This is a genomic window from Pseudomonas sp. F-14 TE3623 (assembly GCF_053629015.1).
In genome coordinates this window covers 3552229-3609554 of the sequence record NZ_JBRJHM010000001.1, presented here as the reverse complement: position 1 = coordinate 3609554, position 57326 = coordinate 3552229, and the positions used below count along the sequence as shown (strand labels likewise).

Sequence of the window (57326 nt, the reverse complement as noted above, 5' to 3'; positions counted from 1 at the left end):
TTCGACTTCGAGTGGACCAACCGCACGCTGTTCAGCGGCGCCTACAAGCGCGCCATGAGCTATTACCCCAACAGCGAGTTCTCCGCCACCGGGCTACCGGTGGGTCACGAGTGGCTATTGCTCAAGCCCTATCGCGATCAGTTGCCCGCCAAGCTGCTCACCGAGCCGTTCAGCCTGCCGCAGACCGAAGGCCGCGGCATTCCGCGGGAAACCATGCGCAAGGCCCTGGAGCTACTCGCCGAGGCCGGCTGGAAGCTCAGCGGTCAGCGGCTACAGAACACCATCGGCCAACCGTTGCGCTTCGAGATCCTGCTGGTCAACCCGAACCTGGAACGCATCCTTCAGCCTTACGTCGAGAACCTCGCCAGCATCGGTATCGACGCACGGCTGCGCACGGTCGATCGCGCTCAGTACAAACAGCGCCTCGATCAGTTCGATTTCGACATGATCCTGATGACCCTCAACCAGACCCTCAGCCCGGGTCTGGAACAATGGCAGTACTTCCACTCCAGCCAGGTCGGGGTCAAGGGCAGCAAGAACTACGCCGGTATCGCCAACCCCATAGTCGACCATTTGCTCGAACAACTGCTCGCCGCCCAGACCCGCGATGCACAAGTCGCCGCCGGCAAGGCGCTCGACCGGGTGCTGCTGTGGCAGCACTACATCATTCCCAACTGGTACCTCAATTATCACCGCCTGGCCTACCGCAACCGGTTCGCCTTCGTCACCACGCCGCCCTACACCCTGGGCCTGAGCGCGTGGTGGTTGAAATCTTCGGAGAAAGATCGATGAAACCCGTACGCGCCCTGCTCTTGCAGGCCAGCGGTCTGTTGTTCGCCGGGCTGGCCTGTGCCGCCCCGCAACATGCCCTGACCCTGTACAACGAGCCGCCGAAATACCCGGCCGATTTCAAACATTTCGATTACGTAAACCCTGACGCGCCCAAGGGCGGGATCTTTCGCCAGGCCGGGTTCGGTGGCTTCGACAGCCTCAACCCGTTCATCAACAAAGGCGTGCCGGCCGACGACATCAGCATGATCTACGACACCCTGGCCAAACAGGGTCTGGATGAGCCGTTTACCGAATACGGCCTGATCGCCGGCAAAATCGAAAAAGCCCCGGACAACAGCTGGGTGCGTTTCTACCTGCGTCCCGAAGCACGCTTCCACGACGGTCACCCGATACGTGCCGAAGACGTGGTGTTCAGCTTCCAGACCCTGATCAAGGACGGCGCCCCGCTCTTCCGCGGCTATTACAGCGACGTTGAAGAAGTGGTCGCCGAAGACCCGCTCAAAGTGCTGTTCAAGTTCAAGCATAAAAACAACCGTGAGTTGCCGCTGATCCTCGGCCAGTTGCCGGTGCTGCCCAAGCATTGGTGGGCGACCCGCGACTTCAACAAGGGCAATCTGGAACTGCCGCTGGGCAGCGGCCCGTACAAAGTCAGCGAAGTGAAGGCCGGACGTTCGGTGCGCTATGAGCGGGTCAAGGATTACTGGGGCAAGGACCTGCCGGTCAATCGCGGCTTCTACAACTTCGACGTACTGACCACCGACTACTACCGCGACAACACTGTCGCGCTGGAAGCGCTCAAGGCCGGTCAGTTCGACTACTGGCTGGAATCGGCCGCGAAAAACTGGGCCAAGGCCTACAACATTCCAGCCGTGGCCGAAGGTCGGCTGATCAAGGAAGAGATCCCCAACGGCAACCCCACCGGCATGCAAGGCTTCGTGTTCAACCTGCGCCGCCCGGTGTTTCAGGATGTCCGTGTGCGCCAGGCACTGACCCTGTTGCTGGACTTCGAGTGGACCAACAAGCAACTGTTCAACGGCGCCTACGCGCGCACCCGCAGTTACTTTGAAAACTCGGAAATGGCTGCCACTGGCCTACCGGACGCCGATCAACTGGCGATCCTCGACCCGTTCCGCGGCAAGATTCCCGAGCAAGTGTTCAGCGAAGCGTTCCAGAACCCGGTGACCGACGCCAGCGGCATGATCCGCACTCAGCAGCGCAAGGCCTATCAACTGCTGCAAGAGGCCGGCTGGCGGATCGTCGACGACAAGATGGTCGACGCCACCGGCAAACCGGTGACCATCGAGTTCCTGCTGGCCCAGACCGAGTTCGAGCGAGTGCTGCTGCCGTTCAAGCGCAACCTCAGCGACCTGGGCATCGATCTGGTGATCCGTCGGGTCGACGTCTCGCAATACATCAACCGCGTGCGCTCCCGGGACTTCGACATGATCGTCGGCAGCTTCCCGCAGTCCAACTCGCCGGGTAATGAACAGCGTGAGTTCTGGATGACCGACGCAGCCGACAAACCCGGCAGTCGCAACTCCATGGGCTTGAAAGACCCGGTGGTGGACCAACTGGTCGAGCAACTGATCAACGCCGATTCGCGCCAAAGTCTGGTAGCCCATGCCCGGGCGCTGGACCGGGTGCTGCAATGGGGCTATTACGTGATCCCCAACTGGCACATCAAGACCTGGCGCGTGGCGTACTGGAGCCACATCGGCCACCCGAAGGTTTCGCCCAAATATGACATCGGCATCAATACCTGGTGGGTCAAGCCCAACGCGACATTGCCGATAGAAGTCGAAACCAAACTGCAAGCCGACCCTGCGGGCACGGAGTAATCAGATGCTGGCGTATATTTTTCGGCGACTGCTGCTGATCATCCCGACCCTGCTTGGCATTTTGCTGATCAACTTCGTGATCATCCAGGCCGCCCCCGGTGGGCCGGTAGAACAGATGATCGCCAAGCTCGAAGGCTTCGAAGGCGCCACCAGCCGCATCGCCGGCGGCGGTGCCGAGGTGTCGGTGGCCGGTTCTGCCTATCGCGGCGCCCAAGGCCTGGACCCGGCGCTGGTCAAGGAAATCGAGCACATGTACGGCTTCGACAAATCGGCGCCGGAACGTTTGTGGATCATGATCAAGAACTACGCCACCCTGGATTTCGGCGACAGCTTCTTCCGCGACGCCAAGGTCATCGACCTGATCAAGGAAAAGATGCCGGTATCGATCTCCCTGGGGCTATGGAGCACGCTGATCATGTACCTGGTGTCGATCCCGCTGGGGATCGCCAAGGCGACGCGACACGGCAGCCACTTCGACGTCTGGACCAGTTCGGCCATCATCGTCGGTTACGCGATTCCGGCGTTCCTGTTCGCCATCCTGCTGATTGTGGTGTTCGCCGGCGGCAGCTATTTCGACTGGTTCCCGCTACGGGGCCTGACCTCGAACAACTTCGACGAGCTGAGCACCGGCGGCAAGATCCTCGACTATTTCTGGCACCTTGCACTGCCGGTGACCGCACTGGTAATCGGCAACTTCGCGACCATGACGCTGCTGACCAAGAACAGCTTCCTCGATGAAATCAACAAGCAATACGTGGTCACCGCCAAGGCCAAGGGCCTGACCCGCCATCGCGTGCTGTACGGCCATGTGTTTCGCAACGCCATGCTGTTGGTGATTGCTGGCTTCCCATCGGCATTCATCGGGATCTTTTTCACCGGCTCGTTGCTGGTGGAAGTGATTTTCTCCCTCGACGGCCTCGGTCTGATGAGTTTTGAAGCAGCGATCAACCGCGATTACCCGGTGGTTTTCGGCACGCTGTTCATCTTCACCCTGCTGGGGCTGGTGGTGAAGCTGATCGGCGACCTCACTTACACCTTTGTCGATCCGCGCATCGACTTCGAAAGCCGGGAGCATTGAGATGAACCTGTCCCCTCTCAATCGCCGACGTTTCGAACTGTTCAAGGCCAACAAGCGTGGCTGGTGGTCGCTGTGGCTGTTTCTGATTCTGTTCGGCGCAAGCCTCGGTGCCGAGCTGATCGCCAACGACAAACCGCTGGTGGTGCATTACGACAACGCCTGGTATTTCCCGGCACTCAAGCGTTACCCGGAAACCGCGTTCGGCGGCGAATTCCCGCTGGAAGCCAACTACAAGAGCCCGTACATCCGCGAACTGCTCAAGGCCAAGGACGCTTGGGTCTTGTGGGCACCGATCCCCTACAGCTACCAGAGCATCAACTACGACCTGAAAGTCCCGGCCCCCGCGCCGCCCTCGGCCGACAACCTGCTGGGCACCGACGATCAGGGCCGCGATGTGCTGGCCCGGGTGATTTATGGCTTCCGGATTTCGGTGCTGTTTGCTTTGACGCTGACCATTCTCAGCTCGATCATCGGCGTTATCGCCGGGGCCTTGCAGGGTTTTTATGGCGGTTGGGTCGATCTGGCGGGGCAGCGTTTTCTGGAGATCTGGTCCGGGTTGCCGGTGCTGTACCTGTTGATCATTCTGGCCAGTTTCGTGCAGCCAAACTTCTGGTGGCTGCTGGGGATCATGCTGCTGTTCTCGTGGATGAGCCTGGTTGATGTGGTGCGCGCCGAGTTCCTGCGCGGTCGGAATCTGGAATACGTGCGCGCGGCCCGGGCGCTGGGCATGCAGAATGGTGCGATCATGTTCCGCCACATTCTGCCCAACGCCATGGTCTCGACCATGACCTTCATGCCGTTCATCCTGACCGGCGCCATCGGCACCCTGACCGCCCTGGATTTCCTCGGCTTCGGCCTGCCGCCGGGCGCGCCGTCCCTGGGTGAACTGGTGGCTCAGGGCAAATCCAACCTGCAAGCGCCGTGGCTCGGTATGAGTGCGTTTGCGGTGCTGGCGCTGATGTTGAGTCTGCTGGTGTTCATCGGCGAGTCCGCTCGCGATGCCTTCGACCCGAGGAAGTGAAATGAATCAGGACAATCTGATCGAAGTGCGCGACTTGGCCGTCGAATTTGTCGTCGGCGAACGCTGTCAGCGGGTGGTCGAAGGCGTCAGCTTCGACATCAAGCGCGGCGAAACCCTGGCGCTGGTGGGCGAAAGCGGCTCCGGCAAATCGGTGACCGCCCACTCGATCCTGCGGCTGCTGCCCTACCCGCTGGCTCGGCATCCGTCCGGCACCATCACTTATTCCGATCGGAATCTGCTGGACCTGAAAGAGAAAACCATCCGCCACATCCGTGGCAACCGGATTGCGATGATCTTCCAGGAGCCGATGACCTCGCTCAATCCGCTGCATTCGATCGAAAAACAGATCAACGAAATCTTGGGCATCCACAAAGGCCTGACCGGCAAAGTCGCGACCAAGCGCACGCTGGAACTGCTGGAAATGGTCGGCATCCCCGAACCGGAGAAGCGTCTCAAGGCTCTGCCCCACGAATTGTCCGGAGGCCAGCGCCAGCGGGTAATGATCGCGATGGCCCTGGCCAATGAGCCGGAATTGCTGATCGCCGACGAACCGACCACGGCGCTGGACGTGACCGTTCAACTGAAAATTCTCGAACTGCTCAAGGAATTGCAGGCCCGTCTTGGCATGGCGTTGTTACTGATCAGTCACGATTTGAACCTTGTGCGAAGAATTGCGCATCGCGTATGTGTCATGCAGCGCGGTTGCATCGTCGAACAGGCATCGTGCGAAGAATTGTTCCGCGCACCGCAGCATCCGTACACGCGGGAACTGCTGGCAGCGGAGCCCAGCGGCAAACCGGCGACCAACGTGATTGGCCCGCCATTGCTGCAGGTCGAGGACCTGAAAGTCTGGTTCCCGATCAAGAAAGGCTTTCTGAAAAAGACCGTGGACCATATCAAAGCGGTAGACGGGATCAATTTCAGCCTGCCCCAGGGCCAGACTCTGGGGATTGTGGGAGAAAGCGGTTCCGGCAAGTCGACGCTCGGCCTGGCAATATTGCGGCTGATCGGTAGCAAAGGCGCCATCCGTTTTGAAGGCAAGCAACTAGACTGCCTGACGCAGCATCAGATTCGACCGCTGCGGCGGGAGATGCAGGTGGTGTTCCAAGACCCGTTCGGCAGCCTGAGCCCACGGATGTGCGTGAGCCAGATCGTCGGCGAAGGCCTGCGGATCCACAAGATGGGCACCGAGGCAGAACAGGAACAAGCGATTATTGCAGCACTCAAGGAGGTAGGTCTGGACCCGGAAACCCGGCACCGCTACCCCCACGAATTTTCCGGTGGGCAACGGCAAAGAATCGCCATTGCCCGGGCATTAGTGCTAAAACCGGCGTTGATTTTGCTGGACGAGCCGACTTCGGCCCTCGACCGCACCGTGCAACGCCAAGTGGTGGAGCTGCTACGTTCACTGCAAACCAAGTACAACCTGACGTATTTGTTTATCAGCCATGACCTGGCTGTCGTCAAAGCGCTGAGCCACCAGCTGATGGTGGTCAAGCATGGCCAAGTGGTCGAACAGGGAGACGCGCAAAGTATCTTTGCCGCCCCCAAACATCCGTATACACAGCAGTTGCTGGAAGCCGCTTTTCTGGCACCAGCCACTGCGCAATAAACCTGAAAAGAGGAGCAACACATGGGTTTTCTCGCCGGTAAGCGCGTACTGATCGTCGGTGTCGCCAGCAAGCTGTCCATCGCATCCGGCATCGCTGCCGCCATGCATCGCGAGGGCGCTGAGCTTGCCTTCACTTATCAGAACGACAAACTCAAGGGTCGTGTCGAAGAATTCGCACAAGGCTGGGGCTCGAGCCCTGAGCTGTGCTTCCCGTGCGACGTGGCCAGCGATGAAGAAATCGCCAAGGTCTTCGAAGCACTGAGCAAGAAGTGGGACGGCCTGGACTGCATCGTGCACTCCGTCGGCTTCGCCCCGGGCGACCAACTGGACGGCGACTTCACCGAAGCCACCACCCGTGAAGGTTTCCGCATTGCTCACGACATCAGCGCCTACAGCTTCGTGGCCTTGGCCAAAGCTGGTCGCGAAATGATGAAAGGCCGCAATGGCAGCCTGCTGACCCTGTCGTACCTGGGCGCCGAGCGCACCATGCCGAACTACAACGTAATGGGCATGGCCAAGGCTTCTTTGGAAGCTGGCGTGCGTTACCTGGCCGGCTCCCTGGGCCCGGATGGCACCCGCGTGAACTGCGTATCGGCTGGCCCGATCCGCACTCTCGCCGCTTCCGGCATCAAGAACTTCCGCAAAATGCTGGCCGCCAACGAAGCGCAAACCCCGCTGCGTCGTAACGTCACCATCGACGAAGTCGGCAACGCCGGCGCCTTCCTGTGCTCGGACCTGGCCTCCGGCATCAGCGGCGAAATCATGTACGTAGACGGCGGCTTCAACACCACCGCCATGGGCAACATCGAAGAGTGATCTTCGGTTAGCCATGAAGAAACCCGCCGATTGGCGGGTTTTTTATGCCCTCAATTCCAGGCTTGATGCGGTCAAATGTGGGAGCGGGCTTGCTCGCGAAAGCGGTGTGCCAGTCGACACTTTCTGTATGCCGAACACCGCCTTCGCGAGCAAGCCCGCTCCCACAGGGGTTAGCGTTTAGTCGTCGATTTTCGTCAAACACCGCGCAAACAACTGCTGGATCGGTTGTGTGCGCTGGCTATAACGCTGCAACAGCACGATCTCCCGGTAGAACGTCAGCTCACCCAACGGGATGATCCGCACCTTCGCCCCATGCTCAAGCCACAGCCCCGCCTCGGGCAATAGCGAAACACCCAGCCCGCATTCGACCATTTTGACGATAGCTTCCAGCTCATCCAGCTCCAGAGCCACCTGCACATCGATCTGCTGCTCGCGTAAAAAGCGAGTCACCAGGCGCCCACCGAAAGAATTGCGGTCGTAGCGTACGTGGGGATGGTTGGCGAGCAACTGCAGCGGGTCGTCGCCCTCAAGATCTGCCGGCACGATCAGCACAAACGGCTCCCGGCGAATGACGTGCACCGACAATTCCTTGGGTAATTCAAACGGCGGCTTGATCAGAATCGCCAGGTCCACTTCGCCGGTGTCCACCTGGCTCAACAGGCTCAGGGATACCCCCGGCACCAGTTTCGCCTCCAGCAATGGTGCCTGTTGCCTGAGGCGTAACAGCGCGCGCGGCAACAACCCGGTCTGGACGGTGGCCACCGCGCCGATCTTCAATTCGCCACGAAACTCGCCGACGCTATCACTGACGGCCATGCGGTTGAAGGTCTCAAGGATTTCCCGAGCCATCGGTAACGCCCGCTGCCCCGCAGCGTTGAGAATCGCCTGACGTCCGGTGCGATCGAACAGGCGAATGCCCAACGCCTGTTCGAGGTTTCGGATCTGTGCGCTGACTGCCGACTGGGTCAGGCCAATGTGCATGCCTGCCGCAGCGAACGTGCCATGACGTGTCACGGCAATGAAGGTTTTCAGTTCCCGCAGCATGCGGCTCTCCGATTGATCGAAATAATTTGAGCTCGTCGCAAAAATTATCGTCTTTCAATCAAAAAGCACAGGACTAAACTCGGTCTTCACTCTCAACCCGTCGAGGCACGTTCGATGCAACTGTCCCCTTTTCACTTGGCTATCCCGGTTTACGACTTGGCCGTTGCCCGGCGCTTCTATGGTGAAGTGTTCGGCCTGGAAGAAGGTCGCTCCAGCGACCATTGGGTCGATTTCAACTTTTTCGGCCATCAACTGGTGATTCATCTGGCACCGAAAAACGCTTCTCAGGAAGCCGCCCATACCAACGCCGTCGATGGCCACGACGTACCGGTGCCGCATTTCGGTGTGGTATTGGGGATGGAGGAATGGGAAACCCTGGCCGAGCGCTTGAAAGCCCTTGGCACCCGCTTCGTGATCGAACCGGGTATCCGCTTTCAGGGATTGGTGGGCGAACAAGCGACGATGTTTCTCTTCGATCCCTGCGGTAACGCTCTGGAATTCAAGGCGTTCAAGGATATCGATCAGTTGTTCGCCAAATGATCTGCCCGACCGGCAGTTGCGAACAGCCGAGCACATTGCAGCGGACTTGCAAGATGCCATTCAACAATGACGAGCATCGAACTGCCGGGCGCACAGCGCCTTATCGGCCAAAGCCAGCAAGTCTTCCGCCGTCTGGTGCAGCCGAGAATCAATCTCGATCTGCCCGATACTGAAGCGAATGTCATAGCCACGATGCGCTGTGGCATTGCGTTCTTCGAGTATTTCTTCGAGGCGCGCTCTGATCGCGGCGATTTCCACGGCGTCGGCGCCGGTCAGCAAGGCAGCAAACTCATCGCTGCCGAGCCGGCCGATCACATCGCTTTCACGAAAGGCGATGCGTAGCACATCGGCGAAGGTTTTCAGGGCATCGTCACCCTCGGCGCGACCGTACAGCTGGTTGATGCGCTTGAAGTCATCAAGGTCGAAAAACAGCAGGGTCGCGGGTTTGCCCAACTGCTGACAGGCCTCCAGTCCTAACTGAGCCAAAGCCTCGAAGCCATGACGATTGGAGAGCAGGGTCAATTCATCCATGCTCGCCATCTGCACGCCCATCAGCGCTTGCTCAGCCTTACGCGCCAGGTCGCGCAATACATCGCGATCCTGAATTGCGCTGTCGAGTGCATTCGGCGCACGCATGTCTGCGCCAGCGCCGGGTTTGAGCGGTTTGCCTGGGGTTAACATCACTCACTCCTTGATGGATATGAACGTTAGAGTCGTTCACACCCGATATGACTCCCTATAAACGCGCCGCTGGTCAGCTACCCGCCACCGGACACGGCCCTCCAGCATCGGCCCAGAGCTTGAACTGGGTGACGAAGATGTCGTGGGGTACCGGCACCGGCGCCCGCCCCTCACCTGGATTCCAGCCCCAAAGCACCAGCTTATCCTCGCTGACGTGCTTGATCAGCGCCGCAAAATCACGATCGCCATTGCTGGAACGGTCCTTGATCATCGCGCACAACTTGTCGGCCGGCAGGCCGATCCAGGCCATTTTGTGCGCAGCCGGCGGCAGGCTCCAATGCGGTGCTCCGGGTGGCGAATTGGGGCCATAACTGGCCGGCGGATTGCGTTCGGCATGGCAACTGGCACACGGCAAACCGGCGGCGCCCTTGCCGTCCAGGCCGCGAACCACATTCATTGCGTGAGGAACACCGGCGTCGAACTGCAGCGGCGAATCGCCAGGGATATGACAGTTCTGACAACGCGGGCTCTGGAACACTTTCTGCACCGTGTCGAACGCCTTCACCGCCTCTTTATCATCAGCGAACAGGTCCGAGGCATAGCCACCCAGGCCGATCAGCATCACCGCGCCAAGAAACGCATGTCGTCTCATCTCACACCCCCGACAGTTGCAACGGCAGTTCCCGCAGACGCTGCCCGGTCAGGGCAAACACCGCGTTCGCCACTGCCGGCGCTACCGGAGGCACACCGACCTCGCCAATACCACCGGGCTTGTCGCTGCTGGGAACGATGTGCACCTCGACCACCGGCATCTCGTTCAGGCGCAGGACCTGATAGTCGTGATAATTGGATTGCTCCACCTGACCGTTCTTGAACGTCAGCTTGCTGTGCAAGGTAAATCCGAGACCGAAGGTGATGCCCGATTCCATCTGCGCGGCGATGCCCTGCGGGTTGACCGCAATGCCGCAATCCACCGCACACACCACCCGATGCACGCGAATCGCCAGATTGTCCTGGGACACCTCGGCCACCTGGGCGACGTAACTGCCGAAGGACTCATGCACCGCCACGCCCAATGCGTGACCGTCTGGCAAGGGTGCTTTCCAGTTGGCTTTCTCCACCGCCAGATTCAGCACGCCCAAATGCCGTGGATGCGCCTTGAGCAAGGCGCGTCGGTATTCCACCGGATCCTTGCCGGCGGCGTCTGCCAGCTCATCGATCAACGACTCCATGACGAATGCCGTGTGGGTGTGCCCCACCGACCTCAGCCACAGCACGCTGATGCCGGTTTGCGGTGAATGCAGTTCGACCTGATGATTGGCCAGCCCCACAAGATAAGGACTGTCGGCCACGCCTTCGACGGAGGTTTTGTCGACGCCGTCCTTGACCATCGTCGCCGCGAACGACGTGCCCGTCAGAATCGACTGCCCGACCAGCACATGCTTCCAGGCCATCGGCATGCCGTCGGCACCGAGGCCAATGCGTGCCTGATGCAGGAATGCCGAGCGGTAATAACCGCCACGAATGTCATCCTCTCGGGCCCAGACGGTTTTCACCGGCCCGCCCGCTGCCTTCGCTACGTACACGGCTTCGCTGACAAAATCCGAGGTCGGATTGGCCCGACGCCCGAAACCGCCACCGAGGAATTGGGTGTGGATCTCGACCTGTTCGGGTTTGAGCCCGGTGATCTTCCCCGCGATCATCTGATCCAGCGTCTGAAACTGCGTACCGGTCCAGATTTCGCATTTATCCTTGGAGATTTTCACCGTGCAATTGAGCGGTTCCATCGGCGCGTGAGCCAGGTATGGCACGCTGTATTCGGCCTCAATCGTCTTCGCCGCTTTGCCCAGCGTCGCCGTCGCATCCCCGGCCTTACTGGCGGAAGTGCCGGGGGTGGCGGCGAGTTTACGAAAGCTCTCCAGCAGCTGTTGGCTATCCAGCCCGGCGTTCGGCCCCAGGTCCCATTCGACCTTCAGCGCATCACGTCCCAGCTTCGCCGCCCAATAATGATCGGCAATTACTGCGACCCCCGTGGGCACCTGCACCACCTTGTGCACGCCCGGCACCGCCAGCGCCTCGGCGCCTTCGAAGGATTTGACGCTGCCACCGAACACCGGTGGGCGAGCGACCATCGCCGTCATCAGCCCATCGAATTGCACGTCCATGCCGAACTTCGCCTGCCCGGTGATTTTCTCCGGGGTGTCGAGGCGCTTGGTGGGTTTGCCGATGACCTTCCAGTCTTTGGCTTCCTTGAACTTGATCGAGGCCGGATCCGGCACCGGCAACTTGGCGGCGTCATCCGCCAGTTCGCCGTAAGTGGCGCGTTTGTCGCCGGCAATGACCACGCCCGATTCGGTGCGAATCTGCGAAGGCGCCACGTCGAATCGCTTGGCCGCCGCCTCGATCAGCATCAAGCGCGCCGCCGCTCCGGCCTGGCGATAGCGGTCGAACTCCATCCAGGTCGACGTCGAACCGCCGGTGATCTGCATCCCGCCAAACCCCGGCAGGCCATAATCGGCGGCCGAGGCTGGCGCATGTTCGACGCGGATTTTCGACCAGTCGGCGTCCAGCTCTTCGGCGATCAACATGGTCAGGCCGGTCCAGATGCCCTGGCCCATTTCCGAATGGCCGAGCAGCACGGTGATGCTGTTGTCGTTGCCAATGCGTAAAAAGGCATTGGGGGCGAAGACGTTTCCTTGATTCTCGGCACCAAGGGCAAAGCGATTGGCACCCGGAATGACAAACGCCACCACCAGACCACCGCCCAACACTGCGCTGCCCTTGAGAAAACCGCGACGCGAGACAGGGTTGATTCTGTTCATGGGTCAGCTCCCTTCGGCGTGTATCAACCGATCTCGGCGGCGCGTTTGACCGCGGCGCGGATTCTTGGGTAGGTGCCGCAGCGGCAGATGTTGCCGGACAGCGCCTGGTCGATATCGCTGTCGGTGGGCTTGGGGATCTTCGCCAGCAACGCGGCCGCCGACATGATCTGCCCCGACTGGCAATAACCGCACTGAACCACGTCGAGTTCGGCCCAGGCTTGCTGGACCGGGTGCGAGCCATCGGCGGACAAGCCTTCGATGGTGAGAATTTTCTGCCCGTGGGCCACCGCCGTGGCGGGCGTGATGCAGGAGCGCAGCGGCGCGCCGTCGACGTGTACGGTGCAAGCGCCGCACTGGGCCATACCGCAACCGAATTTGGTGCCCGTCAGGTGCGCGACATCGCGCAGCACCCAGAGCAACGGCATGTCCGCGGGGACATCCAGTTCCTGGTCCTTGCCATTGATATTAAGGGTCAGCATTGCGGATTTCCTCAGACTCACGGTGTTCTGAAGGGGCGCCTCTCTTCGCTCAAGGTCGGCGGTTACGCGCGCCATGGGTTATCCATACAGCTAAGCGCAATTTGACCCACAAGCCATGTTCATCGACCACCGGTCGCTGCCCATTCGCTCTAAACGGGTTGAGGGGAATTCTCACGACTTGTCGATCTATGGCACAACCGGACCATCACAGGCTGACTACGCTGATAATCCAGAGTGATCAACCCGCAGAGGAGCACCGCCATGCACCGCGTTCAAAAACTCACGCCCTGCCTGTGGTTCGACGATCAGGCCGAGGACGCCGCGAAGTTTTACTGCGCGATCTTCGATCATTCCAAAATCGCCGGCATCACCCATTACGGCAAGGCGGGTCAGGAAATCCATGGCCGGCCGGAAGGCTCGGTGATGACCGTCAGTTTCGAGCTCGATGGGCAGAGTTTCACAGGCCTTAACGGTGGCCCGGTTTTCAAGTTCAATGAGGCGATCTCATTCCAGGTCAATTGTCACACTCAGGAAGAAGTCGACCACTTCTGGGGGCGCCTGTCTGCAGGCGGTCCCGTTGAAGCCCAGCAATGCGGCTGGCTCAAAGATAAATTCGGCGTGTCGTGGCAGGTCGTGCCGGTCGTTCTGATGGACATGATGAAAGACCCCGACGCAGCCAAATCCCAGCGCGCCATGGCAGCGATGCTACAAATGAAAAAACTCGACATCGCCACGCTGCAACGAGCCTTTGACGGCGAGAGCTAATACACTCCAAAGCTGAACCGCCGAGGACACCGAGATGAAGCACACCGTCGCCAAAGATGCAGACAAAGCCCCGCGCTTCTGGCGCGACGACGCCCTGCCCTTCATCGAAGCCCGCTCCATCGCCGACGGTCGCGAGGTCTGCTACAGCCGGCATTCCCACGCGCATTTTTCCATTGGCGCAATCACCGCCGGGCGCAGCACCTATATCCACGAGCAATCGGAGTTTCAGGTCAGTGCCGGCACGGTGGTGCTGATGAATCCGGGCGATGTGCATGCCTGCAACCCGATCGACGACCAGCCTTGGTCGTACCTGATGCTGTACGTCGAGACGCCTTGGCTGACCGATTTGCAGCATCAGCTCGGCTTCAGCCAGGACTTGGCGTTTCGCCGGTTTTCCATCACCCACAATCGTGACGTCGAGCTGTTTGCCGGCCTGAAGAATTTGTACGAGGTATTGGTCGATCAGCAGCAAGACGTGCTGCGCAAGCACAGCGCGGCGGTGGAGTTTTTCACCGAGGTGCAACAGCGGCTCAACCCCATCGATCAACCGCTGCGCGAACCCAATTTCAAGCTGGAACGGGCCGCCGACTATATCCGCGACAACTGCACGCAGATGCTCAAGCTCGAGGACATTTGCGAGGCGGCGCAACTGTCGCCGTCGTACCTGATCCGTGCCTTCAAACAGCATTACGGCATGACGCCCCATGCGTTTCTGGTTAACCGGCGCATCCAGTTCGCCCGGGATCGACTGCGCAGCGGCAAGTTGATCGCCGATGTGGCGCTGGAAGCCGGGTTTGCTGATCAGGCGCATTTTCAGCGCGCGTTCAAACAGCATCTGGCGGCGACACCGGGGCAGTACCGCGGCTAACTCATCCTCCCTCGCCACAAGCCTTGATAGGTGGAACTGCCCCACATTAGAGGAACACTCTCCAGACCTACGGCAACAGCAAATACCCCGCACTCACCGCCAGCAGCAACGCCATGACCCGATTGAACAGGCGCATCCCCGCCGGATTGCTCAGATAGCCGCGCAAAAACGTCCCGGCATACGCCCAGCAACCCACCGACAAGTAGCAGATCACCAGATACACCGCCGCAAACTGCCAAACCAGCCGCGCCTCACCGTCGGCGACAAACGCGCCCATCCCCGCCACGCAGGCCAGCCAGGCTTTCGGGTTGAGCCATTGCATCACCGCGCCATACAGCATCGACGGCACCCGCCCCGACTCCTTGGCATCGAGTTGACCGTTGTCAGTGGCCAATTTGAAAGCCATGAACAACAGAAACGCCACCCCCGCCCATTGCACCACCCGCGTCAACGCCGGCCAACGTTGCAACACCTCATGCAAACCCAACCCCATCAGTACCAACAGCAGAACAAACCCCAAGGTCGCCCCAGCCACATGCCGCTGACTCGCGAGGAAACCGAACTGTGCCCCCGAGCTCAACGCCACAATATTCACCGGCCCCGGCGTTATAGAGGCGACCAGCGCAAACGCGGCCATGGAAAGAATCAGACTCATCGCACACCTGCTTCAAATCAAGGAATACAGCGCTCACGGTAACCAGCGCCCGGCCCCCGGTATTGAAGAAAACTGCCCTCGCCCCTTCCATGAACAGTCACTGCCCAGCGAAAGAACACAACCCGCCAACTTTCATAGCAACTTTAGCATCCATAAAAAACACCTCTTACATAACTTGATAACAAACACATTCCACTAAAATAAAAACTCGATATATAGTTTCGCCGCCTCAGCAAACAGGCTGACTGCCCAGTGACTTATTTAACAGAACCTTAACAAGTCAACACCAAGGATGGATGAAAACCTCATGAACAACCCGCTGAACTTATTCGCCTCCCTACCCGCTTCCGGCAATATGAAAGAGCGTCAGACCATTGCTGAAACATTGAAGTCAATACTTGACTCGCAGATCGGGCAGCCAGCATTTTTCTCCCAGAACTCCACAGACAATTTTGTCGACATCTCGCAAGTGATCGTCGAAATTGTCGAAGACAGTCACTTCGAAAAAAACCACCGAGCGGCAAGCACGCTACTCCAGCGGCTGATCATGCAGCCCGCTTTTGCAGGGCTCTCCGGCCCTTTTGGCCCGAGCGATGAAGAGTGGATTCTGGTCACGGACAGCGGCGTTATTCTTCAGGTGCCAGACACTTCACCCGTCTCTGACGTTTATATTTCACACGTCGATGTCACTGATGTAGTCACTGCCACTTCCACACTCAATGCCGACATTGAGCTTCTGGTTAAAGCGGCAAAACTTACCGGCGGCATTGTTTCTTCGATAAAACATGTCCCTCTCGTTAACTGGCTTCGCTTCCATCAACTGGATGTGCCGAAGACCGCCGAGCATGTTGAAAACCTGATTGCCTTACTGAAACTATCGCTGCCTGAACCACCAAAGCATGGCAACTATTGGGGCGGCATTTCCAGCGAAACCAATGAAACCACCCTGGTCATCACTGAAGACCAGCGCCACATTATTCTTCATGAAACATCCAAACTATTTCACGATGCAGGAAAACCCGTTGAACCGCTGATCAATTACCTGACCGATGCCATTCTCGGCGGTAGATCCGCTGCATTCTTGCAGGAAGAGCCGAGTCTGAGTTGGGAACCGCTGATCGAGACGCCCGTCGCAAAAACCTTCGCCCAATCCTGCTTCGATGCATTACACCCGCAAAGTGTTTCTACCGCCCCCTTACCCCCTGAACAACGCAGCGGTTTGCTGGTGGCAGCCATCATGCTGGACTTTGCTTTGGGTACAGCCGACAGAAACCACAGTTTCTGCTCCTCCAATCTCTATGCTTCCCACAACGTACAGGCGAATACCTACGATGTACGACAGCATTTGACTGCGCATTTCAGCGGATTTCAGCGCGTTAACCCGGCGGCCGTGCCCTTGGCGCTGCAACTGATACTCGCCGGGCTGGCACCGGAGTTTCTGGTGCAAACACCGCAGGCCTTGCAAATTGGTTCCCCTGGCTGGGTGATGTTGCGCAAATCGGTTCTTCTCGCTGAAAGCATCGCTCCCGGGTTATCCCGCGCCTTGTCATACGAGATGTTGATGGAACTGGGGGCTATTTCGCCAACCAGCACCGAACAACGCACGCTGCAGGGCGTGATCCTGGTGAAGTGCGTGCTGGACTGGGCGATGATCAACGAGCTTGAACTGGAAGGTGCTGACGACCTGCCAACGGAACAAATCGTCAAACACGCCACGACCCAATACAACGCATTCATTGACACTATGAGTGAAGCCCTTAACAGCATTACCACCCCACCTGTGAGCCGCAGGGCACTGGCGAAATCCGCAATATTGGAGTTGGGCATCAATCCCGCAACCAAGCTTGCCACCGCGTACTCTGGCATAGAAAACTCCCTGCTTGACCTGTATTTGGCACGCCAATTGACCGCCTATAACCATTCGGTCGCGACGGCGGTTCTGGATCTGGGGCCTGCCAACGATCTGTATACCCGCCAACTCGAAAAGCAGTACGCCCCCTATAAAACGGGGATCGCGACAATCCTGCGTCTGGCCATGTCGCGATTAAAGGTAGAGGACCGGGTTGCCATCGAATATGGCCAACTGGCGCTTTATCATGTGACCCAATCCACCCCTCCCGATAATCACGGGCTGATCTCCGAGGCCGAGCGCAACATCAGAGCGTCGTTTGGCATTTTGATTGTTTCCAGGTTCAACAGCGAAGTCCGTGCCTATGAACTGTTCCCACTGCAAGGTCAGTGTCGGAAAAATGAAGCGCTGACCCAGCAGCTTAATGACAACTGGATCTGGCTCGGGAAATCCCCAGATGATGCTGATGAAGGTTTCAAGACGCGGACCTATGTGTACGGTGCGCACATTGACTATCGGACTTATTACAAAGGCTCGGAACTCACCAACGACTCGGTACTGAACACTGAGGGCGTCCTTCTGGAACGCTTTGGCCAATTCAACGACATGCGCGACTCAGCAACTTCCCTGCGAAGCCCGATGCAAAGTTTCAACTCCGGGCGGTTCCGTGACATCAGTGAACTGATTGCACAACACAATCCTCCGATGACTTATGATCATTTTTACGCGATGGGCTACGACAAAACCGACATCGAACAAAGCGGGGAAAATTTTGAGAAGATTTTCGACACTATTCTCAACATCATCATCCCGTTCAAAGAATGTATTGAAGGACTCGCCTCGGGCAATCCGGATCGGCGCAGCGGCGCATTGTTCAGCTGTGTGATGGATGCAACCACATTGCTGTTCTCCTTCGTGGGAGCGGCCGGCGTCTTCTTTAAAGCAGCCGCGAGTAGTTCCAAATTGCTGAATCTGGGCAAAGTCGGCGGGAGTTTTGTCCTGTCGCTGTTCAATCCTCTGGATGGCATCCCGCAACTGGCCTACGGCGGCGCCAAACTGATCGGCAAAGGAGCGCTGAAACTCGGCCACTTTGGTCAGTCCGCCACACGTCTGGGGGTCTTCCAGTTGCGCCGATTGACCGGTGCCGCCGGGGCTTACGACCTGGTCAAGGCCGTACAAAACAGCGGCTCCGCAATCGAAATCGCCAAGACCGTATCCGCAGTGAATCAGGGCCGCGCACTGTTCAACGACGCCACGATCAGTACGGCCAGGCAAGTTGTGAACCTGTTCATCGACACGACAACCAAATTACCCAACGTGCCTGACAAAATACTGGAAGAGCTCTACAGCACTGCGGTAATTGAAACCACCATCGAACTTGACGGGGCCAAGGATCTGAACGTCTTGATCGGTAAAGAGGGGCTGAGTGAGCTGTTGCGAACCTACATGAGCAACAGCCGCATGTCTTACGTCGATACAAGGTACGGTAAAGAATCGACAGATCACATCCAGTCATTGGAAGCCCTCGTCGTAATCGAGACGCAAAACACCGCCAGCCGCATTTAGTCGTCGCAAGCCTGCCACGATGCGCCCTGAGGCGGGCCTATACTCTAAGGGCACACTCGAAGCGACATGCAATCGTGTTTGATATATGGGGTGGCGCGTCGAGTGATCGTTCACGCAGGCCGCGGCCTGCCTTCATCGTAGGGAGGAAAAGATCATGGCGCGTAAATACATCGATTGCCGCGAGTTTCCAAGCGATTCCAAATGCTCGGTCGCGCTGTCCGCGGACTCTGAAAACGAACTGCTCGAGGCCGCCGCACAGCATGCGGTCAGCGTTCACAAGCACACCGACTCACCGGAACTGCGTGCTCAACTGAAGACAATGTTTCACGACGGCACCCCGCCTGTTGAAGCACCACGTCCCGCTTGATAAGGAGATCCTCCTGCGGGAACATAAAAAGGGACAGACACGATTTCAGGCATATGCCGAGCAATCGTGATCTGTCCCTTGTTTCCAGATTCGCTCTCGGCCAAAAGTGGCCGGTGGTCGTTACATTTCGCTCGCCGCCGGGCGTTTGGCTAAGCTGATTAAATCGGGACGAACTGAAACCTGAGTGATAGCGGCCATTAGCGGATCAGTATTGGCGTCAAGACGGTAACTCCTAAAGGAGACGACCATGTATGCGGTTATAAGAACCTACTTGGGTGCTGGAGCAAAGCAGCTGTTCGATCTTTTAGAACAGCGCAAGGCCGACGTCGAAGCTACCCTGCGGACAGTGCCGGGCCTCGTAAGTTACACACTGCTGAATACGGGTGATGGCGGTACGGCGGTGACTGTTTGCACGGACAAGGCCGGCAGCGATGCGAGCTTGAAAGTCGCGCGCGACTGGATTCAGAAAAATGCCTCGAATATCCACGCGAACCCGCCGATCGTGACGGAAGGTCCGGTGATTGTGCAGATCAAATAGCGTGCCTTTCCAGTTGATCTTACGTTAGAAGGGACAGACCGCGATTTAAGGCGAATGCCGGGCAATCGTGGTCTGTCCCCTGTTTTTCTCTCAACCTGAATCACGAAGGAGATCCCTGTGGGAGTGGGCTTGCTCGCGAAGAGGGAGTATCTACCAACATTAATGTTGCCTGACACACCGCTTTCGCGAGCAAGCCCGCTCCCACATGGACTGCGCTAACTGACTGGCATTAGCGCTAATCAAGCCAACGCAAGTGTACGGCGATTTGCGCTCACCGCTGTATGGGCCGGCCCACTCGTCGCTCATGATAAAAATACGGCTCTCGATACTGGAGCCGTCGTCATGGACCTCGCCACTCTCACCCTGTTTCTCCCGGCCTGCTTCGCCCTGAACATGGCCCCCGGCCCGAACAATCTGCTGTCGGTCAGCAACGCTACCCGTTATGGCTATCGTCGCGCCTGCGTGGCTGGCGTCGGTCGCTTGCTGGCGTTTGCCGGGATGATCGCCCTGGCCGCCGCCGGGTTGTCGGTGGTGCTGCAAACCTCGGAATGGCTGTTCTATGCGATCAAGATCGTCGGCGCTGCTTACTTGTTGTACCTGGCCTGGCAACTGTGGCGCGCCAACCCCGAGGCCGAGCAAGTTGTGACCGGCGCGCTAATTGGAATTGTCGCTCTGGCGCGGCAGGAGTTTCTTGTAGCAGCGGGCAATCCCAAGGCCATTTTGCTGTTCACCGCATTCCTGCCGCAATTCGTCGACCCGACTCGACCGATTGCCGCGCAATTCGTCGTGCTCGGCGCGTTGTTCTTGATGCTGGAATGGATCGCCATCAGCGCCTACGCTTACATGGGCCTGCACATGCGCCGCTGGTTCGCCGAACCACGGGGTAAGCGGATATTCAACCGTTGCTGCGCGGGATTGTTGTCGGCAGCGGCTTCGGTGCTGTTGATGGCGAAACGGGCCTGATCTTTAGCCTTGGGACGGCCCTTTCAGTTCGACCTGATTGCCGTCCGGATCGAAGCAATAAATCGACAGCCCGTGACCTTCGGCGCCGAAACGCACGGCGGCTTTCTCGGGTGTCAGGCCGAAGGACTGCAAGTGACTGACCAGCGCTTCCTCGTCGAACGGTTCAATGCGCAGGCAGAAGTGATCGACGTTGCGCCGTTCGTTGCCAGCGGCAGCACCGCCCTTGCGGCCGAGCTCACCGTGGATGTCGACGAGGTCGATCATCGAGGTGCCCGCACGCAAATGCACCAGGCCCAGATCGTCGCGGCGCTTGACCAGTTCGGCGCCGAATACCTCGCCGTAAAACGTGATGCTTCGTTCGAGATCCTTGACGCGCAGGACGATGTGATCGATGTGTTTGATCGTGAACGGTTGCATTAGGAAGATTCCTGAAAATATTGTTTACAGGATTATCGGTGACCCGATGACTGTAGCTCAGGGCGACAAAAATTCACTGTCGATTTTCCGGTGGAGGCGCCGGGCGACGCGGCATATGCTCAGCCCATGAACCTACAAAACGCTGTGCTTCCGCCCCACGCCGAGATGGTTCGCGCCATGCTCGAACGCGACACCGCCTACGAGGGGGTGTTCTTTACTGCGGTGAAAACCACTGGCATTTTCTGCCGCCCCGGCTGTACGGCGCGCAAACCGAAGCCGGAAAACGTCGAGTTCTTCGCCCATGCCGATGAGGCGATGTCGGCGGGTTATCGGGCCTGCCTGCGTTGCAAGCCGCTGGATGCCGCGGCCATCGCGCCGGACTGGGTGCAGCGACTGCTCAAATCCGTGGACGCCGACCCCGACCTGCGCTGGACCGATGCCCAGTTGCTCGCCGAGGGCATCGAGCCGTTGAAACTGCGTCGCTGGTTCAAGCAGCATTTCGGCATGACCTTTCACGCCTGGCTGCGCAGCCGGCGCCTGGGCATCGCCCTCGGTGGCATCAAACAGGGCGAATCCATCGACAACGCCGCGTTCGACTCCGGCTACGAATCCCTGAGCGGTTTTCGCGATGCGTTTCAAAAGTCGTTCCACATCACTCCCGGCCGCGCCGCCCACAGCGAGCCACTACTGTTCACGCGACTGACCACGCCGCTGGGGCCGATGATCGCCATGGCCGAAGAGCGTGGGCTAGTGCTGCTGGAGTTTCTCGATCGACCGGCATTGACCAAGGAAATCGAAGAACTGCAGAACCGTTATGGCTACGCCGTGGCCCCCGGGCACAACGGGCATTTGCAGCAGATCGAAGAAGAACTGGCGCAATACTTCGCCGGCAAACGGAGCGAATTCAACGTGCCGCTGCACCTGCCCGGCAGCGCTTTCGCCCGGCAGGTATGGGCCGAACTGATGAAGATCCCGTACGGCCAGACCACTACTTATGGCGCCATCGCCGCGCAACTGGGCAAGCCCGGCGCCAGTCGCGCCGTGGGTCTGGCCAACGGACAAAACCGCTTGGCGATTATCCTGCCCTGTCACCGGGTGATCGGTGCAGACGGCTCGTTGACCGGCTATGGTGGAGGACAGCCGCGCAAGGCGTTTCTGCTCAGGCTGGAAAGCGCCGCGGTGCAAATCACCCAACAACTCGCGTTCTGATCACTCCACCGTTTCTTTTCAGAAAGTCATAAGGAAGGACACTCGATGGACACACTCGACAACCAATTCCACCAACTGCACCAAAGCGGCCTGCTGATTCTGACCAACGTCGCCGATGCCACCGGGGCGCGATTGGTGGAACAGCTGGGCAGCAAGGCCGTCGCCACCAGCAGCGCGGCGGTGGCTTGGGTTCACGGCTACCCGGATGGCAACACCTTGCCGCTTGAACGTCTCGTTTCCACCGTCGAATCCATTGCCCGAGTCATCACGATGCCGTTGACCGTGGACATTGAGGCCGGTTATTCCGATGACCTGGGTCGGGTCGCAGAAGTGATCGACGCCGTCATCGCTGCCGGTGCCGTGGGGATCAACATCGAAGACGGTGCTTCGCCGCCCGAACTGCTGGCGCGCAAGATCGAAATCGCTCGTCAGGTCGGCAATCGCCGGGACGTAAAGCTGTTTATCAACGCTCGCACCGACGTGTATCTCAAGGGCTTGGTGCCGGCCGAAGATCGCGTCGCAGAGACACTCAAGCGTGCCGCGTTGTATCAGGCCGCCGGTGCCGACGGACTGTTCGCGGCGGGCGTCACGGCGGCGTATGAGATCGAAGCGCTGTGCCGTGGCACGACGCTGCCGGTAAACGTGCTAGGTTTCGCGGGTTTGCCTTCGCCGGAAGAACTACAAGCCCTCGGAGTGCGCCGTTTGAGCGCCGGCTCGAGCATCGCCGAGTTCCTCTACGGCGCCATGGCGTCGGTAGCCAAAAGCTTTCTGGAAACCGGAAAACTCGATAGCTGCGACCTCAAGGCCTTCACGTATGGCCAAGTGAACGCCCTGCTGGCCCCCACCGGCAAAGTTTGACCGCAAGCAATGGAGTGCGGCGCTACGGGGCGACGACTAATCTTCCCGCAGTCCCCCGCACTTCAGGATGCTCCATGCCCGACACCTATCAACTGGCCAGCGAATTTCTCTCAGCCCTCGATGCCGACTGGCAACGCCACATCAGCGCCATCGGCCCCTGCCTGCATCAGCCCCATGCGGCTCGCGATCCTTATGAGTCGTTGGTGCGGGCGATTGCCTATCAACAACTGCATGCCAAGGCCGGCGATGCGATTGTCGGCCGGCTGCTGGCGCTGTTTCCTTCAAACACCTTCCCAAGACCTGAGCAGATTCTGGCGACAGACTTCGAGCAGATGCGCGGGTGCGGGTTTTCCGCCAGCAAGATCACGACTATTCAGGGCATCGCTCAAGCGGCTCTGGACGGCGTGGTGCCGGATTACGCTACGGCCCTGTCCATGGCCGATGAAGCGTTGATCGAGCGCTTGGTGACCTTGCGCGGAGTCGGGCGCTGGACGGTTGAAATGCTGCTGATCTACAGCCTGGAGCGGCCGGACATTTTACCGGCCGATGACTTTGGCGTGCGCGAGGGCTATCGGCGGCTGAAGGGGTTGGAGGTACAGCCGACTCGTAAGCAGATGATTGAAATCGGGCTAACGTGGAGCCCGTATCGAACGGTGGCGGCGTGGTACTTGTGGCGGGTGCCCAACCGGTAGACCGCGTTATCGTTCTTCGCGAGCAAGCCCGCTCCCACATTAGATCTTCAGTGAACACAGATTTTGTGTACGACAACGATCAAGTGTGGGAGCGGGCTTGCTCGCGAAGAGGCCCGCACATCCAGCACAAATTCAACTGCCCGGAAACCCTGACGGTCTAGGCTGTCTTGAGCCATCCCAAGACCCGTCGGAGGTTCCCATGCAGCTCGAAGGCTCCTGCCATTGCGGCGCAGTGTCGTTCAGCCTGACCAGCGCCCACCCCTACCCTTATCAACGCTGCTATTGCTCGATCTGTCTCAAGACCCAGGGCGGTGGCGGTTATGCGATCAACATCGCTGGCGATGCCGCCAGCCTCAAGGTGCGCGGTCGCAAGCACATCTCGATTTACCATGCGCGGCTCAAGGAGGAAGGTGACAAACGCGCCCACCGCAGCACTGCCGAGCGGCATTTCTGTTCCCTTTGCGGCTCGGGATTATGGGTGTTCAGTCCTGAATGGCCGGAGTTGATTCATCCGTTTGCCTCGGCCATCGACACGGCGCTGCCGGTGCCACCCGAGTACACGCACGTGATGCTCGGTTCGAAAGCACCATGGGTGGAAGTCCAGACGCAGCCCGCTGATCGACAGTGCGATGTGTGGCCCGAAGAGTCCATCGCCCAGTGGCATGAGCGCCTGGGTTTGAGCCGTTAGGCCGCTACCGGCACACCACTGTGAAAGCGAAACTCCACATCTGGCGACTCGATCAACGCCTGCTCGGCGTCACGAACCTTGTCGATCACCTGGGCGATGTCCTTGGCGTCACCGTACTGATAGGCCAGTTTCAGGTAACCCTGGAAATGCCGCGCCTCACTTTTCAGCAGACCGAAGTAGAACTTGCCCAGTTCTTCATCCAGATGCGGCACCAACGCCTCGAAACGCTCGCAGCTGCGGGCTTCGATGAAGGCGCCGACCACCAGCGTGTCTACCAGCTTCACCGGTTCGTGGCTGCGCACCACTTTGCGCAGGCCCGAGGCGTAACGCCCGGCGGACAGCTGACGCAGCCCGATCTTGCGCTTTTTCATCAGGCGCATGACCTGCTCGTGGTGCACCAGTTCTTCCCGGGCCAGACGCGACATCAGGTTGATCAGATCAACGTGGGAGTGGTATTTGGCAATCAGGCTCAACGCCGTGCTGGCCGCTTTGAATTCGCAGTTTTTGTGGTCGATCAGTAGGGTTTCCTGATCGGCCAGCGCGGCCTGGACCCAGCCATCGGGCGTGCGGCAGCCAAGGAATTCGTGAATTTCGGGAAGGATCATGGGGCTCACGGATAAAAGGTACAGAACGAAGGGCGCCGATTATACCGGCCTGCCGACAGACCACCAGCCGCCAACCGTTGATATGCATCAAGTCGCCGAATGCCGACCAGCAACTATAGTTGTCCAACGCAGTGTTTTTTACCTTCCAGGGAGATTCCGATCATGCAAGCCATTCGCAGCATTCTGGTGGTCATCGAACCCGAGCACTCGGAAAGCCTGGCGCTCAAACGGGCCAAACTGATCGCTGGCGTGACCCAGGCCCATTTGCACCTGTTGGTCTGCGATAAAAAGCATGACCACGCTGGCATGCTGGGTGTGCTCAAGGCGGCCCTTCTGGAGGACGGTTATAGCGTCACCACTGAACAGGCGTGGAACGACAGCCTGCACGAAACCATTGTCGATGTGCAGCAAGCCGAAGGCTGCGGGCTGGTGATCAAGCAGCATTTCGCTGACAGCCCGCTGAAAAAAGCCCTGCTGACCCCCGCGGACTGGAAACTGCTGCGCTACTGCCCTACTCCGGTGCTGCTGGTGAAAACCGCCAAACCCTGGACCGGCGGCGTGATCCTGGCGGCCATCGATGTCGGCAACATCGACGGCGAACACCGCACCTTGCACGCCAGCATCATTGATCATGGCTACGACATCTCCAGCCTGGCCAAAGCTCATTTACACGTGATCAGCGCTCACCCATCGCCGATGCTGTCGGCGGCCGACCCTACATTTCAGCTAAAAGAAACCATCGAGGCCAGTTACCGCGAGCAGTGCAAGGCGTTCCAGGCCGAGTTCGACATTGATGATGACCATCTGCACATCGAGGAAGGTCCGGCGGATGTGTTGATTCCGTATATGGCTCATAAATTGGGAGCATCGGTGACGGTGATCGGCACCGTGGCGCGGACCGGGTTGTCCGGGGCATTGATCGGTAATACGGCGGAAGCGGTGCTGGATACGCTGGAAAGCGATGTGCTGGTGCTCAAGCCGGATACGGTCATGGATCATCTGGAGGAGATCGTGACCCAGCATTGAGATTTTCGGCGTCAGATAAATAGCCTTCGCGAGCAAGCCCGCTCCCACATGGGATCTCCATTGGTCATGAAATTTGTGAACGACACAGATCCAATGTGGGAGCGGGCTTGCTCGCGAAGCTTTTAAGATTTAACCGCCAAAGGCATCCTTGAGAAACCCCGGCGCAATGTAGCGCTGGTAATGCGCCTCAGACAGCAGGAAAAATTCCCGATCAATGGCATCGCGCAGTTCCGGCAGGTTCCAGTCGCGGAATTCCGGCAGCAGCACCATCCCGTAGGCTTCCAGATTGTTGATGACCCGCGCCCCCCGGGCGATCAACTGGTATGCCCAGCAATACTCCGACTGATGCGGCACAAAGCGGATCTTGCGCTGTTCCAGCTGCAGTCGCAGCAACGCAGGATCGAAAATCTCTATCTTGCTGGCCATCACCTGCGACAGCAGTTGCTCAAGACGCAGCCATACCGCGCGCTTTTCTTCCTCGTTGTAACCGTTCCAGTGAATCACTTCATGGTGGAAACGCTTGCAGCCACGGCACACCAGATCACCGTAAACAGTGGAGCAGAGGCCGATGCAGGGGGTCTTGATGGTCTGATTGGGCATAGGTAGGCAAAACACGGGAAAGCAGAACAGGTCGGCATGTTAGCCCTTTGTCTAACATTCATCACCCCTCAAAGTTCAGGGCCTAACTTACCTAAATTTTTTTTTTGCCGTAGAATCAGCCAGCCTTTTAAGGCGCCAATGTCCGTTAGAAGCTGTTTTCAAAGCGTCACGAGCACAGTCGTTCCTTCAGAGCGGTGTTGGCGAAGGGTTTTTCAGCGGTGAAAAACCTGACGCCAACCCTCATCAGCTCCCCGTTCTGCAGGCGTAAAACTTTGAAAGCAGCTTCTGTAAGGAATTGCCGGTAATTCTGGCTAAGCGGCCCACAACGCCACGCAGCGCATGAGTACGGCAATTTCGGGATGAGCGTCCCGGACACCCATTTGGGACCACTGATGAGGGTAATAACTGTGCTTGAAGCCTACCGCAAACATATCGAAGAGCGTGCAGCACTGGGTATCGTTCCCCAGCCGCTTAACGCCGAACAAACTGCAGGCCTGGTCGAGCTGCTGAAGAATCCCCCGGCTGGCGAAGAAGCCTTCCTCGTTGACCTGATCACCAATCGCGTTCCACCTGGAGTGGACGAAGCGGCCTATGTAAAGGCCGGTTTCCTCTCTGCCCTTGCCAAAGGCGAAGCCAAATCCCCTCTGATCGACAAGAAGCGCGCTGTTGAACTGCTCGGCACCATGCAGGGCGGCTACAACATCGTGACGCTGGTCAATCTGCTGGACGACGCCGAACTGGCACCAGTGGCCGCCGAAGAACTCAAGCACACCCTGCTGATGTTCGACGCCTTCCACGACGTCGCTGAACGCGCCAAGAACGGCAACGTTCACGCCAAAGGCGTTCTGCAATCCTGGGCCGACGGCGAGTGGTTCAAGAACCGCCCTGTACTGGCCGACAAGATCAGCCTGCGCGTGTTCAAGGTGACTGGCGAAACCAACACCGACGACCTGTCCCCTGCTCCTGATGCCTGGTCCCGCCCGGACATCCCGCTGCACGCCCTGGCCATGCTGAAAATGGCTCGCGACGGCATCGTGCCGGACGTGCAAGGCTCCATCGGTCCGATGAAGCAGATCGAAGAAATGCGCAACAGCGGCTTCCCGATCGCCTACGTCGGTGACGTGGTCGGTACCGGTTCGTCGCGTAAATCGGCCACCAACTCGGTGCTGTGGTTCTTCGGTGACGACGTTCCTTTCGTCCCGAACAAGCGTGCTGGCGGCTTCTGCTTCGGCAGCAAGATCGCTCCGATCTTCTACAACACCATGGAAGATGCCGGCGCACTGCCAATCGAATTTGATGTGACCAACATCAACATGGGCGACGTGATCGACCTGTACCCGCACGCTGGCAAAGTCTGCAAGCACGGTACCGACGAAGTCATCACCACCTTCGAAATGAAGACCCCTGTGCTGTTGGACGAAGTCCGTGCCGGCGGTCGTATTCCGCTGATCATCGGCCGTGGCCTGACCGATAAGGCTCGCGCCGAACTGGGTCTGCCAGCGTTCGACCTGTTCAAGAAACCGGATGCCCCGATCGAAAGCACCAAGGGCTTCACCCTGGCGCAGAAAATGGTCGGCAAGGCGTGCGGCGTAGCCGGTGTGCGTCCAGGCACCTACTGCGAACCGAAGATGACCACCGTCGGCTCCCAGGACACCACCGGTCCAATGACCCGTGACGAACTGAAAGACCTGGCGTGCCTGGGCTTCTCCGCTGATCTGGTGATGCAGTCGTTCTGCCACACCGCGGCTTATCCAAAGCCGATCGACGTGACTACCCACCACACCCTGCCTGACTTCATCATGACCCGCGGCGGCGTTTCCCTGCGTCCGGGCGACGGCATCATCCACAGCTGGCTGAACCGCATGCTGCTGCCGGACACCGTCGGCACCGGTGGTGACTCCCACACCCGTTTCCCGATGGGCATTTCGTTCCCGGCCGGTTCCGGTCTGGTCGCATTCGCCGCTGCCACTGGCGTGATGCCGCTGGACATGCCGGAATCGATCCTGGTGCGTTTCAAAGGCGAGATGCAACCGGGCGTCACCCTGCGTGACCTGGTTCACGCCATTCCTTACTTCGCGATTCAGGCTGGCTTGCTGACCGTCGAGAAGAAAGGCAAGAAGAACGCCTTCTCCGGCCGCATCCTGGAAATCGAAGGCCTGGACAACCTGAGCATCGAACAGGCTTTCGAGCTGTCCGACGCCTCGGCCGAACGTTCGGCTGCCGGTTGCACCATCAAGCTGTCGAAAGAGTCGATCACCGAATACCTGCAATCGAACATCACCCTGCTGCGCTGGATGATCGGTGAAGGCTACGGTGATGTGCGGACCCTGGAACGTCGTGCTCAAGCGATGGAAGCCTGGATCGCCAACCCTGAGTTGATGGTTGCCGATGCTGACGCCGAATACGCTGAAGTCATCGAAATCGACCTGGCCGACATCAAAGAGCCTGTGCTCTGCGCGCCAAACGATCCGGACGACGCCCGTCTGCTGTCCAGCGTTGCTGGCGAGAAGATCGACGAAGTGTTCATCGGTTCGTGCATGACCAACATCGGTCACTTCCGCGCTGCCGGCAAGTTGCTGGAACAGGTCAAAGGTCAGCTGCCAACCCGTCTGTGGCTGTCGCCGCCGACCAAAATGGACGCTCACCAGCTGACCGAAGAAGGCTACTACGGCATCTACGGCAAGGCTGGCGCACGCATGGAAATGCCAGGCTGCTCGCTGTGCATGGGTAACCAGGCACGTGTAGAGCCGAACTCGACTGTGGTGTCGACGTCGACCCGTAACTTCCCGAACCGTCTGGGTGACGGCGCGAACGTCTACCTGGCTTCGGCCGAGCTGGCGTCCGTTGCGTCCATCCTGGGTCGCCTGCCGACCGTCGAGGAGTACATGGAATACGCTGGCAAGATCGACAGCATGGCGGCCGACGTTTACCGCTACCTGTCCTTCGACCAGATCGCCGAGTTCCGTGAAGCTGCTGCGAACGCCAACATCCCGGTCGTTCAAGCCTAACGTTACAACGCCATAAAAAACGCCGCCCATCGTGAGATGAGCGGCGTTTTTTTATGCCTGCCCCCAAACACCGGTCCTACAGGGATTTGCATGAATCACACAAAACAAATGTGGGAGCGGGCTTGCTCGCGAAGAGGCCATCCCATTCAACATCTTCGTTGACTGTAAGGCCGCATTCGCGAGCAAGCCCGCTCCCACAGGGTATTCAGCGTGTCTGGAAGATCTATCCTCAGGCAGTCAGGGAGTAGATCAACGCCGAAATCGCCACCAGGCCCACCGCCGTCACGAAGACGTTAGAGGCTTGACCACGAAAGCGCGCCATGGCCGGAACCTTGCGAATCGCGTACATCGGCATCAGGAATAGGATCGCGGCGATGATCGGGCCACCGAGGGTTTCGATCATGCCGAGAATGCTCGGGTTCAGCGTGGCAACGATCCAGCAGACCACCAGCATGAACGCCGCGGTCATGCGGTCCAGCGTCTTCGGTGCCGGGCGTTTGCCGCTCTTGACGATCAGGCCCTTCAAGCCTTCGCTGGCGCCGATGTAGTGGCCCAGGAACGACTTGGAAATGGCTACGAAGGCAATCAACGGCGCCGCGAAGGCGATGGTCGGGTTGCTGAAGTGGTTGGCCAGGTACGACAGGATCGACAGGTTCTGCGCCTTGGCTTGGGCCAGTTGCGCCGGCGACAGGGTCAGCACGCAGCTGAAGACGAAGAACAGCACCATCACCACCATCAGGATGTGGGCGCGGGACAGGATCTGCGAGCTGCGCTCTTCGGCATGCGCGCCGTAGCGACGCTTCTGGTCCACGGCGAACGCCGAGATGATCGGCGAGTGGTTGAACGAGAACACCATCACCGGAATCGCCAGCCACAGGGTGTGCAGCAGCGCCGACGGCTCAGGCAGCGTAGTCGCGGTGCTGAGAATGCCGCCATTCCAGTGCGGCACCAGGAACACCGCCAGGAACAGCAGCGCGACGATGAACGGATACACCATCAGGCTCATGGCCTTGACGATCACCTGCTCACCGCAACGCACTACCGCCAGCAGGCCGAGGATCAATACGAACGACAGCACAGCGCGCGGTGGCGGCATGATGTGCAGTTGATGTTCGAGGAAACTGCCCACAGTGTTGGTCAGGGCCACGCTGTAGATCAGCAGGATCGGGAAGATCGCAAAAAAATACAGCAACGTGATCAACGCGCCGGCCTTGATGCCGAAATGCTCTTCCACCACTTCGGTGATGTCGGCGCCTTCACGGCCGGACAACACAAAGCGGGTCAGGCCACGGTGTGCGTAAAACGTCATGGGGAACGCCAGCACCGCCAGGATCAGCAGCGGCCAGAAGCCGCCCAGCCCCGCGTTGATCGGCAAAAACAGGGTGCCGGCCCCGATTGCCGTGCCAAACAGGCCCAGCATCCAGGTGGTGTCATGGCGATTCCAGCTTTCTAGGCTCGCTGGTGTTGCCGCTACATAGCGTTCGTCGACGCTATTGGCCTGATCATTCATCCGGTCGGATCTCCGCTTTCCGGTCACTTGCCACCCGGTCAGGACGAGTCGGAAAACCCGACAGGCAGCGCCCTGGCCGAAACAGGGGCGCGATTGTCCGGGATTAATCAGCAGAAGCAAAGACTTAGCTGAGGAATGGTTATGCGGATCAGATGCAGCGGGCGCCTGCATTCTCCTGTAAGAGCGAGGCTTGCCCGCGAACCAGTCGCCTCGGTCCATCAGGAATACCGCGTTATCGTTCTTCGCGAGCAAGTCGGATCGCCGCACCGCTCGCTCCTACGGATCGTGGACAAACTCCCACCATCTGCCCCGCTCTGATCTAGTGTTGTCATTAGAAGGATCGCAGGCTTCGCCAGCTCCGACACCGGGAGTCAAAACCCCTGGCCATTGCCAAACCGCTCTGGAGTCAGCAATCTGAAGTGACGTTCGAGCCCCCAACATTCCGCTGCCCGCAGGAGCCCAGCATGACCGCAACTGTTCTGGTACTGGTTGAAACCATCAATGAATACCTGCCGATTCTCGAACATCAGGGGTTTCATCTGATCCTGGCCCCGACCCCGGCCGAGCGCGCCGCTGCCATTGCCCGACAGGGCGGTCAGATCGATGCGGTGCTGACGCGCGGCCCATTGGGCCTGCACGCCAATGAAATTGCCGCCCTGCCCAATCTCAAAATCATCTGCGTGATCGGCGCCGGCTACGAGCACGTCGACCTGCAAGCCGCCGCCGACCGCGGCATCACCGTCACCAACGGGGCCGGCGTCAATGCCTCTTCCGTCGCCGACCACGCCATGGCGCTGCTGCTGGCACTGGTGCGGGATATTCCTCGGGCCGATGCTGCCGTGCGTCGGGGCGAGTGGCCGAAAATCATGCGCCCTTCCCTGGCCGGCAAACGCCTGGGCATCCTCGGCCTTGGGGCCGTCGGCATCGCTATCGCCAAACGTGCCGCCAACGGCTTCGACATGAGCGTGAGTTACCACAACCGCCAGCATCGCAGCGACGTTCCCTATAGCTTCTGCTCAACCCCATCCGAACTGGCACGCCATTCGGACTTTCTGATCATTGCCGCACCCGGCGGGCTTGGTACCCAACACTTGATCAACAGGCAGGTACTCGACGCTTTGGGGCCCAACGGATTTATCGTCAACATCGCGCGAGCCAGTGTGATCGTCACGGCAGATCTGATCAGCGCGCTGGAACAGCGACGGATCGCCGGTGCCGCGCTGGATGTCTTCGATAACGAACCCCAGGTGCCGGACGCTCTCAAGCGGTTGGCCAACGTGATTCTGACCCCGCATGTCGCCGGATTGTCCCCGGAGGCCACCCAAGGCACTGTAGAACTGGTCGGCAAAAACCTGACGGCGTTTTTTTCCGGTCAACCGGTCCTGACCCCGATTGCTTTACCGCCGCCGACGGCAGCCACCCGACTCAATCACTGAAGGACGCCCAATAGCAGTATTGAATGAGATCGCCTCATCGCGAGCAGACTTGCCCCCACATTTGGATCTCCGCGCTCAAGCGAGTCTGCTCGCGATGACGTCGGCACATTCAATATCGATGCTGGCCGACATTCGTCCGCCGAGCCCGCGCTCGCGCATCAGGAACGCTGATTATCCGGCAACACGCTAACCTATAAGACCGTGCCGCGCTTGTGGCGCCCCCGGCGCACCATTAGATTAGCCAATGATGTCTGGCCTCCAAAATAAGCAGAAGGGATAAGCATGGCGCTTACTGACCAGTCCACCCGTATCCGCTCCGGCGAAGAACTCGATGCCAGCCTGATCGATCCGTACCTTAAGGCGCACATTCCAGGCCTTAGCGGCTTGCCGAAAATCAGCCAGTTTCCGGGCGGTGCGTCGAACCTGACTTACCTGCTGGAATACCCCGAACAGGAATTCGTCCTGCGGCGACCACCGTTCGGTCACAAGGCCAAGTCCGCCCACGACATGGGCCGCGAATTCCGCATTCTCAATCAGCTGCGGGACGGCTTTCCCTATTGCCCCAAAGCCTATGTGCACTGCACCGACGAGTCAGTAATCGGCGCCGAGTTTTATGTGATGGAACGGGTCAAGGGGATCATCCTGCGCTCCGAACTGCCGCCGGAACTGGGCCTTGATTCAGCGAAGACCGAAGCCCTGTGCAAAAGCTTCATCGACAAATTCGTGGAACTGCACCAGGTCGACTACAAGGCCTATGGCCTGGGCGACCTCGGCAAACCCGAAGGTTATGTAGCACGGCAAATCAAAGGCTGGAGCGACCGCTACGAAAAAGCCCTGACCCCGGATGCGCCGAAGTGGGAAGCGGTGAAGGCCTGGCTCAACGACAAGATGCCGGCCGATCACCCGACGTCGAGCATCGTCCATAACGATTACCGCTTCGACAACGTGATCCTCGACCCCGAGAACCCGATGCAGATCATCGGCGTGCTGGATTGGGAACTGACCACCCTCGGCGACCCGCTGATGGACCTGGGCAACACCCTCGCCTACTGGATCGAAGCCGACGACCCGGCGCCGGTGCAATTGATGCGCCGCCAGCCAAGCCACGCTCCCGGCATGCTGACCCGCCGTGAGTTCGTTGATTACTACGCCGAGCGTGCCGGCATCCAGATCGACAACTTCGACTTCTACTACACCTACGGCCTGTTCCGTCTGGCCGGCATCGTGCAGCAGATCTACTACCGCTTCTTCCATGGTCAGACTCAGGACAAACGCTTCGCGCAGTTCATTCATATGAACAAACTGCTGGAGCAGATGAGCCTGCAAGTCATCTCGAAATCCAGCCTCTGATCACGGCCGCTGATCGGGCCCAAAAACAAGGAAAAATCATGTCCAAGACTCAGTTGTTCGACCTCGACGGCAAGATCGCTTTCGTCTCCGGCGCCAGCCGTGGCATCGGTGAAGCCATCGCCAAACTGCTGGCGCAGCAAGGCGCCCACGTGATCGTTTCGAGCCGCAAACTCGATGGCTGCCAGCACGTCGCCGACGCAATCATCGCCGCCGGCGGCAAGGCTACCGCCATCGCCTGCCACATTGGTGAGATGGAGCAGATCACCCAAGTCTTCGCCGCCATTCGCGAACAGTTCGGGCGCCTGGATATTCTGGTCAACAACGCCGCGACCAACCCGCAGTTCTGCAACGTACTGGACACCGACCTCAGTGCCTTCCAGAAAACCGTCGACGTGAACATTCGTGGCTACTTCTTCATGTCAGTGGAAGCCGGCAAGCTGATGCGCGAACACGGTGGTGGCAGCATCATCAACGTCGCCTCGATCAACGGCATCTCGCCGGGGATCTTCCAGGGCATCTACTCGGTGACCAAGGCAGCGGTGATCAACATGACCAAAGTCTTTGCCAAGGAATGCGCGCAATTCGGCATTCGTTGCAACGCCCTGCTGCCGGGTCTGACCGACACCAAGTTTGCTTCGGCGCTGGTCAAGAACGACGCCATATTGCAAACCGCGCTGCAGCAGATTCCGCTCAAGCGTGTGGCGGACCCGAGTGAAATGGCCGGTGCGGTGTTGTACTTGGCGAGTGATGCGTCGAGCTACACGACTGGGGTTTCGTTGAATGTGGATGGTGGTTTTTTGTCCTGAGTTGGTACTGCGAATAAACCGAAGGCAGCCTCATGGCTGCCTTTTTAGTTTTCAGTACTCACCACTGATCGTTCCCTCGCTCTGCGTGGGAACGATCAGATCGCAGCCGTATCGGATCTAGCATAAGAATATTTATTCCACTATTTGCATATTGAGAATATTTATTCCATAAATAGCCCTCCTGAAAATAACAATCCAAAGGACCTCGGCTATGCGCGAACTCGGTATCGGACTCATCGGCACAGGTTTCATGGGCCGCGCCCACGCCTTGGCCTTTCGCAACGTCAGCGCCGTTTTTGAATTGCCGCTGAAGCTCAAGCTCGCCGCCCTCGCCGACGCCGATCCGCAGCGTGCCCGACATTGCGCCGACGCCTGGGGCTTCGATGCGGCTCACAGCGACTGGCAACAGCTGATCAATGACCCCAAGGTCAACCTGATCGCCATTACCACCCCCAACCATCTGCACTACCCCATGGCCATGGCCGCCCTCACCGCCGGCAAACCGGTGTACTGCGAGAAGCCGCTGGCCGTTAACCTCGAACAGGCCAGTGCCATGCGCCTGGCTGCAAAAGCTGCGGGCGTGGTGACGCGGGTCGGTTACAACTATCAACACAACCCGATCATCGGCCTGGCTCGCGATCTGATTCAAAGCGGCGCACTGGGGCAGATCATCAGTTTCCAGGGCGAATTCAGCGAAGACTTCATGGCCAACCCCGTTTCACCTTGGTCCTGGCGCTGTGATGCCGATTACGCCGGCGGTGCCTTGGCGGATCTGGGCAGTCATTTGCTGGCCATGGCTCGTCATCTGCTGGGCGACGTCGAGGCGGTGTGCGCGGATACCCAGACCGTGCATGCGCAACGTCCCGTTACGTTGGGCGGTCAGGAACGGCGCGAGGTCGCGGTCGACGATCAGGTCCACGCGTTGCTGCGGTTCGCCAATGGCGCGCGCGGGACGTTCAGCAGCAGCTGGCTCAAACACGGTTACAAGAATCACCTGAGTTTTGAAATCAGCGGCACCCGGGGCACCCTGGCGTTCGATCAGGAACGCTTGAATGAACTGCGGATGTATCGCGCTGGGCAAGGCGGTTTCCAACGGCTGCTGGCCGGGCCGGATTTACCGGGTTATGCCGCCTTTAGCCCAGCGCCGGGGCATCAGCTGGGTTACAACGAGCTCAAGACCCTTGAAGTGCACGAGTTGGTGATGGCGCTGGCCGGCCTCGGTCAGGACGGGACAGATTTCGAACAGGCATGGGAAGTCGAACGCCTGGCGACGGCAATTCGTTTGGCGGCACAAGAGTCGCGGTGGGTCAGGATCGAGGAAGTCTGACCCGCCACTCAGGCCACACCCGCCAGTCGCGCAGAAGGCAACTGGCGGTCCACACCATTGCTTACTGAGTGACGCAACGGGTCAGGGTCGTGGTCCGCGTCACCTGCCCTTCAGCCCTCATATCACCCTGCACATCAGTGTTTTCGGAGGTCTGACAGGTACGAACCGGTGGCGGTGGCGGCGCAGCGGGTGGTGGAGGCGGCGGACTGGCGCAACCACCCAGAATCGCCGCGCAGAGTACGAGCGACAGTGGCGAAAAAATACGTATCCCAAGACTGTTCATAGGCTGACCCGCGGTAAGTAATCGACATTTTCCGCGACAAAAAAACCACACCGCACACCCGCGGCCCCGTCACAGAAAAGAAATACCTCGCATTCCTTATAGCCCAGCCACCCGCCAATGCCAGAAAAACAGCGGGCGGAACCATAAGCAGCCATTACCGCAGAAATGGATATGTACACCACCGAAAATCCCGGTTGCCTGACAAATAGCCATCGCGAGCAGGCTCGCTTGTATGTTTAGACTTGAAGGGTGTACATCAGCGGGAAATTTATAGGCTATAAGGTCGTCTTCGCGAGCAAGCCCGCTCCCACAATGGATCGGGGTACATCTGCGGGAGAAAAGCCAGCACCTATAAAGCGCTGGACCGATGCAAGCCAATACTCTCAAGCTCATATCGCAACTCTTCAATCAACGCCGCCATTGCCTCTGGCGTCCTGAGCATCGCCATGCTCAACCCACTGACCACCAGATCCACCTGCCCCGTCACCGGGTGATAAAGCTTCACCGTCAACGAATTATCCCCCGTGAGCGCACACTCACAGGCCAACGGCGAAAAATTCCGCTCTAGTTGTGTACGCAATTGCGCCAGGTAAATCATCCCGATTCACCTTGGCGAGGGCAAAAAATCGACCGCATTCCTGATTTGTTCGCACTCATGTGGCTGTTCCTTTAGCTGCATCGAAGAGACCGCGATACCGGCTCAAAGCCACGTATCGCACCCTCACAGCCTAGAAAAACCAGTCCCTGAGCAAAACACGAAATTGCACTACCCTACCTAGTGCATTTGCATCTTAACGTTGCCCCTTGGGCCGCCTCTCGCTGGAGAACAGACCCCGTTCACGAGCCCATACAATCGCCTCACTGCGGCTGTGCACGTCGAGCTTGGAATACACCGTCGAAACATGATTGCGCACCGTATTGGGCGCCAGTTTCAGGCGCGCGGCGATTTCCTTGTCGGCCAGGCCTTCACAAATCAGGCCGAGCACATCGCGCTCCCGGGCGGTCAGTTCGGTAAATGACACACTGGGCAATTGCGGCGAATTGACGTTCTTCACGTTGGCGAGTTTTTCGATCAACGTGCGGCTGAACCAGGAGGCATCTTTCATCACCTCTTCAATCGCCGACACCAACTCCAGCTCGGTGCGTTTGCGCTCCGTGATGTCCATCAACACCAGCAGGTAACAAGTACCGTCCTGAATGTTCACGGTGTCCGCCGAGACGGCGCAATCGATCAGCCCGGCATCCTTGCGGCGCACCCTGACATCGACCCGATCCACACTCCCGGTTTTCTCCAAGGCCGCAAACAGTCGCGTGCGAGTGCCCGCCTCCTCGATGAAACCGAGTTGCGCCACAGTCTTGCCGAGCACCTCTTCACTGGGGCATGCGAGGGTATCGAGAAAGGCTTCGTTGACGTCCATCACCACTTGATCCTCGGCGCTGCACACCAGGATCGGCACCGGGGTGAGGCGAAAGGCTTTGGCGAACCGTTCCTCACTCTGGCGCAGGGCAATTTCGGCCTTGTGCCGCAGCTCCATGTCGACGAAGGAAAACAGCATGCAAGCTTCGTCGTTGAGCTCAAGCGGTTGCCCGGCGACGATCACCTGTTTGCTGCCACCGTCGGGTAATTGCAGTTCGGCCTGCATCTGCGGAATGGTTGCCCCGTCACGCAAACGCTGCTTGGCCAGGTCCTTGTTTTCAGCGCGCTCCAGCACATCCAGCTCATAGGTCGAAGCGCCGATCACCTGATCACGGGCATAGCCGGTCATTTCCAGGAAGCCCTGATTGACTTTGATGAAACGCAAATCGCTGAGGCGACAGATCACCGCCGGGGCCGGGTTGGCGTTGAAGGTCTTTTCGAAACGCTGCTCGGCGCTGGCCCATTCGGTGACGTCGTTCATGATCAGCACCAACGACTCCGGCTCGCCCGCGCCGTCGGCCAGCACCATGCTGCGCACGCTGTGAACCCAGGTGCGCTCGTTGTTTTCGACTGGTGTCAGTTCAACCAGCACATCACTGAACATCTCACCGCGGGCCACGCGGCTGATTGGATAATGCTCCGGCGCTACCGGGTGATTGTTGCGATAGCGCAAGGCAAACCGCTTCGCGTACTCCTTGGCGTTGGCGCCCAGCTCACCGATCCGACTGACGCCGTGCATCGTCAGCGCGGCGTCATTGGCCCAGAGGATCGTCTGGTCGAGTTCCAGCAGAATCACCCCATCGGACAGGCCGGCGATGATCTGCTGCAACTGGCGGCGATTGGTTTCGGTGGTCAGGACGTCCTGGCGCATTGGATCTCCACGATTGCGGCGGCGCCGTTACGCGCTGCCCTGTGAAGATTACGACCGTTGGTGGCTCTGATAGTGCGAATGAAGCGGTTGCCTGGACCAAAAGATCAAAAGATCAAAAAATCGCAGGCTTCGACAGCTCCTACAGGGGTTGCGTGTATCCGCGTGATTGCGGCTGTACTCGATCATGTAGGAGCTGGCGAAGGCTGCAATCTTTTCGGCAACCCCATGCAAAAGCAGCCCTATGCTCAAACAAAAAAGAGTGGTTTAGTGCCGTTCTTTGCCCGTCCGGAGAGTTGCCATGATGCTTGATTCGCTTCACTTCACCCCATGGTCCGCCTTGGCCGGAGGTGTACTGATCGGTCTGGCCGCCAGCGTCATGGTGGTGGCCAACGGACGGGTTGCCGGGATCAGCGGGCTGTTAGGCAGTCTGCTTGAGGGTAATGATTCGGGGCGGGGCGAAAAAGTTCTGTTCCTGCTCGGACTATTGGCGGCGCCTTTGTTGTGGGCGTTGTTTCATGTGTGGCCGGCCATCGAATTCAAAACCGGTGCCGTGGGCCTGATCATCGCCGGATTGTGCGTCGGCGTCGGCACTCGTTATGGCTCCGGATGCACCAGTGGCCACGGCGTGTGCGGTATCTCGCGCCTGTCACCGCGCTCCATTGCCGCCACCTTGAGCTTCATGTTCGCCGGCTTCGTGACGGTGTTCGTCCTGCGCCATCTGCTGGGGTATTGAACATGCGCAAACTGACCGCCTTTCTCGCCGGCCTGCTGTTCGGCATCGGCCTGTTGCTGGCCGGCATGGCAAACCCGGCCAAAGTGCTGGGTTTTCTGGACATTACCGGCGTGTGGGATCCCTCCCTGGCGTTGGTCATGATCGGGGCCATTGCCGTGGCCTGGGGGCCATTTCATTGGGCCATGAAACAACCGACGTCCTTGTTGGGGGCGCCTATGCAGTTGCCGATCAGCCGTGAACTGGATCGGCGCCTGATCGGTGGCAGCCTGCTGTTCGGAGTCGGTTGGGGCATTGCCGGCATCTGCCCCGGCCCGGCGCTGGTGTTGCTGCCGACGGGCCACTGGCAGGCTTGGGTTTTCGTCATCGCCATGCTGGCGGGGATGCTGATGTTCAAAGCGTTGCAAACCCGCCGTTGAGCATCCCGCCAACACAATGAGGCTATCGAACAACCGATACCTCAAGCCGCTTGCTTGCCACGGGCAATCGCATCCGAAGCCGCCAGCATCGCCCGCAACAACACCGCACACCCGGCGGCCAGGTCATCCGGCGCGGCGTTTTCGATTTCGTTGTGGCTGATGCCGCCTTCGCAAGGCACGAAGATCATCCCCGCCGGGCCGAGTTCGGCGAGGAAGATCGCGTCGTGCCCTGCCCCGCTGACGATGTCCATGTGCGACAAACCCAACCCTTGAGCGGCGCCACGTACCGCTTCGACACAGCCCTTGTCGAAGTACAGCGGCGGGAAGTCGGCGGTGGGCGTCAGTTCGAAGGTCAGGCCGTGTTCCTCGCAGGTGGTTTCGATGACTTCGCGGACTTCGGCGATCATTGAATCGAGTCGCGCCGGTTCCAGATGACGGAAATCCAGGGTCATGCGTACTTCGCCGGGAATCACATTGCGTGAGCCGGGGTAGGCTTGCAGGCAGCCGACGGTGCCGCAGGCGTGGGGTTGATGGCCGAGGGCGGCGCGATTGACCGCGCCGACGATCACCGAGGCGCCGACCAGAGCATCCTTGCGCAGGTGCATCGGTGTCGGGCCGGCGTGGGCTTCGACGCCGCGCAGTTTCAGGTCGAACCATTTCTGTCCGAGAGCGCCCATCACCACGCCGATGGTTTTGCGCTCATCCTCAAGAATCGGGCCTTGCTCGATGTGGGCCTCGAAATACGCACCCACGGCGTGGCCACTGACTTTGCGCGGCCCGGCATAGCCAATGGCGTTCAGGGCTTCGCCGACGGTCACGCCCTCGGCATCGACTTTGGCCAGGGTTTCTTCGAGGGTGAATTTTTCCGCGAACACGCCAGAGCCCATCATGCAGGGGGCGAAGCGTGAGCCTTCTTCGTTGGTCCAGACCACCACTTCCAGTGGCGCTTCGGTTTCCACGCCCAGGTCATTGAGGGTGCGCAAGACTTCGACCCCGGCCAGCACGCCGAAGCAGCCGTCGAACTTGCCACCGGTGGGTTGAGTGTCGATGTGGCTGCCGGTCATCACCGGCGGCAGGTTCGGGTTGCGCCCCGGACGGCGGGCGAAGATGTTGCCGACGGCGTCGATGCTGACGGTACAGCCGGCTTCCTCGCACCAGTTCACGAAAATGTCCCGGGCCTGGCGATCGAGGTCGGTCAGGGCCAACCGGCAGACACCGCCCTTGACCGTGGCACCGAGTTTGGCCAGATCCATGAGCGACTGCCACAGACGGTCGCGGTTGATGTGCTGATGGGTGGACTGCAGAACGTCTATGGCAGCGTTCATGGTGATCTCCTCTGGCAGTTGTTATAGGTTTCTTCAGGCGAATTTTTGGTGTCTTTGAGGCCGCCTTCGCGAGCAAGCCCGCTCCCACACTGGATCTCCAGTGTTCACAAAACCCATGTGGGAGCAGGCTTGCTCGCGAAGGGGCCATCCCTCACACCGCAGTTTTCACAGCAGTAGGACTCGGCCGCATCACGCTCAACCCGTAATAAATCAGCCCACCAAGGGCCGAGCCGGTGAACCAGCCGTAGCTGTAAAACCAGCTGAACGCATCGCTGCCCAGCGACAGCAGCGTCAATGCCACCGGCACGCCGAACGCGATAAAACCGAACCAGTTCCACGCCGGGTAAACGTCGTCACGGTAAAGTCCGGCCAGATCCAGTTGCTGTTTCTTGATCAGGAAATAGTCCACCACCATGATCCCGGCGATCGGGCCCAGCAGGCTCGAATAGCCGAGCAACCAGTTGGAATACACCGTCTCCAGGCTTAAATCCGAAACGATCAGCCCCAGCTTCTTCAACAGTTCATGGGCCATCAGCGCCAACCCGACCAGCCCCGTGAGGATTACCGCTTTGGTGCGGTTGATGATCTTGGGCGCAACGTTCTGGAAGTCGTTGGTCGGCGAAACAATGTTGGCAGCGGTGTTGGTCGACAACGTGGCGATGATGATCAGCGCCATGGCCAAAGCGACCCAGACCGGGCTCTGGATATGGCCGATCAACGTGACCGGATCAGAGACAGTGACGCCCACCAGTTTTACCGAAGCGGCTGTCATCACCACGCCGAGGGAGGCGAACAGGAACATGGTCAGGGGCAAGCCGATAATCTGCCCGATGATCTGGTCCTTCTGGCTTTTCGCGTAGCGGCTGAAGTCCGGAATGTTCAGCGATAACGTCGCCCAGAACCCGACCATGGCAGTCAGCCCGGCGGCAAAGTAACTGACCACGCTGGCCCCTTCTGGACGCTTGGCCGGGATCGCCATCAATTCGCTCATCGATACGTTCGGCATCGCCCACATCAGCAGCCCCACGCCCACCAGCACCAACAAGGGTGCCGAGAGGGTTTCCAGCCATTTGATCGAGTCCGCGCCGCGAATCACCACCCACAGGTTCAAGGCCCAGAACACCATGAAACCGATCACTTCACCCGTGCCGCCGAGGGCTTTCCAGCCATCGAACACCGACCCGAGAAACAGGTGAATCGCCAGCCCGCCGAACATGGTCTGGATGCCGAACCAACCGCACGCAACCAAGGCACGGATCAAGCACGGAATGTTGGAACCGAGGATGCCGAAGGACGAGCGCAGCAACACCGGGAATGGGATGCCGTACTTGGTGCCGGGGAAGGCGTTCAGGGTCAGTGGAATCAGCACGATGATGTTGGCGAACAGAATCGCCAGCAGCGCTTCGCCGACGGTCAGGCCGAAATAAGCGGTGAGCACACCGCCGAGTGTGTAAGTCGGCACGCAGATCGCCATGCCGACCCACAGCGCGGTGATGTGCCACTTGTTCCAGGTTCGTTCGTGCACCTTGGTCGGTGCCATGTCGTGGTTGTAACGGGGACTGTCGAGGACATCGCTGCCGGCTTCTAGCTCAAACAAGCCGTCGCGCTCGGTCACTTGCGATCTGATCTGTTGCATGGCCGCTCCACTGTTCTTTTGATTATTTTTGCTCATCAGGGGCTGGCGCGAGTGCGCTAGCCGGACGATGGCCGGAGAAACTGACAACTTTTACGGACCGGCCAAGGTGTCAGCGGCGGCATCAATAAACGTGCCGGGTGCCCCGCTTACGCATCGGGCAGTGCCATAAAATTTCGCTAACCAACTGATGTTAATCAGCTTTATTTATCCAACTATTGAATCCGCGGTGAGTTGCCATGCCACTCAGGCCGAATGTCAGGCAAGTTGTCCGAACAGTCAGGACTCAATCTGGTGCGTCGATCTTTTTTGAAAGACTGCGCCTCAACCATAGACCATCCACAAGCGGCTGATTTCACATAGAAAATCTCGTCTATTTTTGGAACCTGTCAAGTGCGTCAAAATGGTGAGAGGCCTCACCATTTTGGTGATTTTCAGTTTTAATCGTTATTTTTCAACATGTTAAAACAGTCATAAGCTTATAAAAAATATTCTTGCTCAATCGACAAACTGCAGCTAGCGTCTATTCTTGACAGCGCTGACAGGAATACACCGATTGGCGTCTGCTTCATATAAAACATTTAGAACCGGCATCAGTCGGTCAATGCCTGCGAGGAACTCGGAATGTCTCTGTTGATCCGTGGCGCCACCGTTATTACCCATGATGAAAGTTATCGCGCCGACGTCTATTGCGCCGACGGCGTGATCAAAGCCATCGGTGAAAACCTCGATGTTCCCGCCGACGCCGAAGTGCTCGACGGCAGCGGCCAATACCTGATGCCCGGCGGCATCGACCCGCACACTCATATGCAGTTGCCCTTCATGGGCACGGTGGCCAGCGAAGACTTCTTCAGCGGCACCGCAGCGGGGCTTGCCGGCGGCACCACCTCGATCATCGACTTCGTGATTCCCAACCCGCAGCAATCGTTGATGGAGGCATTTCATCAATGGCGCGGCTGGGCCGAGAAGTCGGCGTCGGACTACGGTTTCCACGTCGCCATCACTTGGTGGAGCGAGCAGGTCCGCGAAGAAATGGCCGAGCTGGTCAGCCATCACGGCGTCAACAGCTTCAAGCATTTCATGGCCTACAAGAACGCGATCATGGCCGCCGACGATACGCTGGTGGCAAGTTTCGAACGTTGCCTGGAATTGGGCGCAGTGCCAACCGTGCATGCGGAAAACGGCGAGCTGGTCTATCACCTGCAACGCAAGTTAATGGCCCAGGGCATGACCGGGCCGGAAGCGCACCCGCTGTCACGGCCTTCGCAGGTGGAAGGTGAGGCCGCGAGCCGGGCGATCCGCATTGCTGAAACCTTGGGCACGCCGCTGTACCTGGTCCACGTCTCGACCAAGGAAGCCCTCGACGAAATCACCTATGCCCGCAGCAAGGGCCAACAGGTCTACGGCGAAGTGCTGGCCGGGCATCTGCTGCTGGACGACAGCGTTTACCAACACCCGGACTGGCAAACCGCCGCCGGTTACGTGATGAGCCCGCCCTTCCGTCCTCGCGGCCATCAGGAAGCCCTTTGGCACGGCCTGCAATCAGGCAACCTGCACACCACCGCCACCGACCACTGCTGCTTCTGCGCCGAGCAAAAAGCCGCCGGCCGTGACGACTTCAGCAAGATCCCCAACGGCACTGCCGGTATCGAAGACCGCATGGCGGTGCTCTGGGATGAAGGGGTGAACACCGGTCGTTTGTCGATGCAGCACTTCGTTGCCCTCACCTCCACCAACACCGCGAAGATCTTCAACCTCTACCCGCGCAAGGGTGCGATCCGTGTGGGCGCCGATGCCGATCTGGTGCTGTGGGATCCGGAAGGTACGCGGACGATTTCAGCCAAGACCCATCACCAGCAAGTCGACTTCAACATCTTTGAAGGCAAGACCGTGCGCGGCGTGCCGAGCCACACCGTCAGCCAGGGCCGAGTGGTGTGGGCCGATGGTGATTTGCGGGCCGAGCGTGGTGCCGGTCGGTATGTCGAACGGCCAGCGTATCCGGCGGTGTTTGATTTGCTGAGCAAGCGGGCTGAGATGTGCAGGCCGGTTGCTGTGAAACGTTGAAATCGTGGCCTTCGGCCTTCGCGAGCAAGCCCGCTCCCACAAGGGAACGCATTCCAAATGTGGGAGCGGGCTTGCTCGCGAAGGCGGCAGTCCTGAGAACACAAAAACCAATGCCCACCAGAGGCAGCACCTCAAAAAACATGAGGCCTTAAACCGTGATCAAGACCCTGAACCACCTCCCGCATCCCCATGAGGACGCGGCCGCCCTCGCCGGCCATTTCACCGATCTGGCGCCACCACTCAACGACCGTCAGGCGCATCTGGAAGCCTCGCGCTGCCTGTATTGCTACGACGCGCCATGCGTGAATGCCTGTCCGAGCGACATCGACATTCCCTCGTTCATCCGCAATATCCATCAGGAAAACGTTCAGGGCGCCGCGCAGAAAATCCTCTCGGCGAATATCCTCGGCGGCAGTTGCGCCCGGGTCTGCCCGACGGAGATTCTTTGCCAGCAAGCCTGTGTGCGTAACAACGCCCAGGAATGCGCGCCGGTGCTGATAGGCCTGTTGCAACGCTATGCCGTGGACAACGCACACTTCAGCGAACACCCGTTTCAACGCGCCGCCGCAACCGGTAAGCGCATCGCCGTGGTGGGTGCCGGCCCGGCCGGTTTGTCCTGCGCGCACCGTAGCGCCATGCACGGCCATGACGTGGTGATTTTCGAGGCGCGAGAAAAGGCTGGTGGCCTCAACGAATACGGAATCGCCAAGTACAAACTGGTGGACGATTACGCGCAGAAGGAGCTTGAGTTTTTGTTGGGAATTGGCGGGATCGAGATTCGCCACGGGCAGAAACTTGGCGACAACCTGACCCTCAGCGAACTGCATCAGCAATTCGATGCGGTGTTCCTTGGTCTCGGCCTGGCCGCCAGTAAACAGCTGGGGCTGGCCCACGAGGATGCCCCCGGCCTGCTCGCCGCCATCGACTACATCCGCGAACTGCGCCAGGCCGATGACCTGACGCAACTGCCGCTGGCCGAGCACTGCATTGTCCTCGGTGCCGGCAATACCGCCATCGACATGGCCGTGCAAATGGCTCGCCTCGGCGCTCGCGACGTGAATCTGGTGTACCGCCGCGGCGTAGAGGACATGGGCGCCACCGGCCACGAACAGGACATCGCCAAGGCCAATCAGGTGCGGCTGCTGACCTGGGCGCAACCGCAAGAAGTGCTGCTCGACGATAAGGGCAAGGTGCGCGGCATGCGCTTCGCCCGCACCCGGTTGGAGGAAGGTCGCCTGCAAACCACTGGTGAAACCTTCGAACTGGCCGCCGACGCGATCTTCAAAGCCATCGGCCAGGCTTTCGACGGCAGCGCCCTCGCCGATCCGCTGGCCCGTGAACTCAAGCGTCAGGGCGACCGCATCCTCGTCGACGAACAGCTGCGTACCAGCATTCCCGGCGTGTATGCCGGTGGCGACTGCACCAGCCTCGATCAGGACCTCACCGTGCAGGCCGTGCAGCACGGCAAGCTGGCCGCCGAGGCCATCAACGCTCAACTCATGCTCAACGTGGAGGCTGCGTAAATGGCCGATCTCTCGATTGTTTTCGCCGGCATCAAGGCCCCCAATCCGTTCTGGCTCGCTTCCGCGCCACCGACCGACAAAGCCTACAACGTGGTTCGCGCATTCGAGGCTGGCTGGGGTGGCGTGGTCTGGAAAACCCTGGGTGAAGACCCGGCGGCGGTCAACGTATCGTCGCGTTACTCGGCACACTTCGGGGCTAATCGGGAGGTGCTTGGTTTTAACAACATCGAGCTGATCACCGACCGTTCGCTGGAAATCAACCTGCGGGAAATCACTCAGGTCAAAAAGGACTGGCCGGACCGCGCGCTGATCGTGTCGCTGATGGTGCCCTGTGTCGAAGAGTCGTGGAAAAACATCCTGCCGCTGGTGGAAGCCACCGGGGCCGACGGCATTGAACTGAATTTCGGCTGCCCCCACGGCATGCCGGAACGGGGCATGGGCGCGGCGGTCGGCCAGGTGCCGGAATACGTCGAACAGGTCACCCGCTGGTGCAAGACTTATTGCTCGCTGCCGGTGATCGTCAAGCTCACGCCGAACATCACCGACATCCGCGTCGCCGCCCGTGCCGCTTACCGAGGCGGGGCTGATGCAGTGTCGTTGATCAACACCATCAACTCGATCACCAGCGTCAACCTGGAGCGCATGGTCGCCAATCCCGCCGTCGGCAGCCAAAGCACCCATGGTGGTTATTGCGGTTCGGCGGTGAAGCCGATTGCGCTGAACATGGTCGCCGAGATCGCCCGCGATCCGCAGACCCAAAGCTTGCCGATCTGCGGCATTGGCGGGATTGGCAGTTGGCGCGACGCAGCAGAGTTCATCGCGCTGGGCAGCGGCGCGGTGCAGGTGTGCACGGCGGCGATGCTGCATGGTTTCCGGATTGTCGAGGAGATGAAGGACGGTTTGTCACGCTGGATGGACAGTCAGGGCTACGCCAGCGTCTCGGAATTTTCCGGGCGTGCGGTGGGCAATACCACGGACTGGAAGTACCTGGACATCAACTATCAGGTGATTGCGAAGATTGATCAGGAGGCATGCATCGGTTGCGGTCGCTGCCACATCGCTTGCGAAGACACCTCGCACCAGGCGATTGCGAGCCTTAAGCAGGCGGACGGGACGCATAAATATGAAGTGATCGATGATGAGTGCGTGGGGTGCAATCTGTGCCAGATCACGTGCCCGGTGCAGGATTGCATCGAGATGGTGCCGATGGATACCGGCAAGCCGTTTCTGGATTGGAATCATGATCCGAGGAATCCGTACCATGTCGCGGTCTGAACTCAGCGGCGCCTGAACTGACGCCTTCGCGGGCAAGCCCGCTCCCACAGTGGATCACCTTCGTGCACAAATACTGTGTTCGCTAAAGATCTAATGTGGGAGCGGGCTTGCTCGCGAAGAGGCCAGCTGCAGCGCCCCCAACCTCAAGGCTCCAACCCAATCCCACGCAATATCACACTGGTCACCGTCTGCACCGCCCGCTCGAACTGCATGTCCGACAGTGGCTGGTGATCGTTAAGAATATTCACCTGGTGATCAAAGTCGGCGTAGTGCTGGGTCGAGGCCCAGATCATGTACAGCAGGCTGGAAGGCTCCACCGGCAGGATGCGTTTGTCCTCCACCCACTGGCGAATTTTCGCTTCTTTCATCTTGGCCCAGTCGTACAGGCTGGCGTCCAGTTTCTCACCCAGTGTCGGCGCGCCGTGGATGATTTCGTTGGCCCAGACTTTCGAACCGTACGGCCGGCTGCGGGAATGGTTCATCTTGGCGCGGATGTAGCTGCTGAGCACCACTCGCGGGTCGTCGAACATCTCGAAGCACAGGGCATCCTGCTTCCAGACCTCCAGCAAACCCAGCAGCACCGCGCTGTACAGTTCACTCTTGGTACTGAAGTAGTAATGCAGGTTGGAGCGCGGCAGTTGCACTTCGGCGGCGATGTCGGCCATGGCGGTGCTGCCGAAACCTTTTTCGGCGAAGACTTTTTCGGCCCCCAGCAGAATTTTTTCGACGTTACTGCGACGAATCTCGATCTTGTGATTGCCCATGAGGGCTCCCTGACAACAGCGTTGGTCAAGACTAGCATCCGCTCTGGATCGGGGCGACAGGGGAAAACGAAACTTCGTACGGTGGTCTTGAGGCAGGTAAACTGGCCGCCTCTTTGAACCTGCCTCCGAGGTCTTCACGATGCTGCTCAAGAACGCCCTGACCACCACCGCCCTCCTCAGCTCGCTGCTCGCCGCCTCCTCGGTGTTTGCCCACGCGCACCTGAAAAGCCAGACCCCGGCGGCCGACAGCACCGTGAGCGCACCTGCGGAACTGCGCCTGAAGTTTTCCGAAGGGGTTGAAGCGACATTCACCAAAGTGACGATCAGCAAGAACGGCGCCGACGTTCCGGTAAAAAACCTCGCCACCGAAGGCAGCGACAAGAAAACCCTGATCGTCACCCCCGCCGCGCCGTTGGCCGCTGGCGATTACAAAGTCGAATGGCACGCCGTGTCGGTCGACACCCATAAAAGCGAAGGTGCCTATCGCTTCAAGGTCGGTCAGTAATTCATGACCGATGCGCTGGTGCTGTGCCGCTTTCTGCATTTCACCGTGGTGCTGATGCTGTTCGGAGCCTGGGTGTTCAGGCCTCTGCTGTTGGGCCGTGAAACCGCGTGGCTGGATCCGTCTCTGGCGCGAGTGACCCGCTGGCTTACCGCTGTGGCGTTAATCAGTGGCATAGGCTGGTTGCTGCTGATCACCGCCAGCATGGCCGGCTCCGCGGATGCGGCATTCGATCCGGCGACGCTAGGCCTGGTGCTGCGCAATACCTTTTTCGGTCAGGTCTGGCGCTGGCATCTGCTGCTCAATCTGTTGCTCATGGCCCTGCTGCTGACGCCCTGGCGTTCCAGTACGCTTTGGCGCATCAGCCTTTCCAGCCTGCTGCTGGCGACGCTGGCCCCGGTCGGGCATGGCGCCATGCTCGATGGTCTGCAAGGCCAGTTGCTGATCCTCAACCAGATCATTCATCTGGCCTGCGTCGGCGCTTGGCTTGGTGGGTTGATGTTGCTGGTGATGATTTTGCGCCAACCGGCCGATCATCCCTTGAGCGCGATATTGCAACGCTTCAGCGGGATCGGTTACGCCTTGGTGGCGGGACTGGTGATGACCGGGCTGATCAACGTGCGGGTATTGACCGGCGTGTTCTGGCCGACGCCGTTGCTATCCGGGTTTGCGCTGATCCTGTTGATCAAGGTTGTGCTGGTGATCGGGATGCTGGGGTTGGCGCTGTTCAATTGGCTGCGGATCAAGGATTGCCAGCAGCACCTGGGACAGTTGCGTACCAGCGTCATGCTGGAGTGGTTGCTGGGAATTGGCGCGGTGGCAGCGGTTTCGCTACTGGGCACCATGCCGCCGATGATTACCGCCTGAACACATCTCCAATGTGGGAGCGGACTTGCTCGCGAAAGCGGTCTGACATTCAGCATTGATGTCGGCTGAAAGTCCGTCTTCGCGAGCAAGCCCGCTCCCACAGGGTTTTGCGGTGGTCATGGATTATTGGGATCCCCTTCCGCGGCGGTATCAATACTCACCACCACTGACATCCCCGGTCGCAACCGCTCGCTCTGTTCCTGATCGGCATCGACGGTGATCCGCACCGGTACCCGCTGGGCGATCTTGACGAAGTTGCCGGTGGCGTTGTCGGCCTGCAACAGGCTGAACTCGGAACCTGTGGCCGGCGAAATCCGCTGTACCCGTCCGTGGAATTGACGATGGCTCAGCGCATCGACCGTGAAGCTCACCGGCTGGCCGACCCGCACGTTGTCCATCTGGGTTTCCTTCATGTTGGCGATCACCCACAACTGGTTCGGCACCAACGCCATCAGCTGCGCGCCGGAGTTCACGTAGGCGCCAAGGCGCACGCCGATCTGCCCGAGTTGCCCATCGCGCGGCGCCACTACGCGAGTGTTCGACAGGTCGATCCGTGCCAGTTGTACCGCCGCTTCGGCGTTGGCCACCGCGGCTTCCAGGGAGCCGCGATTGACGATCACCGTTTGCAGATCCTGCCGGGAGATTTCCAGATTGGCCTGAGCCTGCGCCACTGCGGCACTGGTCTGCGCATTGGCGGCCAGGGTCACGTCCAGTTCGCGTTTCGACACCGAGCCATCGCTGATCAGCTCCTTGTTACGGCGCAAATCCGCTTCACTTTTGCGCAACTGCGCCTGGGCGTCGGCGACTGCGGCCTGACGCAACTTGATGGTCGCTTCGGCGCTGTTGCGTTGCTGCACCACGTTGGCCAACGCGGCTTTCTCCACTGCCAGTTGCGCCAGGGATTGATCCAGGCGCTGCTTATAAATGCGGTCGTCAAGGCGTACCAGCAAATCCCCGGCCTTCACAAACTGAAAGTCCTGCACCGACACTTCGTAAACATAACCGCTGAGCTGCGGGCCGATGATCGTTACCTGACCCCGCACCAGAGCGTTTTCCGTGGTCTCGACCGCGCTGCTGAACGGCGGCAGTTGCCAGGCGTACAACACGATCAGCACACCGACGATGGCAATCGCCGCAAAGCCCAGGGACGAGATGATCCGCACCCGCAGCGAACGCGGTTCGGTGCCCGGCGAGGATGGCGGCGTTACGCCTTCGGGGGTGGCGGCAATGGCGTTGGTGGTCGGTTCGGTCATGAAGAAGTGGCACCGCTGGTTTGTACGGTTGGAGTGGCAGGCGCCGGGGTGACGGTAGTGCTCATCAGCCACAGGGCGCGAATGGAAATCCAGATCATGGTCAGCACTGCGATCACGGCAATCAGCATGAACACATCGTTATAGGCTAGAACATTGGCCTCGCGGGTGACCGCCGCGGCCAGGCTGCGAATGCCCTGCAGGTTGCGCAGGCTCGGGTCGGCGATCACCGAGCCGACCGCGTTGCCACCGCTCTGTACCCGCGCCGCCACTCGCGGATCGAGCAGGGTCAGCTGCTCGACGATGTGGCTGGAGTGAAACTTCTCGCGCACGATCTGGAACGTTCCCAGCAACGCCGCGCCGATCAAGCCGCCGAGGTTCTGGCAGATACCGAACAGTACTGAGAAACTCACCAGATTGCGCGGGCTGGTCAGCACGTTGCGCATGCCGAAGACCATGGTCGGCCCGAGGAAAAACGTCCCGCCGAAGGCCAGCAAAAACTGACTGAAGTACAGGTTTTCCGGGCGGGTCAGGTTGTTCGAATAACTGTCCATCACCGAACCGACCGCCATCAGCGCGAGAGAGATGTTCAGCGGCATGATCAGGTGTTTGGGATCGATGGTCAGGGCGCTGGTGGCCAGACCGGCAATGCTGCCGATCAACATCACCACATACAGACTGTGCAATTGCTGACTGCTCATGTTCAGCGTCTGCATGAACCCCACCGCGCCGGTGGACTGCTCCGATGTCACCATGCGAATCAGGATCACCGCCAGGGCCAGGCGAATCATCGCTCCGCTGCCGAGCCAGCGGGTCATCAGCATCGGGTTGCTGCGGTTGTGCTCGATGGCCAGGCCCGTGAGGATCAATACGATCGAGGCCGCCGAGGCCACGCCGATCCACTGCGCTTCGAGCCACCAGTCGATCCGCCCCAGGGACAGCACCGCACATAGCAAGGCCACGCCGCTGGCGAGGATGGCAAAGGTCAGGAAGTCGAGTTTTTCGAAGGTCTTGAAGCGATCACCCGGCGGCAGTTTCAGCAGAAATACGCAGCCCAGGGACAACAGCGCCATACCCAATTCGAACAGATACAAGCCGCGCCACTCGGCGATTTGCAGCAGGTCTTCGGAGAACAATCGTGCCAGGGGCAACGCCAGTTGCGAGGTGCCGAGGCCCAATACCAGCGCCTTCATCCGCCACTTCGCCGGGAAGGCCTGGATCATGTAATACAGGCCCAGCGAAGTCAGCGCCGCGCCGACCATGCCGTGGGCCGCGCGCACGGCAATCGCCGAATTCAGGTCGTTGACGAACAAATGGCCGAAGGTCACCAGGGCATAGAGCATCAGGAACACTTCGGTGAACGCCCGCAGGCCGAACTGCTGGCGAAACTTCACCAGCAGCAGGTTCATCGACACGTTGGTCATCACATAGGCCGCCGGCAACCAGGCCATCTCGGCGGTGGTCGCCCCTAACGCGCCTTGCAGGTAAGGCAGGTTGGCGATCACTAGCGAGTTGCCGAGGCCGCCGGTCAATGCCACCAGCAAACCCACCAGCGCGTAGGCCAGCCGCTTGGTGTTGGAGTGCAACGGCGTTGAAGGCGAACCGGGCAGGCTGGGCCGTTCGTGAGGCTGCCAGTCGCGCGGGGTGTAGTGATCCATTCAATGGCCTTGTTTCGGGAAGGTTGTCAGTTTGCCGCAAAAAACCGGAAAAAGTTCAGTCTGTGGCTGCAATCAATCCCCTTGTGGGAGCGGGCTTGCTCGCGAAAGCGGTCTGACATTCAACAGTCGGCTGACAGTCCGTCTTCGCGAGCAAGCCCGCTCCCACAAGGGGGGCGATGTGATCGTACAACTTGTGATTGACAATCCTCGAAAAGCTCGCAAATAATCGCCGCCAATGTTGTACGACGACGTATAACAAAAAATAAAAATAACAAAAAACCAGGGAGCGTTACTGTGAGCAGACTCGCCCGCAATTCCTTCATCAGCACCCCTCGCCCCACCTTCGCCCGTCGCCATCCCCTCAGCCTGATCGGTTGCAGCAGCCTGTTTCTCGCCCTGCCCATGACCAGCCAGGCCGAAGGTTTCGTCGATGACGCCAAGGCCACGCTGAACCTGCGTAACGCCTACATCAATCGCAACTTCACCAACCCGAACAATGCCCAGGGCAAGGCTGAAGAGTGGACGCAAAACTTCATCCTCGACGCTAAATCCGGGTTCACCCAAGGCCCCATCGGTTTCGGCGTGGATGTGCTCGGTATGTACTCGCAGAAGCTCGACGGCGGTAAGGGCACGGGCGGCACGCAGTTGCTGCCGATCCATGATGACGGTCGCCCCGCGGACAATTTCGGTCGTCTGGGTGTGGCTCTGAAAGCCAAGGTCTCGAAAACCGAATTGAAGGTCGGCGAATGGATGCCAGTGCTGCCGATCCTGCGCTCCGATGATGGTCGCTCGCTGCCGCAAACCTTCCGCGGCGGCCAGGTCACCTCCACCGAGCTCAGCGGCCTGACGCTCTACGGCGGCCAGTTCCGCGGCAACAGCCCGCGCAATGATGCGAGCATGGAAGACATGTCGATGAACGGCAGAGGCGCGTTTACCTCCGACCGCTTCAATTTCGGCGGCGGCGAGTATGCGTTCAATGAAAAGCGCACTCAGGTCGGCGTCTGGTACGCGGAACTCAGCGACATTTATCAGCAGCAGTATTTCAACCTGAGCCACAGCCAGCCCATGGGCGACTGGACCCTGGGGGCCAACCTCGGTTACTTCATCGGCAAGGAAGACGGCAGCGCGCTGGCCGGCGACCTCGACAACAAAACCGCGTTTGCCCTGCTCTCGGCCAAATACGGCGGCAACACCTTCTATGTCGGCCTGCAAAAACTCAGCGGCGACAACGCCTGGATGCGTGTCAACGGCACCAGCGGCGGCACGCTGGCCAACGACAGTTACAACGCCAGTTATGACAACGCCAAGGAACGCTCCTGGCAGGTGCGTCACGACTACAACTTCGTCGCCCTCGGCATCCCCGGCCTGACGCTGATGAACCGCTACATCAGCGGCGATAACGTGCACACCGGAGCGATCACCGACGGCAAGGAATGGGGCCGCGAATCGGAACTGGCCTACACCGTGCAAAGCGGCGCGCTGAAGAGCCTCAACGTCAAATGGCGCAATGCGACCATCCGCCGCGATTTCAGCACCAACGAATTTGATGAGAACAGGATCTTTATCAGTTACCCGATTTCGTTGTTGTAAGGCAGGACACCTTTTCAGGTTGGCATAAATCCCATGTGGGAGCGGGCTTGCTCGCGAAGACGGCGGCACAGTCATTATTGATATCGCCTGGCACACCGCCTTCGCGAGCAAGCCCGCTCCCACAGGTTCAGCGCACTCACGGGGGATGAACATGACCCTCCGTCAATTTCAACCAAAGTCGCGTTGACAAGCACCAGAAAGCCTAACAATACTTCGACCAAGTCATACGACAACCTACAACAAACCCAATAACTACAATTTTCTGTTCAGGGATTTACATGACGACCACATCCCCATTCAATCGCCTGCTCCTGACCGGCGCCGCCGGTGGCCTCGGTAAAGTCCTGCGCGAACGCCTGCGACCTTACGCCAACGTACTCCGTCTGTCGGACATCGCCGACATGGCACCGCCCATTGATGATCGCGAAGAAGTCGTGCCGTGCGACCTCTCCGACAAGCAAGCAGTACATCAACTGGTCGAAGGCGTGGATGCAATCCTGCATTTCGGCGGCGTGTCGGTGGAGCGTCCGTTCGAAGAGATTCTCGGCGCCAACATCTGCGGCGTATTTCATATCTACGAAGCGGCCCGTCGCCATGGCGTGAAACGGGTAATTTTCGCCAGTTCCAACCACGTCATCGGCTTTTACAAGCAGGACGAAACCCTCGACGCCCACTCCCCTCGCCGCCCGGACAGCTATTACGGCTTGTCCAAGTCCTACGGCGAAGACATGGCCAGTTTCTACTTCGATCGCTATGGCATCGAAACCGTCAGCATCCGCATTGGCTCCTCGTTCCCGGAACCACAGAACCGCCGAATGATGAGCACCTGGCTGAGCTTCGACGACATGACCCAACTGCTCGAACGCGCGTTGTACACCCCGAATGTCGGCCACACCGTGGTGTACGGCATGTCCGACAACAAGAGCATCTGGTGGGACAACCGATTCGCGGCGCACCTGGGTTATGCGCCACAGGACACGTCCGAGGTCTTCCGCGAAAAAGTCGAAGCCCAACCAATGCCCGCCGAAGATGATCCGGCCCGGATTTATCAGGGTGGTGCCTTTGTCGCGGCCGGGCCGTTCGGCGACTGAGCCCTCGCCAATCCCCACATAACAAAGCCAAGGGAATGCGTTGCCATGCAAGTCGAATTGATTGTCGATGCCCGCAATGCGGTCGGTGAAAGCCCGGTGTGGGTCCCCGAGGAAAACGCCCTGTACTGGGTCGATATTCCGACCGGTGGATTACAGCGTTGGAATGCCGACAGCGGGCACGTTCACGCCTGGAAAGCCCCGCAAATGCTCGCCTGCATCGCTCGTCACAGCGCGGGTGGCTGGGTCGCCGGCATGGAAAGCGGATTCTTTCACCTGCACCCGCACAACGATGGCAGCCTCGACAGCGAACTGCTGGCCCACGTCGATCACGCCCGTCCCGACATGCGCCTGAACGATGGCCGCTGTGATCGTCAGGGCCGTTTCTGGGCCGGCAGCATGGTGCTGAACATGGGCGCCAACGCCGCCGACGGCACGCTCTATCGCTACAGCGCCGGACAACCCGGGCCGCTCGACGCCCGGCTCAGCGGTTTCATCGTGCCCAACGGCCTGGGCTTCAGCCCGGACGGCAAGACGATGTACCTCTCGGATTCGCACCCGAACGTGCAGCAGATCTGGGCCTTCGATTACGACATCGACAGCGGCACGCCATCCAACCGTCGACTGTTCGTCGACATGCATCACTTCCTTGGCCGCCCCGATGGCGCGGCAGTGGATGCCGAAGGTTGTTATTGGATCTGCGCCAACGACGCCGGGTTGATTCACCGTTTCACCCCCGATGGCCGACTGGATCGTTCGCTCCCCGTGCCGGTGAAGAAACCGACCATGTGCGCCTTCGGTGGCAGCCAGCTCGACACGTTGTTTGTGACCTCGATCCGCCCCGCTGATGACCATGACGAACAGTCGCTGGCCGGCGGCGTGTTCGCCCTCAACCCCGGCGTCAAAGGCTTGCCGGAACCGGTGTTCAACGAATTGCTTTAACCCCTCTGCTGCATCGCTGTGCCTTGAATAAAAAAAACAACAAGACTGGAGACACAACCCATGGACTTCAAACGCACCTTGCTCGCCGCCGCACTTCCCATCACTGCAGCACTCACCTTCACCCTCAGCAGCGCCGCCCAGGCGCTGGAAATCAAATTCGCCGACATCCACCCCGCCGGTTACCCGACCGTGGTCGCCGAGGAACAACTGGGTAAAACCCTGGTGACCGACAGCAACGGCAAGCTGACTTTCAAGATGTTTGCCGGCGGTGTGCTCGGTTCGGAAAAAGAAGTCATCGAACAGGCCCAGGTCGGCGCTATTCAGATGGCTCGGGTCAGCCTCGGCATCGTCGGGCCGGTGGTACCGGACGTGAACGTGTTCAACATGCCATTCGTGTTCCGCGACCAGGCGCACATGCGCAAAGTCATCGACGGTGAAGTCGGCGATGAGATCCTCGACAAGATCACCAACTCCGAATTCAATCTGGTCGCCCTGGCCTGGATGGACGGCGGCACGCGCAATATCTACACCAAAAAACCGGTACGCAGCCTCGCCGACCTCAAAGGCATGAAGATCCGCGTGCAAGGCAACCCGATGTTCATCGACACCATCAACGCCATGGGTGGCAACGGCATTGCCATGGACACCGGCGAGATCTTCAGTGCGTTGCAGACCGGGGTGATCGACGGCGCGGAAAACAACCCGCCAACCCTGCTCGAACACAACCACTACCAGAACGCCAAGTTCTACAGCCTGACCGGGCACCTGATCCTGCCCGAGCCAATCGTGATGTCGAAAATCACTTGGGAAAAACTCAGCCCCGACCAGCAAGTGCTGGTAAAAAAAGCCGCCAAAGCCGCACAGGCCCAGGAGCGCACGCTGTGGGATGCGAAGTCGGCCAGCAGTGAAGAAAAACTCAAGGCTGCCGGCGTCGAGTTCATCACCGTCGACAAAAAACCTTTCTATGAAGCCACGGCTTCGGTCCGGGAAAAATACGGCGCGCCTTACGCCGACCTGATCAAGCGCATCGAAGCCGTTCAGTAACCCTCCCTGCATTCATGAAAGGCCCGGCACCGTTGACGAGTGGATCGTCAGCGGCGCCCGGTTACGGTGAAACCCGATGAAGAATCTGCTGCTGCGCATCAACGACAGGATTTACATGACCTGCATCTGGGTCGCCGGCCTGTCGGTCCTGACTATTTCCCTGATCATTCCCTGGGGCGTCTTCGCCCGTTACGTCCTCGGCACCGGTTCCAGTTGGCCGGAGCCCACCGCGATTTTGTTGATGATGGTCTTCAC

53 protein-coding genes (2 of these 53 only partly in view) are annotated in these 57326 nt (G+C 59.4%); 36 read left to right on the top strand and 17 right to left on the bottom strand.

Going from position 1 to position 57326, the window contains the following annotated elements; genetic code table 11:
- The 6 genes in view from AB7M29_RS16910 to fabI are tightly spaced (at most 21 nt apart) and all read left to right on the top strand, a layout consistent with a single transcriptional unit that may run on beyond the window.
- Positions 1-792, top strand: the 3' end of a protein-coding gene (locus AB7M29_RS16910; RefSeq protein WP_454247347.1) for an extracellular solute-binding protein. It extends 1041 nt beyond the left edge of the window; 792 of the gene's 1833 nt are visible here — the last part of the coding sequence; its start codon lies off the left edge, out of view; the stop codon is at positions 790-792.
- A complete protein-coding gene (locus tag AB7M29_RS16905) occupies positions 789-2630 on the top strand; it encodes an extracellular solute-binding protein (RefSeq protein WP_454247346.1) in 1842 nt (613 codons plus the stop codon). Before AB7M29_RS16910 ends, AB7M29_RS16905 begins: the two co-directional genes overlap by 4 nt.
- Before the next feature lie 4 nt (positions 2631-2634).
- On the top strand, positions 2635-3708 hold the full coding sequence (locus tag AB7M29_RS16900; RefSeq protein WP_007906757.1) for a microcin C ABC transporter permease YejB: 1074 nt from the start codon (positions 2635-2637) through the stop codon (positions 3706-3708).
- 1 nt (position 3709) lies between these two features.
- Complete coding sequence (locus tag AB7M29_RS16895; RefSeq protein WP_008074378.1) at positions 3710-4729, top strand: ABC transporter permease; 1020 nt, start codon at positions 3710-3712, stop codon at positions 4727-4729.
- A gap of 1 nt (position 4730) precedes the next feature.
- Positions 4731-6341, top strand: coding sequence for an ABC transporter ATP-binding protein (locus tag AB7M29_RS16890; protein ID WP_454247345.1), 1611 nt, complete (start codon positions 4731-4733; stop codon positions 6339-6341).
- Positions 6342-6362: 21 nt separating this feature from the next.
- A complete protein-coding gene (gene fabI / locus AB7M29_RS16885; RefSeq protein WP_007906751.1) occupies positions 6363-7157 on the top strand; it encodes an enoyl-ACP reductase FabI in 795 nt (264 codons plus the stop codon).
- A 177-nt stretch (positions 7158-7334) separates the two neighbouring features.
- On the opposite strand, the gene AB7M29_RS16880 is transcribed toward fabI, so the two are convergent.
- Complete coding sequence (locus AB7M29_RS16880) at positions 7335-8201, bottom strand: LysR family transcriptional regulator (protein ID WP_217854703.1); 867 nt, start codon at positions 8199-8201, stop codon at positions 7335-7337.
- A 114-nt stretch (positions 8202-8315) separates the two neighbouring features.
- Here AB7M29_RS16880 and AB7M29_RS16875 point away from each other — a divergent pair, with 114 nt between their 5' ends.
- The gene (locus tag AB7M29_RS16875; RefSeq protein ID WP_454247344.1) at positions 8316-8741 is read left to right on the top strand and encodes a VOC family protein; all 426 of its coding nucleotides are present in this window, start codon (positions 8316-8318) and stop codon (positions 8739-8741) included.
- 60 nt (positions 8742-8801) lie between these two features.
- Here the strand turns inward: AB7M29_RS16875 and AB7M29_RS16870 are convergent, their stop codons facing one another.
- The 4 genes from AB7M29_RS16870 to AB7M29_RS16855 all read right to left on the bottom strand — a co-directional run bounded on the left by AB7M29_RS16870 (position 8802) and on the right by AB7M29_RS16855 (position 12723).
- Positions 8802-9422, bottom strand: coding sequence for a GGDEF domain-containing protein (locus AB7M29_RS16870; protein ID WP_454247343.1), 621 nt, complete (start codon positions 9420-9422; stop codon positions 8802-8804).
- A 73-nt stretch (positions 9423-9495) separates the two neighbouring features.
- Positions 9496-10074, bottom strand: a complete 579-nt coding sequence (locus tag AB7M29_RS16865; protein WP_217854700.1) for a hypothetical protein — start codon at positions 10072-10074, stop codon at positions 9496-9498.
- A gap of 1 nt (position 10075) precedes the next feature.
- Positions 10076-12244 carry a molybdopterin cofactor-binding domain-containing protein gene (locus tag AB7M29_RS16860; protein ID WP_454247342.1) on the bottom strand — a complete coding sequence of 723 codons (2169 nt, stop codon included), beginning with the start codon at positions 12242-12244 and terminating at the stop codon, positions 10076-10078.
- Positions 12245-12267: 23 nt separating this feature from the next.
- Positions 12268-12723, bottom strand: a complete 456-nt coding sequence (locus AB7M29_RS16855) for a (2Fe-2S)-binding protein (protein ID WP_007906916.1) — start codon at positions 12721-12723, stop codon at positions 12268-12270.
- Positions 12724-12984: 261 nt separating this feature from the next.
- On the opposite strand from AB7M29_RS16855, the gene AB7M29_RS16850 reads away from it, so the two are divergent.
- Positions 12985-13488, top strand: a complete 504-nt coding sequence (locus tag AB7M29_RS16850; RefSeq protein WP_217854698.1) for a VOC family protein — start codon at positions 12985-12987, stop codon at positions 13486-13488.
- A gap of 34 nt (positions 13489-13522) precedes the next feature.
- The gene (locus AB7M29_RS16845) at positions 13523-14356 is read left to right on the top strand and encodes an AraC family transcriptional regulator (protein ID WP_217854697.1); all 834 of its coding nucleotides are present in this window, start codon (positions 13523-13525) and stop codon (positions 14354-14356) included.
- A gap of 67 nt (positions 14357-14423) precedes the next feature.
- Here AB7M29_RS16845 and AB7M29_RS16840 read toward each other — a convergent pair whose 3' ends face one another.
- A complete protein-coding gene (locus tag AB7M29_RS16840; RefSeq protein WP_217854696.1) occupies positions 14424-15011 on the bottom strand; it encodes a LysE family translocator in 588 nt (195 codons plus the stop codon).
- A gap of 307 nt (positions 15012-15318) precedes the next feature.
- Between AB7M29_RS16840 and AB7M29_RS16835 the strand changes: the two genes are divergently transcribed.
- The 4 genes from AB7M29_RS16835 (at position 15319) to AB7M29_RS16820 (ending at position 20294) form a co-directional block, all read left to right on the top strand.
- Positions 15319-18426 carry a hypothetical protein gene (locus AB7M29_RS16835; protein ID WP_454247341.1) on the top strand — a complete coding sequence of 1036 codons (3108 nt, stop codon included), beginning with the start codon at positions 15319-15321 and terminating at the stop codon, positions 18424-18426.
- A gap of 154 nt (positions 18427-18580) precedes the next feature.
- The gene (locus AB7M29_RS16830; protein WP_008074349.1) at positions 18581-18793 is read left to right on the top strand and encodes a DUF1059 domain-containing protein; all 213 of its coding nucleotides are present in this window, start codon (positions 18581-18583) and stop codon (positions 18791-18793) included.
- Between the two features lie 247 nt (positions 18794-19040).
- Positions 19041-19331, top strand: coding sequence for a hypothetical protein (locus tag AB7M29_RS16825; RefSeq protein WP_052964247.1), 291 nt, complete (start codon positions 19041-19043; stop codon positions 19329-19331).
- Positions 19332-19673: 342 nt separating this feature from the next.
- Positions 19674-20294: a LysE family translocator gene (locus AB7M29_RS16820; protein ID WP_454247340.1), complete on the top strand. Its 621-nt coding sequence runs from the start codon at positions 19674-19676 to the stop codon at positions 20292-20294.
- Positions 20295-20297: 3 nt separating this feature from the next.
- Here the strand turns inward: AB7M29_RS16820 and AB7M29_RS16815 are convergent, their stop codons facing one another.
- A complete protein-coding gene (locus AB7M29_RS16815; protein ID WP_454247339.1) occupies positions 20298-20711 on the bottom strand; it encodes a VOC family protein in 414 nt (137 codons plus the stop codon).
- A gap of 126 nt (positions 20712-20837) precedes the next feature.
- Between AB7M29_RS16815 and AB7M29_RS16810 the strand changes: the two genes are divergently transcribed.
- The 4 genes from AB7M29_RS16810 (at position 20838) to AB7M29_RS16795 (ending at position 24158) form a co-directional block, all read left to right on the top strand.
- A complete protein-coding gene (locus AB7M29_RS16810) occupies positions 20838-21920 on the top strand; it encodes a bifunctional transcriptional activator/DNA repair enzyme AdaA (RefSeq protein ID WP_454247338.1) in 1083 nt (360 codons plus the stop codon).
- Between the two features lie 45 nt (positions 21921-21965).
- Positions 21966-22778, top strand: coding sequence for an isocitrate lyase/PEP mutase family protein (locus tag AB7M29_RS16805; protein WP_454247337.1), 813 nt, complete (start codon positions 21966-21968; stop codon positions 22776-22778).
- 74 nt (positions 22779-22852) lie between these two features.
- Complete coding sequence (locus AB7M29_RS16800) at positions 22853-23470, top strand: DNA-3-methyladenine glycosylase family protein (protein WP_454247336.1); 618 nt, start codon at positions 22853-22855, stop codon at positions 23468-23470.
- Positions 23471-23669: 199 nt separating this feature from the next.
- A complete protein-coding gene (locus tag AB7M29_RS16795) occupies positions 23670-24158 on the top strand; it encodes a GFA family protein (RefSeq protein ID WP_217854689.1) in 489 nt (162 codons plus the stop codon).
- Here the strand turns inward: AB7M29_RS16795 and miaE are convergent.
- Positions 24155-24763 carry a tRNA-(ms[2]io[6]A)-hydroxylase gene (gene miaE / locus AB7M29_RS16790; RefSeq protein ID WP_205889308.1) on the bottom strand — a complete coding sequence of 203 codons (609 nt, stop codon included), beginning with the start codon at positions 24761-24763 and terminating at the stop codon, positions 24155-24157. The two genes, AB7M29_RS16795 and miaE, sit on opposite strands and share 4 nt — an antisense overlap.
- 162 nt (positions 24764-24925) lie before the next feature.
- On the opposite strand from miaE, the gene AB7M29_RS16785 reads away from it, so the two are divergent.
- Positions 24926-25789: a universal stress protein gene (locus tag AB7M29_RS16785; RefSeq protein WP_038984136.1), complete on the top strand. Its 864-nt coding sequence runs from the start codon at positions 24926-24928 to the stop codon at positions 25787-25789.
- A 129-nt stretch (positions 25790-25918) separates the two neighbouring features.
- On the opposite strand, the gene AB7M29_RS16780 is transcribed toward AB7M29_RS16785, so the two are convergent.
- Complete coding sequence (locus AB7M29_RS16780; protein WP_038984137.1) at positions 25919-26389, bottom strand: DUF1289 domain-containing protein; 471 nt, start codon at positions 26387-26389, stop codon at positions 25919-25921.
- A 407-nt stretch (positions 26390-26796) separates the two neighbouring features.
- Here AB7M29_RS16780 and acnB point away from each other — a divergent pair, with 407 nt between their 5' ends.
- On the top strand, positions 26797-29397 hold the full coding sequence (gene acnB / locus AB7M29_RS16775) for a bifunctional aconitate hydratase 2/2-methylisocitrate dehydratase (protein ID WP_032835413.1): 2601 nt from the start codon (positions 26797-26799) through the stop codon (positions 29395-29397).
- Positions 29398-29626: 229 nt separating this feature from the next.
- Here the strand turns inward: acnB and AB7M29_RS16770 are convergent, their stop codons facing one another.
- Complete coding sequence (locus tag AB7M29_RS16770; RefSeq protein ID WP_217854688.1) at positions 29627-30907, bottom strand: serine/threonine transporter; 1281 nt, start codon at positions 30905-30907, stop codon at positions 29627-29629.
- A 464-nt stretch (positions 30908-31371) separates the two neighbouring features.
- Between AB7M29_RS16770 and AB7M29_RS16765 the strand changes: the two genes are divergently transcribed.
- The 4 genes from AB7M29_RS16765 (at position 31372) to AB7M29_RS16750 (ending at position 35826) form a co-directional block, all read left to right on the top strand.
- Entirely contained in the window at positions 31372-32343 is a 972-nt protein-coding gene (locus AB7M29_RS16765; protein ID WP_217854687.1) for a 2-hydroxyacid dehydrogenase, read from the top strand.
- Positions 32344-32625: 282 nt separating this feature from the next.
- Entirely contained in the window at positions 32626-33693 is a 1068-nt protein-coding gene (locus AB7M29_RS16760; protein WP_123720455.1) for a phosphotransferase family protein, read from the top strand.
- Between the two features lie 38 nt (positions 33694-33731).
- A complete protein-coding gene (locus AB7M29_RS16755) occupies positions 33732-34499 on the top strand; it encodes an SDR family oxidoreductase (protein ID WP_052964181.1) in 768 nt (255 codons plus the stop codon).
- Positions 34500-34710: 211 nt separating this feature from the next.
- Positions 34711-35826 carry a Gfo/Idh/MocA family protein gene (locus tag AB7M29_RS16750; RefSeq protein WP_454247335.1) on the top strand — a complete coding sequence of 372 codons (1116 nt, stop codon included), beginning with the start codon at positions 34711-34713 and terminating at the stop codon, positions 35824-35826.
- A gap of 632 nt (positions 35827-36458) precedes the next feature.
- Here the strand turns inward: AB7M29_RS16750 and AB7M29_RS16745 are convergent.
- Together AB7M29_RS16745 and AB7M29_RS16740 are read right to left on the bottom strand one after the other, a co-directional pair.
- Positions 36459-36707: a DUF1652 domain-containing protein gene (locus tag AB7M29_RS16745; RefSeq protein ID WP_217854685.1), complete on the bottom strand. Its 249-nt coding sequence runs from the start codon at positions 36705-36707 to the stop codon at positions 36459-36461.
- A 193-nt stretch (positions 36708-36900) separates the two neighbouring features.
- Entirely contained in the window at positions 36901-38397 is a 1497-nt protein-coding gene (locus AB7M29_RS16740) for a PAS domain S-box protein (protein WP_454247334.1), read from the bottom strand.
- 78 nt (positions 38398-38475) lie between these two features.
- Between AB7M29_RS16740 and AB7M29_RS16735 the strand changes: the two genes are divergently transcribed.
- From AB7M29_RS16735 to AB7M29_RS16725, 3 genes are read left to right on the top strand one after another with little or no spacing between them, the layout of a single operon-like run.
- Complete coding sequence (locus AB7M29_RS16735; RefSeq protein WP_454247333.1) at positions 38476-38706, top strand: hypothetical protein; 231 nt, start codon at positions 38476-38478, stop codon at positions 38704-38706.
- Positions 38696-39130, top strand: coding sequence for a YeeE/YedE family protein (locus AB7M29_RS16730; protein WP_217854683.1), 435 nt, complete (start codon positions 38696-38698; stop codon positions 39128-39130). Before AB7M29_RS16735 ends, AB7M29_RS16730 begins: the two co-directional genes overlap by 11 nt.
- Before the next feature lie 2 nt (positions 39131-39132).
- Positions 39133-39546, top strand: coding sequence for a DUF6691 family protein (locus AB7M29_RS16725; protein ID WP_052964169.1), 414 nt, complete (start codon positions 39133-39135; stop codon positions 39544-39546).
- A 41-nt stretch (positions 39547-39587) separates the two neighbouring features.
- Here the strand turns inward: AB7M29_RS16725 and AB7M29_RS16720 are convergent, their stop codons facing one another.
- On the bottom strand, positions 39588-40871 hold the full coding sequence (locus AB7M29_RS16720) for a Zn-dependent hydrolase (RefSeq protein WP_217854682.1): 1284 nt from the start codon (positions 40869-40871) through the stop codon (positions 39588-39590).
- A gap of 151 nt (positions 40872-41022) precedes the next feature.
- Entirely contained in the window at positions 41023-42507 is a 1485-nt protein-coding gene (locus AB7M29_RS16715) for an NCS1 family nucleobase:cation symporter-1 (protein WP_217854681.1), read from the bottom strand.
- Between the two features lie 621 nt (positions 42508-43128).
- Here AB7M29_RS16715 and hydA point away from each other — a divergent pair.
- From hydA to preA, 3 genes are all read left to right on the top strand, one after another.
- Positions 43129-44568, top strand: a complete 1440-nt coding sequence (gene hydA, locus AB7M29_RS16710) for a dihydropyrimidinase (RefSeq protein WP_448723888.1) — start codon at positions 43129-43131, stop codon at positions 44566-44568.
- Between the two features lie 155 nt (positions 44569-44723).
- Entirely contained in the window at positions 44724-46091 is a 1368-nt protein-coding gene (locus AB7M29_RS16705) for an NAD(P)-dependent oxidoreductase (RefSeq protein WP_454247332.1), read from the top strand.
- The gene (gene preA, locus AB7M29_RS16700; protein ID WP_454247331.1) at positions 46092-47366 is read left to right on the top strand and encodes an NAD-dependent dihydropyrimidine dehydrogenase subunit PreA; all 1275 of its coding nucleotides are present in this window, start codon (positions 46092-46094) and stop codon (positions 47364-47366) included. It begins immediately after the preceding gene.
- Between the two features lie 143 nt (positions 47367-47509).
- Here preA and AB7M29_RS16695 read toward each other — a convergent pair whose 3' ends face one another.
- Entirely contained in the window at positions 47510-48130 is a 621-nt protein-coding gene (locus AB7M29_RS16695; RefSeq protein WP_007899508.1) for a TetR/AcrR family transcriptional regulator, read from the bottom strand.
- A 139-nt stretch (positions 48131-48269) separates the two neighbouring features.
- Between AB7M29_RS16695 and copC the strand changes: the two genes are divergently transcribed.
- Both copC and copD read left to right on the top strand, forming a co-directional pair.
- The gene (gene copC, locus AB7M29_RS16690; RefSeq protein ID WP_217854677.1) at positions 48270-48635 is read left to right on the top strand and encodes a copper homeostasis periplasmic binding protein CopC; all 366 of its coding nucleotides are present in this window, start codon (positions 48270-48272) and stop codon (positions 48633-48635) included.
- Between the two features lie 3 nt (positions 48636-48638).
- The gene (copD, locus tag AB7M29_RS16685) at positions 48639-49499 is read left to right on the top strand and encodes a copper homeostasis membrane protein CopD (protein WP_217854676.1); all 861 of its coding nucleotides are present in this window, start codon (positions 48639-48641) and stop codon (positions 49497-49499) included.
- A gap of 116 nt (positions 49500-49615) precedes the next feature.
- Here the strand turns inward: copD and AB7M29_RS16680 are convergent, their stop codons facing one another.
- Complete coding sequence (locus AB7M29_RS16680) at positions 49616-50752, bottom strand: HlyD family secretion protein (protein WP_454247330.1); 1137 nt, start codon at positions 50750-50752, stop codon at positions 49616-49618.
- Positions 50749-52407: an MFS transporter gene (locus AB7M29_RS16675; protein WP_454247329.1), complete on the bottom strand. Its 1659-nt coding sequence runs from the start codon at positions 52405-52407 to the stop codon at positions 50749-50751. Before AB7M29_RS16675 ends, AB7M29_RS16680 begins: the two co-directional genes overlap by 4 nt.
- A gap of 294 nt (positions 52408-52701) precedes the next feature.
- On the opposite strand from AB7M29_RS16675, the gene AB7M29_RS16670 reads away from it, so the two are divergent.
- The 5 genes from AB7M29_RS16670 to AB7M29_RS16650 all read left to right on the top strand — a co-directional run.
- Positions 52702-53997, top strand: a complete 1296-nt coding sequence (locus AB7M29_RS16670) for an OprD family porin (RefSeq protein ID WP_454247328.1) — start codon at positions 52702-52704, stop codon at positions 53995-53997.
- 278 nt (positions 53998-54275) lie between these two features.
- Positions 54276-55088: an NAD-dependent epimerase/dehydratase family protein gene (locus AB7M29_RS16665; RefSeq protein ID WP_048394631.1), complete on the top strand. Its 813-nt coding sequence runs from the start codon at positions 54276-54278 to the stop codon at positions 55086-55088.
- Between the two features lie 45 nt (positions 55089-55133).
- Positions 55134-56027: an SMP-30/gluconolactonase/LRE family protein gene (locus AB7M29_RS16660; RefSeq protein WP_217854674.1), complete on the top strand. Its 894-nt coding sequence runs from the start codon at positions 55134-55136 to the stop codon at positions 56025-56027.
- 60 nt (positions 56028-56087) lie between these two features.
- Positions 56088-57071, top strand: a complete 984-nt coding sequence (locus tag AB7M29_RS16655; protein ID WP_201060253.1) for a TRAP transporter substrate-binding protein — start codon at positions 56088-56090, stop codon at positions 57069-57071.
- Positions 57072-57147: 76 nt separating this feature from the next.
- Positions 57148-57326 carry the 5' end (the start) of a TRAP transporter small permease gene (locus tag AB7M29_RS16650; RefSeq protein WP_038984172.1) on the top strand. 349 nt of this gene lie beyond the right edge of the window, so 179 of the gene's 528 nt are visible here — the first part of the coding sequence; its start codon is at positions 57148-57150; its stop codon lies beyond the right edge, outside the window.

Bases quoted from the DNA above. Each gene is read 5' to 3' on its own strand.
- AB7M29_RS16905 (WP_454247346.1), top strand. From the start codon at position 789: ATGAAACCCGTACGCGCCCTGCTCTTGCAGGCCAGCGGTCTGTTGTTC.
- AB7M29_RS16900 (WP_007906757.1), top strand. From the start codon at position 2,635: ATGCTGGCGTATATTTTTCGGCGACTGCTGCTGATCATCCCGACCCTG.
- AB7M29_RS16895 (WP_008074378.1), top strand. From the start codon at position 3,710: ATGAACCTGTCCCCTCTCAATCGCCGACGTTTCGAACTGTTCAAGGCC.
- AB7M29_RS16890 (WP_454247345.1), top strand. From the start codon at position 4,731: ATGAATCAGGACAATCTGATCGAAGTGCGCGACTTGGCCGTCGAATTT.
- fabI (WP_007906751.1), top strand. From the start codon at position 6,363: ATGGGTTTTCTCGCCGGTAAGCGCGTACTGATCGTCGGTGTCGCCAGC.
- AB7M29_RS16880 (WP_217854703.1), bottom strand. From the start codon at position 8,201: ATGCTGCGGGAACTGAAAACCTTCATTGCCGTGACACGTCATGGCACG.
- AB7M29_RS16875 (WP_454247344.1), top strand. From the start codon at position 8,316: ATGCAACTGTCCCCTTTTCACTTGGCTATCCCGGTTTACGACTTGGCC.
- AB7M29_RS16870 (WP_454247343.1), bottom strand. From the start codon at position 9,422: ATGTTAACCCCAGGCAAACCGCTCAAACCCGGCGCTGGCGCAGACATG.
- AB7M29_RS16865 (WP_217854700.1), bottom strand. From the start codon at position 10,074: ATGAGACGACATGCGTTTCTTGGCGCGGTGATGCTGATCGGCCTGGGT.
- AB7M29_RS16860 (WP_454247342.1), bottom strand. From the start codon at position 12,244: ATGAACAGAATCAACCCTGTCTCGCGTCGCGGTTTTCTCAAGGGCAGC.
- AB7M29_RS16855 (WP_007906916.1), bottom strand. From the start codon at position 12,723: ATGCTGACCCTTAATATCAATGGCAAGGACCAGGAACTGGATGTCCCC.
- AB7M29_RS16850 (WP_217854698.1), top strand. From the start codon at position 12,985: ATGCACCGCGTTCAAAAACTCACGCCCTGCCTGTGGTTCGACGATCAG.
- AB7M29_RS16845 (WP_217854697.1), top strand. From the start codon at position 13,523: ATGAAGCACACCGTCGCCAAAGATGCAGACAAAGCCCCGCGCTTCTGG.
- AB7M29_RS16840 (WP_217854696.1), bottom strand. From the start codon at position 15,011: ATGAGTCTGATTCTTTCCATGGCCGCGTTTGCGCTGGTCGCCTCTATA.
- AB7M29_RS16835 (WP_454247341.1), top strand. From the start codon at position 15,319: ATGAACAACCCGCTGAACTTATTCGCCTCCCTACCCGCTTCCGGCAAT.
- AB7M29_RS16830 (WP_008074349.1), top strand. From the start codon at position 18,581: ATGGCGCGTAAATACATCGATTGCCGCGAGTTTCCAAGCGATTCCAAA.
- AB7M29_RS16825 (WP_052964247.1), top strand. From the start codon at position 19,041: ATGTATGCGGTTATAAGAACCTACTTGGGTGCTGGAGCAAAGCAGCTG.
- AB7M29_RS16820 (WP_454247340.1), top strand. From the start codon at position 19,674: ATGGACCTCGCCACTCTCACCCTGTTTCTCCCGGCCTGCTTCGCCCTG.
- AB7M29_RS16815 (WP_454247339.1), bottom strand. From the start codon at position 20,711: ATGCAACCGTTCACGATCAAACACATCGATCACATCGTCCTGCGCGTC.
- AB7M29_RS16810 (WP_454247338.1), top strand. From the start codon at position 20,838: ATGAACCTACAAAACGCTGTGCTTCCGCCCCACGCCGAGATGGTTCGC.
- AB7M29_RS16805 (WP_454247337.1), top strand. From the start codon at position 21,966: ATGGACACACTCGACAACCAATTCCACCAACTGCACCAAAGCGGCCTG.
- AB7M29_RS16800 (WP_454247336.1), top strand. From the start codon at position 22,853: ATGCCCGACACCTATCAACTGGCCAGCGAATTTCTCTCAGCCCTCGAT.
- AB7M29_RS16795 (WP_217854689.1), top strand. From the start codon at position 23,670: ATGCAGCTCGAAGGCTCCTGCCATTGCGGCGCAGTGTCGTTCAGCCTG.
- miaE (WP_205889308.1), bottom strand. From the start codon at position 24,763: ATGATCCTTCCCGAAATTCACGAATTCCTTGGCTGCCGCACGCCCGAT.
- AB7M29_RS16785 (WP_038984136.1), top strand. From the start codon at position 24,926: ATGCAAGCCATTCGCAGCATTCTGGTGGTCATCGAACCCGAGCACTCG.
- AB7M29_RS16780 (WP_038984137.1), bottom strand. From the start codon at position 26,389: ATGCCCAATCAGACCATCAAGACCCCCTGCATCGGCCTCTGCTCCACT.
- AB7M29_RS16770 (WP_217854688.1), bottom strand. From the start codon at position 30,907: ATGAATGATCAGGCCAATAGCGTCGACGAACGCTATGTAGCGGCAACA.
- AB7M29_RS16765 (WP_217854687.1), top strand. From the start codon at position 31,372: ATGACCGCAACTGTTCTGGTACTGGTTGAAACCATCAATGAATACCTG.
- AB7M29_RS16760 (WP_123720455.1), top strand. From the start codon at position 32,626: ATGGCGCTTACTGACCAGTCCACCCGTATCCGCTCCGGCGAAGAACTC.
- AB7M29_RS16755 (WP_052964181.1), top strand. From the start codon at position 33,732: ATGTCCAAGACTCAGTTGTTCGACCTCGACGGCAAGATCGCTTTCGTC.
- AB7M29_RS16750 (WP_454247335.1), top strand. From the start codon at position 34,711: ATGCGCGAACTCGGTATCGGACTCATCGGCACAGGTTTCATGGGCCGC.
- AB7M29_RS16745 (WP_217854685.1), bottom strand. From the start codon at position 36,707: ATGATTTACCTGGCGCAATTGCGTACACAACTAGAGCGGAATTTTTCG.
- AB7M29_RS16740 (WP_454247334.1), bottom strand. From the start codon at position 38,397: ATGCGCCAGGACGTCCTGACCACCGAAACCAATCGCCGCCAGTTGCAG.
- AB7M29_RS16735 (WP_454247333.1), top strand. From the start codon at position 38,476: ATGAAGCGGTTGCCTGGACCAAAAGATCAAAAGATCAAAAAATCGCAG.
- AB7M29_RS16730 (WP_217854683.1), top strand. From the start codon at position 38,696: ATGATGCTTGATTCGCTTCACTTCACCCCATGGTCCGCCTTGGCCGGA.
- AB7M29_RS16725 (WP_052964169.1), top strand. From the start codon at position 39,133: ATGCGCAAACTGACCGCCTTTCTCGCCGGCCTGCTGTTCGGCATCGGC.
- AB7M29_RS16720 (WP_217854682.1), bottom strand. From the start codon at position 40,871: ATGAACGCTGCCATAGACGTTCTGCAGTCCACCCATCAGCACATCAAC.
- AB7M29_RS16715 (WP_217854681.1), bottom strand. From the start codon at position 42,507: ATGCAACAGATCAGATCGCAAGTGACCGAGCGCGACGGCTTGTTTGAG.
- hydA (WP_448723888.1), top strand. From the start codon at position 43,129: ATGTCTCTGTTGATCCGTGGCGCCACCGTTATTACCCATGATGAAAGT.
- preA (WP_454247331.1), top strand. From the start codon at position 46,092: ATGGCCGATCTCTCGATTGTTTTCGCCGGCATCAAGGCCCCCAATCCG.
- AB7M29_RS16695 (WP_007899508.1), bottom strand. From the start codon at position 48,130: ATGGGCAATCACAAGATCGAGATTCGTCGCAGTAACGTCGAAAAAATT.
- copC (WP_217854677.1), top strand. From the start codon at position 48,270: ATGCTGCTCAAGAACGCCCTGACCACCACCGCCCTCCTCAGCTCGCTG.
- copD (WP_217854676.1), top strand. From the start codon at position 48,639: ATGACCGATGCGCTGGTGCTGTGCCGCTTTCTGCATTTCACCGTGGTG.
- AB7M29_RS16680 (WP_454247330.1), bottom strand. From the start codon at position 50,752: ATGACCGAACCGACCACCAACGCCATTGCCGCCACCCCCGAAGGCGTA.
- AB7M29_RS16675 (WP_454247329.1), bottom strand. From the start codon at position 52,407: ATGGATCACTACACCCCGCGCGACTGGCAGCCTCACGAACGGCCCAGC.
- AB7M29_RS16665 (WP_048394631.1), top strand. From the start codon at position 54,276: ATGACGACCACATCCCCATTCAATCGCCTGCTCCTGACCGGCGCCGCC.
- AB7M29_RS16660 (WP_217854674.1), top strand. From the start codon at position 55,134: ATGCAAGTCGAATTGATTGTCGATGCCCGCAATGCGGTCGGTGAAAGC.
- AB7M29_RS16655 (WP_201060253.1), top strand. From the start codon at position 56,088: ATGGACTTCAAACGCACCTTGCTCGCCGCCGCACTTCCCATCACTGCA.